The sequence below is a fragment of the Streptomyces lacrimifluminis genome, from assembly GCF_014646095.1.
GTDB lineage: Bacteria > Actinomycetota > Actinomycetes > Streptomycetales > Streptomycetaceae > Streptomyces > Streptomyces lacrimifluminis.
The window spans coordinates 73,196-130,048 of record NZ_BMMU01000019.1; the positions used below are offsets into that span (position 1 = coordinate 73,196).

Here is a 56,853-nt window from a genome sequence, read left to right on the forward strand (position 1 = left end):
GAGCGTACGGATCAGGAAGCTGGTGAAGAACGGCGCGATGACCAGGATCATGATCAGGTTGCGCCAGCGTCCCGCGCGGAACGCGATCAGATACGCGAGCGGATAGCCGAGGATCAGGCAGAGGATCGTGGCGGCGCCCGCGTACAGCACCGAGCGCAGGAACTGGGGCCAGTAGTCGGCCAGCGCGTCCCAGTAGGTCGCGAAGTGCCAGGTGACCTTGTAGCCCTCCTCCAGGGAGCCCGTCTGCACGGACGTGGAGGCCTGGTAGACCATCGGCAGCGCGAAGAACACGAACAGCCAGAGCAGGCCGGGCAGGAGCAGCCAGTACGGCGTCCAGCGGCCTCTTCTCCGCGGTGGCCTCTTCGCCGGTGCGGGCGCCAGAGGCGGCGCGTCGGGGGTCGCGGTGGCCATCAGACGGCCGCCTCTTCGTCGACCGTCCCGACGCCTGCCTCTATGTCCTGATCGGCGTCCAGGCCGAAGGTGTGGGCCGGGTTCCAGTGCAGGACGACCTCCGCACCCGGGGCCAGCCTGGCGTCGCGGTCGATGTTCTGGACGTACACCTCGAACTCGGGGCAGACGGGGCTGTCGATGACGTACTGCGTGGAGACGCCGATGAAACTGGTCGCGGCGATCTTCCCGGTGATCCGGTTGCGGCCGGCCGGGATGTCCCCGGCGTCGTCCGCGTGTGTGAGGGAGATCTTCTCGGGACGGACCCCGACCAGCACCTTGCCGCCGGTCCTGGTCGGCGCGGAACAGCGCGCCTCGGGGAGCAGCAGCTTGCCGCCGCCCGCCCTGAGGACGATCTCGTCGCCGCTCCTGGCGTCGACCTCGGCCTCGATCAGGTTGGAGGTGCCGAGGAAGTTCGCGACGAAGGTGGTGTGCGGGTTCTCGTAGAGGTCGGCGGGCGACCCGAGCTGCTCGACCCGGCCCGCGTTCATCACGGCGACGGTGTCGGCCATGGTCATGGCCTCCTCCTGGTCGTGCGTGACATGGACGAACGTGATGCCGACCTCGGTCTGGATGCGCTTCAGCTCCAGTTGCATCTGGCGGCGCAGCTTGAGGTCGAGGGCGCCGAGCGGCTCGTCGAGGAGCAGCACCCGGGGGGTGTTGATCAGCGCGCGGGCCACGGCGACACGCTGCTGCTGGCCGCCGGAGAGCTGGTGCGGCTTCTTGCGCGCCTGCTCACCGAGCTGTACGAGCTCCAGCATGTCCTCGACCTGCTTCTTCACCGACTTGATGCCACGCCGGCGCAGGCCGAAGGCGACGTTCTCGAAGATGTCGAGGTGCGGGAAGAGGGCGTACGACTGGAAGACCGTGTTCACCGGCCGCTTGTACGGCGGCAGGTTCGTGACCTCCTGGTCACCGAGGAAGACGGTCCCGGAGGACGGTTCCTCCAGGCCCGCGATCATCCGCAGGGTCGTGGTCTTCCCGCAGCCGGAGGCACCGAGCAGAGCGAAGAAGGAACCCTGCGGGACGGTGAGGTCGAGCGGGTGTACGGCGGTGAAGGAGCCGTAGGTCTTGCTGATCCCGGAGAGACGGACGTCGCCGCCGTGGTCTGTGCTGGTCATGGTGTGGTCCTTGGGGAGTCGGAGGGGTTTCGCACCGCTGGGGCAGGCGGGGCTACGCCCCCGTCAACTTCGCGAACTTCTCCTCGTACGCCGTCTCTTCCTTCTGGCTCAGCAACCGGAAGGCGTGGGACTTCGCGGCCATCGCCGCGTCGGGAATGATCAGCGGGTTGTCCGCCGCGGACTCGTCGATCTTCGCGAGGTAGGGCTTCACCCCGTCGACGGGACAGACGTAGTTGATGTAGGCGGCCAGTTCGGCGGCCGGGCCGGGCTCGTAGTAGTAGTCCATGAGCCGCTCGGCGTTCGTCTTGTGGCGCGCCCTGTTGGGGATCAGCATGTTGTCGCTGGACGTGATGTAGCCGCTGTCCGGGATGATGAAGTCGATGTCCGGGCTGTCCGCCTTGAGCTGGACCACGTCACCCGCCCAGGCGATACAGGCCGCGAAGTCGCCCGAGGTCAGGTCGGCCGTGTAGTCGTTGCCGGAGAAGCGGCGGATCTGGCCCTTGTCGACGGCCTTCTGGAGCCGGGCCACAGCCGCGTCGTAGTCGTCGTCGGTGAACTTCGCCGGGTCCTTGCCCATGTCGAGCAGGGTCATGCCGATGCTGTCGCGCATCTCGGAGAGGAACCCGACGCGCCCCTTCAGCTTGGGGTTGTCGAGCATGTCGGAGACCGACTTCACCTCGACACCGTCCAGCGCCTTCTTGTTGTAGGCGATGACGGTCGAGATGCCCTGCCAGGGGTAGGAGTAGGCGCGGCCCGGGTCCCAGTCGGGGCTGCGGAACTGCTGCGACAGGTTCGCGAACGCGTGCGGAAGGTTCGACGGGTCCAGTTTCTGGACCCAGCCGAGGCGGATCAGCCGGCCGGCCAGCCAGTCGGTGAGGACGATGATGTCCCGGCCGGTGTCCTGGCCCGCCGCGAGCTGCGGTTTGATCTTGCCGAAGAACTCGACGTTGTCGTTGATGTCCTCGGTGTACTTGACCTTGATGCCGGTCCGCTCGGTGAACGCGTCGAGCGTGGGATGGTGCTTCTCGCTCTCGTCGACGTCCATGTACTCGGTCCAGTTGGAGAAGCTGACGGTCTTCTCCTTGGCCGAGTGGTCGTCCGCGGAGACGCCTCCCGCGGTCTTGCCGGCCGCGGGGATGCCGCAGCCGGTCAGCGCACCGAGGCCACCGGCCACCAGGGCGCCGCCCGCGGAGGCGCGCAGCAGGGACCGGCGGGTCAGGGCGGCCCTGCCATTGCGGAAGCTGCGCCGCATGGCGGCCACCTGGGCCGGGGAGAGGCGGTCGGGCTCGTACTGCTCCATGCGCGTGATGCCCTTTCGGGAGGGTGATTCGGCCGCTGGTCGGTCGGCCTGTGTCCGGTCAGCGGTCCCCGAAGATCGTGCGGTGCCAGTCCTTGCGGGCAACCGCGGTGTTGTCGAACATGACGTGCTTGATCTGCGTGTACTCCTCGAACGAGTACGCGGACATGTCCTTGCCGAAGCCGGACGCCTTGTACCCGCCGTGGGGCATCTCGCTGATGATCGGAATGTGGTCGTTGACCCACACGCAGCCCGCCTTGATCTCGCGGGTGGCGCGGTTCGCCCGGTAGACGTCCCGGCTCCAGGCGGAGGCGGCGAGCCCGTAGGGCGTGTCGTTGGCGAGCCGGATGCCCTCTTCGTCGGTGTCGAAGGGCAGGACGACGAGCACCGGCCCGAAGATCTCGGACTGCACGATCTCGCTGTCCTGGGCGGCGTCGGCGACCAGGGTGGGCCGGTAGTAGGCACCGCTCTTCAGCTCCCCCTGGGGAGCCTCGCCGCCGGTCACCACGCGCGCGTGGGCACGCGCCCGCTCGACGAAACCGGCGACCCGGTCGCGCTGCGCGTGCGAGACGAGCGGCCCGAGATCGGTGCCCGGGGCGAACGGATCACCGAGCCGGACGGTGTCCATGAGGGCGGCCGTTCTCGCGACGAACTCCTCGTACAGCGGCCGTTGCACGTACGCGCGCGTGGCGGCCGTGCAGTCCTGCCCGGTGTTGATGAGGGCGCCCGCGACAGCGCCGTTGACGGCGGCGTCGAGATCGGCGTCGTCGAAGACGACGAAGGGTGCCTTGCCGCCCAGCTCCAGGTGGAGCCGCTTGACGGTGGCGGTGGCGACCTCGGCGACACGCTTGCCGACGGCGGTGGACCCGGTGAAGGACGTCATGGCGACATCGGGATGCCCGACGAGACGCTCACCGGCTTCCCTGCCGGTCCCGGTGACGATGTTGACGACGCCGTCCGGGATCCCGGCCGCGGTGGCCGCCTCGGCGAAGAGGAGGGAGGTCAGCGGGGTCAGCTCGGCGGGCTTGAGCACGATCGTGTTGCCGGCCGCGATCGCCGGGAGGATCTTCCAGGCGGCCATCTGGAGGGGGTAGTTCCAGGGCGCGATGGACCCGACGACGCCGATGGGTTCCCGGCGGACGTACGAGGTGTGGTCACCGGAGTACTCCCCGGCCGACTGCCCCTGCAGGTGCCGGGCGGCGCCGGCGAAGAACGCGGTGTTGTCGATGGTCCCCGGCACGTCGAACTCGCGGGTCAGCTTGAGCGGCTTGCCGCACTGGAGGGACTCGGCGCGCGCGAATTCCTCGGCGCGTTCGGCGAGGACGGCCGCGAAGCGGTGCAGTGCGTCGGAACGCTCGCCCGGGGTGGCCCCGGCCCAGCCCGGGAAGGCCGCGCGTGCGGCGGCGACGGCGGCGTCCACATCGGCGCGACCGGCCAGCTCGTACGTGTAGACCGCGTCGCCTGTGGCGGGGTCGACGACCGCGTGCGTACGGCCGGAGGTGCCGCGGGTCAGACGGCCGGCGATGTACTGCGCGCCGGCCGCGAGGCGCTCCTGCGCCGGGAAGCGATGGCCCGGACTGTGCATGTCGCTCTCCTCCGTCACCCTCCCCTTACTGCGGGGGTCAACGTAGCTCCAGGTCGATTTGAGTGCCGATCCTGACAGAGTAAGTGGACTGCAACAAGTGATTCCGTTGTTTCCTTTTGGTTACGCGACGGAATCTGTCGACCAGGTGTCCAGTCGGCCTGGAAATAGGAGGACGCGATGTCAGTGGCGGATGCCAGACTCGCGTGCATGGGGAAAATCGCTGCGAACACCGCCAACCCGGAGCAGTCGGGGCAGATCTGCTCACTGGAAACCCTGACCAGGGAAGTCCGTGCGGGGGCCCGGGTCAAGTACCTGCACTTCTGGGGGCACCGGTCCCGCCCGGACGGCCGTGTGGGGGCGAGCTGTCTCAGCCAGTGGTGGCCGTCCACGTTCTCGGTGGACGGGGTGGAGTACACGACGGCCGAGCACTGGATGATGGCCGCCAAGGCCCGCCTGTTCGAGGACGCGGAGGCGGAGCGGCAGGCGATCACAGCGCCGAACCCGGCCCTGGCGAAGAGGGCCGGCCGGCTCGTGCGCGGCTTCGACCAGGCCGTATGGGAGCGCGAGCGGTTCGGGATCGTGGTCGAGGGCAGCGTCCACAAGTTCACCGCGCACAGTGACCTGGGGGGATTTCTGCTGGGCACGGGCGAGCGGGTGCTGGTGGAGGCGAGCCCGGTGGACCGCGTGTGGGGCATCGGCCTGGCCGCGGACGACGAGGCGGCGATGGACCCCGAGCGGTGGCGGGGGCCGAACCTGCTGGGGTTCGCGCTGATGGCGGCGCGGGAGCGGTTGCGGGCGGGGTAGCGCTCCGCTGGCCGCGCGACCTGTCTGCCATGGGCCGCTGGGGGAGGCGGCAGCCGAAGGAGCCCGGGTCGCGCCCCCGCGGCAAAACCGCCGCCCGGGGCGGCACCACCACTCATGCCAGGTGCGCGTGGGCCAGGCACCCCGCCCAACGGGCGTTCCACACCTCGCGGGCCGAAAGAGCTGCGGAAGCCGAACGAACACCGGTCACACCCCCGCGACCGAACCGCCGACCAGGACCGACCCCGCCACCCACGCCAGGCGCGGATTTCGCACCCTCGTACGCCGGACTCCAGCGGCTCCCCGGGTTCGCCCGGACGCTGCTGGAGCGGTGGAGTCGGTCCGGATCTCCCGCGCAGGTCGAGGGGGACGGGCCGGGCGAGCGGCTCGACCGCGCCCTGCGTGCCGCCGCCGTGCGAGACCGTCTTCCGAGGCCCCCGGCGGTGCCCGCTCGACCCGCTCCCTAGACCTGCTGGGAGAGGAAGGTCGAGTAACTGCCGTCGAGGTCGTTCGCTGACCCCTCCTCGTCGAACACGATGACGACGACGCCGAGCACGATGGCGAGGATGATGCCGGCGACACCGCAGATGATCCCGGCCAGCGCCTGGCCCGCGTTGGTCGCCTGGCCCCGGCGGGCCCTGCCACGGGCGATCAGGCCGAACACCACGGCGAGGATGCCCAGGATGATCGCCAGCGGCCAGAGGCAGAAGAAGACGGCGGAGACGATGCCGACCACGAGCGAGGCCGTACCCAGGCCGTTCATCGGCTGGGGCGCCATGGGGGCCCAGCCGTAGCCGCCGTACATCGGGGGCGCGGGATGCGCGGGCCCGGAGACGGCGTATCCGGACTGCTGCGGGTAGCCGTAGTCCGGCTGTCCGAACGGAGCGGGCCGGTAGGCCGGGTAGCCGTACGGGGCCTGTCCGGGGCCGTCGGGTGCTATGGGCGGCGGGGGGACCGGTTCGCCGGGTGCGGCGGGCTGAGGGTAGGAGGCATAAGGCGTGGAGGGCGCGAAGGGGTTGTCCCGCGGGGTCCCGGCCGCGGGAGCCCCGGGTGCGGCGAAGGGATCGGCCCAGGGCCGGGAGTCCTCGGGTGCGGGCGGGCCGGTGCGGGCGTTCGGTGGGGTGTCGCCGCCGCTCCAGAACACGGTGCTGCCGGGGCCGTCAGGGGCGGAACCCGAGCGAGGGGTGTCCTCCACCGGCGGCGCCCAGGGATTGAACTCGGGCTCGGAACCGGTCGTGCCGGCGGCGGACCCGGTCGGCGGCTTGTCCAGCGGGACCCGCGCGGGCGTGCCGTTCGCGGGGCTGTCGCTGACGGTTTCGCCGGTCGCCGCGCCCTCGGAACTCGCCCCCTCCGCGGGAATGTTCTCCGGTGAGTGCGGCGGCTGCGCGGCGTCGGACATGCGTGGGGTCCCCTCGTTGGTGCGTTCCGTCATGCTACGGCCCGCGATCACCGGGCGACGGGACACATCCGGCCTCCCCGCCCCGCCCGCCCCTGCCACCCTGGCGCACCCCGTCCCACCCCGGGCCGGAATCCACAGGCGTCTCCCCGCGGGCCCGGCCTACGATGATCCCCGAGTCATCGATCAGCCGATCACCCGCGTCCCGCCGACCGCCGTACGGTCCGGGCGCCGTTCCCGGGGAGGAACCCTTGACCGACCACGACCAGCGTGCCGCAGCCGGCGTCCGTGACCCGCACGCCTTCATCGCCGGGCTGCCCAAGGCCGAACTGCACGTCCATCACGTCGGCTCCGCCTCTCCCCGGATCGTCTCGCAGCTGGCCGCCCGCCACCCCGACTCCCAGGTGCCCACCGATCCCGAGGCCCTGGCGGACTTCTTCACGTTCACGGACTTCGCCCACTTCATCAAGGTGTACCTGTCCGTCGTGGACCTCATCCGCACCCCCGAGGACGTGCGGCTGCTGACGTACGAGATCGCCCGGGACATGGCCCGGCAGCAGATCCGGTACGCCGAGCTGACCATCACCCCGTTCTCCTCCACCCGCCGCGGCATCGACGCGCGCGCCTTCATGGACGCGATCGAGGACGCCCGGAAGTCGGCCGAGGCCGAGTTCGGGACCGTACTGCGCTGGTGCTTCGACATCCCGGGCGAGGCCGGGCTCGAATCGGCCGAGGAGACGGTGCGGCTCGCCACCGACGACCGGCTGCGCCCGGAGGGGCTGGTCTCGTTCGGGCTCGGCGGGCCCGAGATCGGCGTACCCAGGCCGCAGTTCAAGCCGTACTTCGACCGGGCGATCGCCGCCGGACTGCGGTCGGTGCCGCACGCGGGCGAGACCACCGGCCCGGAGACCGTCTGGGACGCGCTGAACCACCTGCGCGCGGAACGCATCGGGCACGGTACGAGTTCCGCGCAGGACCCCGGACTGCTCGCCCATCTCGCCGAGCAGCGGATCGCCCTGGAGGTCTGCCCGACCTCCAACATCGCCACGCGCGCGGTCCGTACGCTCGACGAGCACCCCGTCAAGGAGTTCGTACGGGCCGGCGTCCTCGTCACGATCAACTCCGACGACCCGCCGATGTTCGGCACCGACCTCAACAGCGAGTACGCGGTCGCCGCCCGGCTGCTGGACCTCGACGAGTGGGGTCTCGCCGACCTCGCCAAGAACGCCGTCGAGGCCTCCTTCCTCGACCCGGCGGGCAAGGCCGCGCTGGCCGCCGAGATCGACACGTACACCTCGGGATGGCTCGCCCCCTGAGAAACATCACCGGCACCGTCCACGCACAATGGGCCCATGCAGAACGTGACCGCCGTGGCACATCGCGGCGACCCCTACCGCGTCCGTGAGAACACGACCGACTCGCTGCGTTCCGCGCTCGATCAGGGCGCGGACGCTGTCGAGATCGACGTACGGCTCACCCGGGACGGCGTGCCCGTGCTGCTGCACGACGCGACGCTGAAGCGGCTGTGGGAGCGGGACCGGCCGCTGGCCGTCCTGTCGGCGGCCGAGGTGCGCGGGCTGACGGAGGGCGGGGTGCCGACGCTCGCGGAGGCGCTGGCCGTGACCGAGGGCAGCCGGGTGATGATCGATCTGCCGGGGTCGCCCGATGTGCGGGCGGTACGGCGAGTGATGGACGTGGTGCGGGAGTGCGGGGCGCAGGACCGCGTGTACTACTGCGCGGACGCCCCGGCGATGCTCGCGGTGCGCGCGGCCGATCCGTCCGCCGAGATCGCCCTGACCTGGAAGACCCTCGCGCCGCCGCGCCCCGCCCTGCTCGCGGCCGTACGTCCGCGCTGGCTCAACTACCGCTTCGCCCTGGTCGACCGGAGACTCGCGGCACGGGTGCACCGCGGCGGTCACCTGCTGTCGGTGTGGACTCCCGACACCCGTCGTGCCATGCGGCGGCTGCTGGACGCCGGCGTCGACTCGATCACCACCAACCGGATCGACACGTTGTGCGCGCTGCGCAAGGGCTGAAGGGTTCCTGGCCAATCGAAGGCATCGAACACGGTGCCGGTGCCTACACGCGGGACTCCTGAGCCACGGTCGCCGGGCCGGCCGGGCTGTCCCGGGTGACGTACTGCGGGACGGGGGTGTCGTCCCTGCCGGTGTCGCGGACCAGGCCGTAGCGCGTGGCGCCCTCGGGGGGCCCGCTGGTCACATCGTCCTCGGCCTTGTCCCAGGTCGTCGGGAAGACGCTCAGGCCGTAGTCGGCGCCCCGTTCGTTCACGGTGAGCGTGACGCTGCCGTCGACGTAGAAGTACTCGTTCTGCCACATCTGCTGGGTGCCGGCCGGCGGGACGGCGTAGCCGGTGGTCGAGTTGCCCATGCCGGTGGCGGAACCGTCGGTGCCGCTGACCCGGTCGTCCATCCGGCGGCCACCGCCCGAGGCCACGTGGAAGAGCCTGCCCTTCAGGCCGGTCCAGGTCGGCATGACCAGACCTCCGGCCCGGTACTGCGGCGAGATCTGCCATCGGACGAGGACATAGCCCTGGCCGGTGAGGGTCACGCTGTCCCCACGGTGGTTCATGGTGGCGTGCGCGCCGCCGGTGCTGGTGATCCCGGCCCCGGGCCGGCGCGGGAGGGCGGCCGGCCGCGCGTTCGGGTCGGGTGCCGTGTCGACGGCGTCGACGACCGTCCCGTACAGGTCCGCCGTCGGCCGCGTCGCCGACGGGGAGGGCGAGGCCGGGAGTGAGGGTGAGGGGGAAAGGGAGGGAGAGGGAGAGGGAGAGGGGGATGCCGACGGGGACCGGGGCGGGGAGGCGGTCGGCGCCTGGGGCTGGGGGCGGGCCGTGGGGGCCGCGACGGCCGGCGGCGGGTCCTTGGCGGGGTACGTCATGACGTACGCGCCGCCCGCGACGATCGTCGCCCCGGCGCTCAGGGCGACGGCCGGCTTGGTCAGGGCGCCGAGCACCTTGCCCGACCAGCCGACGGAAGCGCCGGCGGTGGCGGCGACGGCCGTCTTGCCGCCGAAGGCCAGCGACACGGTGAAGCCGAGGGGCAGCGGGACGAGCGCGATGCCGACGAGGAGCCGTTCCGCCGGTACGACGACCGCCTCACCGGGGCTCGCGCAGTACGCGCACCCCCTGATGTGCCGGGCCAGCCGCTTGCGCCACACGGAGTCCGGGTCGCCGTCCCAGCGGGCGGTCAGTTCCCGCAGGTCGGGGCAGGCGCCGTCGAGCGCCCGGACGATTCCGCGCGAGGCCTCCAGACGCTCCTTCATCCGCTGGACGCGGACGGCGGCGTGCTGCCGGCTGATGCCGACGGCCGCCGCCAGCTCACGGCGGGTGACTTCGCCCGCGACCTCCAGCCACCACAGGGACAGCAGTTGCCGGTCCTCGTCGTCGAGCCAGCGCACCGCCTCCGCGACCTCGCGCCGCTGCCCCTCCAACTGGAGCCTCAGTACGGTGAGTTCGGCGAAGTCGGCCGCTCCGTCGGCGGTCTCGTCGCGCAGGGCGTCGGTCGTACGGCGGCGTGCGCGGTCCCGGATCTGCCGCATCGCGATCGCGACGAGCCACGACCGGAAGCTGTCCGGGTCGCGCAGCGAACCGAGGTTGTCGACGGCCCGGAGCATCGTCTCCTGAACGACGTCGTCCACATCCGCGTGACCGTTCAGGGCCCGGCCGACGATGTTGTAGACCAGCGGCAGCCAGCCCGCGACCAGCTCGTCCAGCGCCCGCCGGTCACCGGCCTGCGCCGCAGCGATGGTGGAACTCCACTGGCGCCCGTCCACAAAAGCCCTTTCTCGCACGTGTGTGCACCTTACGTCGCCCTGTGGCACACCAGTTCCCCTGCCAGGTCTCCCGAGGAGACGGACCGGGGGCGCCGCCGATAACAGTTTTTTCTCCCACCCGGGACGTCAGGACACGGGCCCTAGGTGCGATCCCCGACAAGATCCGGACGCGGTACGCCAATTGCCCTCACGCCGAGACCAGGGTCGGCGTCCTCCTCACCGAGGATCCGCGCCGCACCGTAAAGATCAAGGATGTGAGCATCGACACCAGCCACCCGCAGGAGCAGCCGATGCACATGCGCATGCGCAGTCCCGCCCGCGCCGCAGCCCTCGCGACCGTCCTCACGCTCGGCCTCGCCCTGCCGGCCGGCGCCCTTGCCGCCCCCGCGTCAGCCGCCTCCCTCTCCGTGTCCACCCCGGCGACCGCACGGGGCTCGGGCCCGGACGCCGAGGCGCTGCGTGCCGCACTCGCCGGGTTACCGGATGCGGACGCGACGGCGGCTCTCGTACGGGTCGGGGGCACCGGCGATGGCTGGCGCGGCAGTGCGGGGGTGCACGACCTGGCGAGCGGGCGGGCGGCGGAACCGGACGCGCGCTTCCGGGCCGGATCGACGACCAAGGCGGTCACGGCGGCGGTCGTGCTCCAGCTCGCGGCGGAGGGCGAGGTGGACCTCGGCCGGCCGGCCCGGCGCTATCTTCCGGACCTGGTCCCCCGCACGTACGAACACGTGACCGTGCGCCAACTCCTGAACCACACCAGCGGCATCCCGGCCGCCGACGGCACCGGTACGACCTTCGAGGAGTGGTACGCGCACCGCTTCGACCTCCACTCGCTCCGCGAGATGGTCGCCGACGCCACCGCCAGGAAGCCCGAGTTCGCGCCGGGCACCGAGCAGCACTATCTCAACATCAACTACACCGTGCTCGGGCTGCTGATCGAGCGGATCACCGGCCACTCGTACGAGCAGGAGACGGCCCGTCGCGTGTTCGCCCCGCTGGGCATGCGGAACACCTGCTTCCCCGGCACCGACCCGGACATCCGAGGGCCGCACAACCACGGCTACCAGGCCGTGGCCGGCGCGGACGGCACGACGGAGTACCGCGACGTCACGGTGTGGGGCACCACGGACAGCTGGGCGGCGGGCGCCATGATCTCCACGACGGCGGATCTGGAGCGGTTCCTGATCGCTCTGTTCCGCGGGCGGGTCGTGCCGCAGCCGCAGCTGACGGAGATGTTCACCCTCCCGGCCGGCGTGCCCGGTGCCACGATGAGCGCGGGTCTCCAGCGGTATGTCACCCCCGACGGCACGGAGTTGTGGCTGAAGTCGGGCGGCCGGTGGGGCTACAACTCGGTCATCGCCGCCACCCGCGACCTGTCCCGCACCCTCGTCTACAGCGTCAACTCGACCGACGCGAAGGGCCAGGGCATGAATCCCGTCGGTGCGCGCATCGCACAGGCGGCCTTCATACGATGACGTGGGCAGCGGCCGGAGGCGCCGCGATCAGCTGCTCCAACCGCTTGATGCGCTTCCGTACGACGTACAGCGGGATCACCCCGAACACCCCGAACGAGATGTCGATCACCGTCCACCAGAAGGGAATCCCCCGGGTCGGCCCGCAGATAAGAGCGAGCGGGATGATCCCGGCGCAGGCGATCATCCCGAACTCGACGACCCAGATGTTGCGTACGGGGTCGCGGTAGGGCCCGTAGAAGGCGACCGCGATGACGAGGTGGGCGAAGGCGAGCCAGTCCGTGCCGTAGAGGACGAACGGGTACCGCTCGTCGGTGGCGTCGAGCCCTTCGCGTACCCGCTCGATCCACGCCATCAGCCCCGGCAGGTGCTCGGCGACGGACAGGGTCCGCAACAGGCTCTCGGTCCAGCGCAGTTCGTGCACGAGGGGGAAGGCCGTGGCGCCACTGAGCACCAGACCCGCCAAGAAGAGGAACAGCCAGGCACGAATGCCCTTGAGCAGGGCGGCTCTGTCGCTCATGGAGGCAGCGTACGCCTCTGTTGAACACGTTCAAAAATGCTCACGCACGGGTTCGAGGCAACCGAACCGAGCCCGGCTCCGCGGGACCGGCCTCCGGTCGCCGGTTCAGGGACGACACCGAGGCGAAGCCGGGGCGGCGCTCCCCCACTCGTGCCCTGCGGCCGGCAGGGCGACGGCCGCTGTGCTCGGGCGACGGGCGACGGGCGGTTGGAGACGGCGCCGCCGCCTGCGGAGACGCTGAGGGTGCCAGGGTTGCAGGGTTGCAGGGCGCGCCGATGGCACGAGCCGCCACCATCAGCGGGCAGGCGACCTCGACGGACAGGAACCACAGCCCGTCGCGCCCGTTCCGGTGGCGGACGCAGGTCCGCAGGTTCGTCTCAGCGAACGTCGGGACATCGGGCATCCGTGCGGGTACGCCGGGAGGCCGGACGTCCGCCATGACAAAGGGCGTGAAACCCACCCAGGCGGCCCCCGCGTACGCGTCCACCACCAGGCCCTCGGGCAGCATCGCCTGCACCGTCCGTGGTGGAAAGGGCCAGTGCACGACCGTCTGCGTCAGCCACGCCGCCCGCAATGCGGGCACCCGTACCCGCTGCTCCGCTCCGTACGCCACCACGGGCGCCGAGTCCCCACCGGAGAGCGCGGAAACGCGCAGGGCACGGCCGCAAGGCGCTACCGGCCGTGCTCAGGCCCGCACATACGAAAACGTTCGTGACCGTAGCCCGGCGCGAGGATCAGGCGTCCAGAGCCTGCTCGACGGTGCTGTGGCAAGCGAGGACCGTGTCCAGTCCGACGAGGTGGAGGACTCGCATCACCGGTGCCTGGACCGCGGCGAGCCGCAGCCATCCCTGGGCGGCGTCGGCGCGCTCGTGCACCTGGAGAAAGACGTTGATGCCACTGGAGTCGAGGAACGTCACGCCACTGAGGTCCGCCACGATCCGATGGCTCCCCTCATGCTCGGCGGTGGCCGCGGGCAGCAGTGCCTGACTCAGAGCGTCCCTGACGTGGTGATCGATTTCGCCGTGCAGAGACACCAGGCGGATGCCCTTGGCGGTGGTGTGGGTGATGCGCAGCCGGCCTGACGGGCCCGTTACCTGGTTGTCGGTCACCGATTCCTCAGTTGTTGCGCTCAGGCTGCGCGGGGCAGCGTGTGTGAGGACGATTGTGCCGTACCGCCGGGCGGGAGGCGCCTGGCGGGTTGTGGCGTAGAACACCGCCCGTGATGTACGAGGTGTGGCGGGTACACGTACCCCTGGGGCCACGGGGAGCAGAAGGACGGTGCCGGTGGAGTCGCAACCCGACGACAGGGAGCGTATTGAGCCTGACGCATACGTGATCCAGGCCGGCTACGCCCTGGGCGGAGACGGCGGGTGCATCGCTCAGGCCCGCCACCACGCGGCCGACTTCCTCACCCGGGCCCGGGTCGAGAAGGGCTTGACCATCTCCTCGCGTGCCATGGACCTGACCCGGTTGGTGGTCAGTGAGCTGATCACCAACGCCCTGAAGTACGCGCCGGGTCCGATACTGATGGAGTTGCGCATCACCGACGCCATGGTGGAAGTCGTGATCTGGGACAGCGATCCCACCGTGCCGACGGCCAAAACCGCCGACCCCGGCCGGATCGGCCAGCACGGTCTGGAGATCGTCAAGGCGGTCGCCCATGACCTCGTCATCGAGCGGCAGTCGGTCGGCAAACAGATCACCGCCGGCATCGCCCTGACCGACACCGTCCGGTCGTGACGCCTCCGCGCGCGGTCCGTCGTCCTTGCCGGGACGACGCCCCGTTGCCCGCGCCGGTGTACGGAGGCTGGTGCCGCCGAGCCCGTCGATAGGCCTGAACCGCCCGCGGACGAGGGGGAACAAGGGAGAGGTCTGTGCAGGGCCAAGGGAACAGAACTGTGCGGCGGGACACCGGTGCGTGCCTGGGCACGTCTTCGCGGTCGGTCCGCGATGTCCCGTCGTATTTGATGAAATGAGGCGACGATCAGGGAACGGAAGAGGTTTCAGGTGAGTGCAGATCCGCCGGGCGAGGACCGGATGAGCGACCCTCGGCATGCTTCGGGCACCGAGGACCGCCCGCGGACGATGGGGCTGGCAGGGGCCTTGGCCGCGGCGGAGACCGCGCCGCCGGTGGAATCGCTCGACGTCGTCGCCCACATGCTCGGGCAGAGCCTCGGCGCGAGCAGGGTCACCTTCCTCATCACGGACTTCACCGGAACGTCAGTGGTGCGCCTCGGCGCCGCCGGGGACGTGAAGACCGACGAACCGGTCCGACGCATCAAACTGCCGGGCACCTTGTACGACGAGGTGATCCGGACCCAGCACCCGGCCACGGAGACCGTCCACGGAACCAGCACGGTCCGGGTCGTCGCTCCGGTCACCAACCGGGGGGACGCCATCGGTCTGCTGGAACTCTTCCTGCCCTCGGCGCCCGACGGGACGGCGATGCGGGAGATCGGCGACACCGCGCACGCGCTGGCGTACATCGTCATCGCGAACCGCTCGTACACCGACGTGTACCAGTGGGGGCGGCGCACCAGGCCGCTGAGCCTGGCCGCGGAGATCCAGCACCGGCTGCTTCCCTCGTCCCTCGCCTGCGAAGCCGCGCAGTTCACCGTCGCCGGAGCGCTGGAGCCGGCCGATCACGTGGGAGGCGACACCTTCGACTACACGATCGACCGCGACACCGTACAGCTGTCCGTCACCGACGCCATGGGCCACGACGTCGCCGCGTCACTGCTCGCCACCCTCGCCGTGGGAGCCCTGCGCGGGTCCAGACGAGCCGGCGCCGATCTGGCCGAACAGGCCCTTGGCGCGCACCGGACGATGCTTGAGCACGGTGGGCAGGGATATGTCACCGGCCAGCTTCTGCGCATCGACCTGCGCGACGGCGCCACCGAGTTCGTCAACGCGGGCCACCCCTGGCCGCTGCGCCTGCGCGGCGGGAAGGTGGAGCAGCTCAGCGTCGAGGTGGACATGCCGTTCGGCTTCCGCTTTCCGCACACCTACCGCGTCCAGCGGCTGGATCTGCGGGCCGGCGACCGGCTGTTCCTGCTCACCGACGGCATGCTCGAACACGGCGCCGCCGCCATGGACCTGGAAAACCTGATCGTGCGCACCGCCGACCTGCATCCGCGGGAGGCCGCCCGCACGGTGATCGCGAAGGTCGTCGCCGCCAACAACGGTCACCTCCGGGACGACGCCACCATCATGTGCCTGGACTGGCACGGCGTCAGGCACTCCCGGCGCAACGCCGACACCGGCGCGGATCTCGCCAGCGCCTCGCAGCCGGACCACTGGTCCGGGAATCACCGTGCCTGAGAGCGACAGCGGCGGGCAGTCCGCACCCGGCGAGCCCCGCACCCCACCCACCGCGCCCGACGCACACAGCGCGGACCGACGTTCGAGGGCCGCGAACACGCGTGACACCGGCATCCGTACGGCATGCCCGCCGCCCGTGCGACCGGGCAGTCGACACCGTGCGGAGCGGTGCTGGAGCGGTACGGCACCGGCACGACACGGGTCGGTGGTCGAGCCGGCCGAACCACCGCAGCCGTGCGGCCCCGGACAAAGAACTCCCGCCCGGGGCCGCGCGCGTGGCACCGCTGACCGTCAGCCGCCGAGCGACGTCATCACGTGCTTGATCCGCGTGTAGTCGTCGAACCCGTACCCCGAGAGGTCCTTGCCGTAGCCGGACTTCTTGAAGCCGCCGTGGGGCATCTCCGCGACCAGCGGGATGTGGGTGTTGATCCACACACAGCCGAAGTCCAGGACCTTCGACATCCGCATCGCGCGTGAGTGGTCCTTCGTCCACACGGACGACGCGAGGGCGTAGTCCACGCCGTTGGCCCACTCCACGGCCTGCGTCTCGTCCGAGAAGGACTGGACGGTGATGACCGGGCCGAAGACCTCGTTCTGGATGATCTCGTCGTCCTGCTTGAGGCCGGACACGACCGTCGCGGCGTAGAAGTAGCCCTTCTCGCCGACCCGGTGACCGCCCGCCTCCACCTTGGCGTGGGCGGGCAGCCGCTCGACGAAGCCGGAGACCTGCTTGAGCTGGTTCGGGTTGTTGAGCGGCCCGTACAGCACGTCCTCGTCGTCCGGCTGCCCGGTCTTCGTCTCGGCGGCGGCCTTGGCGAGCGCCGCGACGAACTCGTCGTGGATGGACTCCTGGACCAGGACGCGCGTGGCCGCCGTACAGTCCTGGCCCGCGTTGAAGAAGCCCGCGACCGAGATGTCCTCGACGGCCTTGGCGATGTCGGTGTCCTCGAAGACCACGACCGGCGCCTTGCCACCCAGCTCCAGGTGCACACGCTTCAGGTCCTTCGACGCCGACTCGGCGACCTGCATACCCGCGCGCACCGAACCGGTGATCGACGCCATCGCCGGGGTCGGGTGCTCGACCATCAGCCGGCCGGTGTCGCGGTCCCCGGTGATGACGTTGAAGACGCCCGTGGGCAGGATCGAACCGATGATCTCCGCCATGAGAACCGTGGACGCGGGCGTCGTGTCCGACGGCTTGAGCACCACGGTGTTGCCGGCCGCGATCGCCGGGGCGAACTTCCACACGGCCATCATCATCGGGTAGTTCCAGGGCGCGACCTGCGCGCAGACACCGACCGGCTCGCGCCGGACGATCGACGTCATCCCGTCCATGTACTCGCCGGCGCTGCGCCCCTCCAGCATCCGGGCCGCGCCCGCGAAGAAGCGGATCTGGTCCACCATCGGCGGGATCTCCTCGGACCGGGTGAGCCCGATCGGCTTGCCGGTGTTCTCCACCTCGGCCGCGATGAGCTCCTCGGCGCGCTCCTCGAACGCGTCCGCGATCTTCAGCAGGGCCTTCTGCCGCTCGGCCGGCGTCTGGTCGCGCCAGGCGGGGAACGCGGCGGCGGCAGCCGCCATGGCGGCGTCGACGTCCGGCTGCCCGGACAGCGGCGCGGTCGCGTACGCCTCGCCCGTCACGGGGTTGACCACCTCGGTGGTCCGCCCGTCGGCGGCGTCCCGGAACTCACCATCGATGTAGTTGCGCAGACGACGCAGCTCGGTGCTCACTGCCGGCCCTCCAGATTCGGATGTCGGTCGAGTCAGGTGTCGATCGACTCGGGTGTCCATTGACTGAGACACCCACCCTATTCCGCAGCCCGACGTTTTCAACACCCCCGATCCCCTTCAAGCTGCGAAATCCGCAAGACAAGCATCCATGAACAACGAATTTCATCGATCGAGCCTTGCGAAACCGTCGACTCCTCGTGCACAGTGAGCGCGTGGCCAGTCGAAGCGCAGAGCACAGGGACTCCCGCGAGTCCATGCCTCGCGAGCCCCGAGCCCGCGAGTCCAGGAACGGCACTCCCCAGCTGGACGCCGTCTCCCTCGCCATCATCGAACAGCTCCAGGAGGACGGCCGCAGACCGTACGCGGCGATCGGCAAGGCGGTGGGCCTCTCCGAGGCTGCCGTGCGCCAGCGCGTCCAGAAGCTGCTCGACCAGGGCGTGATGCAGATCGTCGCCGTCACGGACCCGCTCACCGTGGGTTTCCGCAGGCAGGCGATGGTCGGCGTCAACGTCGACGGCGACCTCGACCCCGTGGCCGACGCGCTGAGCGCCATGCCGGAGGTCGAGTACGTGGTGATGACCGCGGGCTCCTTCGACATCCTCGCCGAGATCGTCTGCGAGGACGACGACCACCTGCTGGACGTCATCAACAAACGCATACGGGCCCTGCCGGGCGTGCGCTCCACCGAAAGCTTCGTCTACCTCAAGCTCAAGAAGCAGACCTACATGTGGGGAACCCGATAACCGTGACGACCACCGACAGCCCCAGTTCCGGCTCCAGCCCCAAGGACCTCAGCCGTACCGCGTACGACCACCTGTGGATGCACTTCACCCGCATGTCCTCGTACGAGAACGCCCCCGTCCCGACGATCGTCCGGGGCGAGGGCACCCACATCTTCGACGACAAGGGCAAGCGCTACCTCGACGGTCTCGCGGGTCTGTTCGTGGTCCAGGCCGGCCACGGCCGCGTGGAGCTGGCCGAGGCGGCCTTCAAGCAGGCGCAGGAGCTGGCGTTCTTCCCGGTCTGGTCGTACGCCCATCCGAAGGCGGTGGAGCTGGCGGAACGTTTGGCCGACTACGCGCCGGGCGACCTCAACAAGGTCTTCTTCACCACCGGTGGCGGCGAGGCCGTCGAGACCGCCTGGAAGCTCGCCAAGCAGTACTTCAAGCTGGTCGGCAAGCCCACCAAGTACAAGGTCATCTCACGCGCGGTCGCCTACCACGGCACTCCGCAGGGCGCCCTGTCCATCACCGGTCTGCCGGCGCTGAAGGCCCCCTTCGAGCCGCTGGTCCCCGGCGCCCACAAGGTCCCGAACACCAACATCTACCGCGCCCCGATCCACGGCGACGACCCGGAGGCCTACGGCCGCTGGGCCGCCGACCAGATCGAGCAGGAGATCCTCTTCGAGGGCGCGGACACCGTCGCCGCCGTCTTCCTGGAGCCGGTCCAGAACGCGGGCGGCTGTTTCCCGCCCCCGCCGGGCTACTTCCAGCGGGTCCGCGAGATCTGCGACCGCCACGACGTCCTGCTCGTCTCGGACGAGGTCATCTGCGCCTTCGGCCGCCTCGGCACGATGTTCGCCTGCGACAAGTTCGACTACGTACCGGACATGATCACCTGCGCCAAGGGCATGACCTCGGGCTACTCCCCGATCGGCGCCTGCGTCATCTCGGACCGGCTGGCCGAGCCGTTCTACAAGGGCGACAACACCTTCCTGCACGGCTACACCTTCGGCGGCCACCCGGTGTCCGCGGCGGTCGGCCTGGCCAACCTCGACCTGTTCGAGCGCGAGGGCCTCAACCAGCATGTGCTGGACAACGAGGGGGCGTTCCGCTCGACGCTGGAGAAGCTGCACGACCTGCCGATCGTCGGTGACGTCCGTGGCAACGGCTTCTTCTACGGCATCGAGCTGGTCAAGGACAAGGCGACCAAGGAGTCCTTCGACGCGGAGGAGACGGAACGCATCCTCTACGGCTTCCTCTCCAAGGCCCTCTTCGAGAACGGCCTGTACTGCCGGGCCGACGACCGCGGCGACCCGGTCGTCCAGCTCGCCCCGCCGCTGATCTCGAACCAGGAGACGTTCGACGAGATCGAGCAGATCCTGCGCGCGACGCTGACGGAGGCGTGGACCAAGCTGTAGCGCTCCGCCGACGGCCCGGCGCGTCATCCGCGGGTCCGTCGTGGCTGGTCGCGCCCGCGCGGCGAAGCCGCATATCGACGCAGCCCCGCGCCCCTCTGGGGCGCGGCTCCACCTCCGCCTGTACGTCCCGGGTACACCCGTACGAGTGAGAACGGGTGTACCCGGGCCGTGTGCTGTCCGGCCTCGCGCCGCCGAATACCTAGCGTGCCTGTAACCGATCGGCCCTGCCTTCGTTCCCCCGCACGGGGGATTTCGCGGATTCCACCCGCGATCCGCACGGCATTTCTGATCTGAACCGAGGTGTACGCGATGGTGGCCCCGCCGGACAACGACGTGCTCTGGGCACGCGCCCTGCACTTCCAGCACAACGACGGCTCGCCCGCGCTGAGCGGCGTCTCGCTCGGTGTCCGGGAGGGCGAGATCCTCGCCGTCGGCGGCCCGCGCGGCAGCGGCAAGACGACCCTGCTGCGCTGCCTCTCCGGCCTGGTGCGACCGGCGCGGGGCGAGGTCTGGTTCAACAGCGTGCCCGTGCACACGATGGGCCCGCTCGCCCGTGAACGGCTGCGCCGCGACCGGTTCGGCTGGATCGACCCGGCCCCGGTCCTCGTACCGGAACTGAACGTCTGGGAGAACGCGGCCCTGCCCCTCATGCTGCGCGGCACCAGCCGTCGGCGCGCCAAGACGGCGGCCCTGGAGTGGCTGGAGCGTCTGGACATCGGTGAGCTGGCCCGCAAACGCCCGTACGAGCTGCGTCAGTCCGAACGCCAGCGCGTGTCGATCGCCCGGGCACTGGCCCCGGCCCCCACGGTCCTCTTCGCGGACGAACCGACGGCGCCCCTCTACCGGGCGGACCGGGCCCAGGTACTGCGGACGCTGACGACAGCGGCCCGCTCGCACGGCATCACCGTGGTCCTCGCGACGCACGACGCGGACACGGCGGCGCTGGCGGACCGCACGGTCTCGCTGCTCGACGGACGACGCGTGAACACCGTTCACCTGCCCCCGGTCGCCAAGAACGGCACGGAGACCGGCCCCGGGGCCGGTACCGACGCGGAAGGCCGGGCCGCGTGCTCGCTCTCCGTCTAGCCCGCGGCTCGCACCCGGGCGTCCAGCTCCGCCGGCTGCTGGTCGCGACGGCGTCGGCGGCCACGGGTTTCCTCCTGCTGGGCACCCTCGGCCACGCCCTCGCCCACCAGGACACCCCCGGCGGCTCGGCCCTGCGCCTGGCCTGGTGCGTGGCCCCACTGGCGGCCACGGTCCACTTCGCGGTGACGGTGGCCCGCACCGACCCCGGCACGAGACCGCGCCCCGGCCTGTCGGCGATCGGCCTGGGCCCGGCCCGCCTGATGGCCGTCTCGGCCACCACAACAGCTCTGTCCTGCACCCTGGGTTCGATGCTGGCCCTGCTGTTCTTCCTCCACCTGCGGGGCGACCTGACGGGCATGCCGTTCGACGGCGACGCGTCGGACTTCCTGGCCTCGGACCACCCCCTCCCCCTCCCTGCCGCCCTGACCCTGCTGACCCTGGTACCGGTGGCGGCGTCGGTCGCGGTCGCGCTGGTGCTGCGACCACGAGATGTCCGCCCCCGCCGAACCGCGGGCAGTCGTGCCGCTGGGGCGGCACCCGTCCCACAGGGGGACGGCACCCCGTCAGCGCCGGGCAGCGCGACCGACCCGTCGGCATCGACCCCGGGTGCCCCTGACGTCCCCGCTCAGGACCCCGACCCCGACCCCCACGCCCTCCCCACTCCTCACCCCACCCCCCGAGACCTCCCCTGGGGCATCGCCGTACTGGCGGCCGGCCTCGCCGTAGAGGCATACGCCGCCCGCGCCCCCCACACCCGCCTCGCCATGCCCGGCGGAGCCACCGACAGCCCCGCCGCCGTGCTCGTCGGCTGGACCCTCACCGCCGTGGGCCTCGCTCTGGCCGGCCCGGGCCTCGCCCACCTCTGCGGGCGTCTGCTCCAGGCCGTCCGCCCCGGCGCCCTGCGTCTCCTCGCCGGCCGCGTCCTCATGGAGGAGGCGACCCGCATCGGCCGCCCCCTGGGCGTCGTCTGCGCGGTGGCATCGGGGGCGTACGCCATGATCGTGCTGTACGACGACGCAGCCGACGACCCGTCCCTCGGCCCCCTCACCACCCTGGGTGCCCTGGTCGTGGCGGGCTGCGCGGTCGCCACGCTCCTCACGGCCGCCGCCGAGGCGCGGCGCGCCCGCGCCGACACCACCGCGGCCCTGGTCCGGCTCGGCGCACCGGCCACGACGCTGCGCACCGCCGCCGGCCTGCGCGCCGCGGCCCTCCTCGCCCTGTTCGCTCCGCTGACCTTCCTGATCGCGGAGTTGGCGGCGCTGCCACTGACCGCCTGAACCCCGAACAGAACCCGCGGGGAGACCCGTACGGAAACCCGTACGAAAAAATCCCGCAGCCACCGATGAGTTCCGCACGACCCCCGGGTCTACCCCACCGAACAGCACCACACCGACGGGAGAGACCCTCATGAGCGAGTACCAGCAGATGATCTTCGTGAACCTGGCCGTCAGCGATGTCGCCGCCTCGAAGAAGTTCTTCACCGAGCTCGGATACACGATCAACCCGCAGTTCACGACCGACGACTGCGCCTGTGTCGTGATCAGCGACACCATCGTCGCGATGCTGCTGAGCAAGCCGCGCTACTCCGACTTCACGAAGAAGGAGATCGCGGACTCGACGAGGACCAGCGAGGTCCTCATCTGTCTGAGCGCCGAGAGCCGCGCGAAGGTCGACGAACTGGTCGACGGAGCGATCGCGGCCGGCGGCACCGAGCCGCGCGAGGCGCAGGACTACGGCCAGATGTACGGACGCGCGTTCGACGACCTCGACGGCCACACCTGGGAGGTCATGTGGATGGACCCGGCGGCCGTCCAGAGCTAGGGCCTGCCCGTGCTTACATGGGCGGGTGCAGACGAGCCCCGCCCATGCGGCCCACCACGGCGACCGTGAGATCGAGACGCTCCAGGAGTTCGACGCGACCGTCTCGGCCCGTGGCACCCTCGCCGGATTCCGTGTCCAGGCCGTCGATCTGACGGACCGTACGAAGGAGTTGCTGACCAGCGACACCGCGGGCGCCGTCTTCCTCGGCTGCCCGATGCGTCCGGACGCGACGGCGAAGGTCCGCGCGGACGGCGCCCTGGTCTTCCCGCCCCTCCCGGACCTGCCCTTCGACCCCTACCGCGGCCATCTCTACTCACCGGACGAGTTGTTCGCCGGGCTCGACAAGGGCTACGAGCACACACCCGACGCCCTCGGGTACGCCTGGTTCCAGCGCACGAAGGCCGACGGCGACATCTTCGCCTCGATGCTGCGCTCCGTCCACGACGACGCCGTCTCCGACGCCCTCGACGAACTCCTGCGCGCGACACAGGTCGTGGGGGTGATGGGGGGTCACGCGATGGCACGCGGTACGCAGGCGTACGCCGGTGCCGCGCGCCTGGGGCGCGAGCTGACCCGCGCCGGGTTCACGGTGGCCACGGGCGGCGGCCCGGGCGCGATGGAGGCGGCGAACCTCGGCGCGTACGCGGCCCCCTTCGAGGACGCCATGCTCGACAAGGCGTGCGAACTCCTCGCCGGGGCACCCTCGTTCACGCCCTCGATCACCGACTGGGCGCGCGCCGCCTTCGAGGTCCGCGCGCGCTGGCCCGAGGGGGCGGGCTCGGTGGGCATCCCGACCTGGTTCTACGGGCACGAACCGCCGAACGCCTTCGCCTCGCACATCGCCAAGTACTTCGCCAACGCCACCCGCGAGGACGGGCTGCTGGCCCGATCGAACGCGGGGATCGTCTTCCTGCCGGGCGCCGCCGGGACCGTACAGGAGGTCTTCGACAACGCGACGCCGAACTACTACGAGTCGCGCGGCGAGCCGACGCCCATGGTCCTTGTGGACCGCGCCCACTGGACCGAGCGGCTTCCCGCCTGGCCGCTGCTCCAATCCCTGGCGCGGGGGCGGGCGATGGAGGACCGAATCGCCTTGGTGGACCGGATCGAGGACGCTCCGGAGGCTTTGAAACGCCTCGCCGGTTAACGGGTAGGCAAAACAAATGCCTGGAGCGTGCATACAGATTGACAGTTCTTACGCCGCGCTTATAGACCTGTGAGACTCCAGGGAGTGATGAGGTGATGAGGTCTCTTCACCCCCGCCACCCCCCTCAGTTGTGCATCCCGTGAAGGGCAACCGTGTCCATATCTCTCCGTACCGCCCGTTCTGTGCGCATTCTCGGTGTTGCCTCCGCCTCGGCCGCGCTCGCACTGGGCGTCGCGGGCAACGCGTTCGCCTGCAACATCAGTGAGTTCTCCGCCGTCGCCAAGTGCGACGGTGAAAAGGGTGTCATCAGCGTCACCGACAAGGACCCGTCGGGCACCCCCGCCACGGTCACCGTCTTCCTCGGCGACAAGCTCATCGGCACCCAGGACGTCGTGGGCAGCCGTGAGGGTGTCACCATCGACTTCTCGGAGGACTGGGCGCCGAACGCGACGTACCGCGTTCACGTCAAGGCCGGCAAGCAGGTCGACGAGGACATCAAGCCGGATCTGACCACCCCGGGCGAGGCCTGCACGACGGAGCCGACCCCGACCCCGACACCGACCCCGACCCCGTCGGCTTCGCAGCCGGAGGAGTCCGCCACCCCGACTCCGTCGGCCTCGGAGCCCGAGGAGTCCACCACCCCGACTCCGTCGGCCTCCGAGAGCACCCCGGGTGCCCCCGCGAACAGCGTTCCGACGCCCGCGGGCGGCAGCTCCAACCTCGCCGAGACCGGCGCCAGCTCGACCACCGGTGTGATCGCCGGTATCGCGGCTGCCCTGGTCGTCGTCGGCGGCGGCGCCGTCTTCTTCGGTCTGCGCCGTCGTGGGGCGTCCAGCAGCGACTGACGTTCCGCTCGCCGTATCCGCAGTACCCGGCTGTACGTGGTGGCCCGTCCCCGAATCGGTGAATTCCGGGGGCGGGCCACTCCGCTGTCTCCGGCTACCCGAAGGTGGCCCTCGCCAGCCAGAACTCCAGCAGCTCACGGTCCCCGAGGATCTCCAGCCGCGGGCTGTCCAGCGGCAGTCGGCGGTAGAAGGCGAGCATGACGTCGGTGAGGGGGCCGCGCAGGGCGACCGTCGCCTTCTCATGGCCGCGACGCCAGGACACGCCTTCCTCGGTGAGCTCGACGAGCCACTCGGCGTTCAACTCGGGGGCGGTGTCCGTGGCGTGGAGATGGATGCTGCGGCCCGGCCCGCGCAGTTCGTTCGCCGCCGCGTCGTCCGGGTCGGTCTGCGCGAACTCGACGATCTGCAGCCACTCGTCTATCGCGTCGGCGGCGATGTCCGGCGCGACCTCGTACGGCAGCCCGGCGGTGAGCGTCGCGTCCGCGCGGTGCACGGTGATCTCGTGGACCATCCGGCGCGCCCAGAATCCCGAGTCGTGGATGTCGGCCCACGACCACACCTTGGTGTCGGGCCCGGCCTCGCGCAGGGTGGTGACCAGCAGCTCACCGGTCTCGGCGAGCCAGGCGTCCAGCGCGGCCGGGTCTCCCGTCGGCTCCGGTCCATCACCCAGCGGTACTTGATCCTCCTCGACATCCGCCTCGGCCCGCGTGCGCACCAGCAGTTCAACCCAGCGCAGGGCGCCCCCGGTGTGCCGCACAAGGTGTTCCAGGGACCAGTCCGGGCAGGTCGGTACGGTCGCGGACAGATCGACGCCGGAGGTCACCAGTGCCCTCAGCTGCCCGACCTGGTGGGCGATTTCATCACAATAGCGGTCATGCGCGAGCGTCGTCATGCCCCGAACACTATGGGCGTCGCCTCACCCGAGCACCACAATTTCCGACGCGTCGAAGGCCACCCCGACCTCGTCCCCCGGCTCCGGCGCGTCGCGCAGCGCGCACGCGGCCTCCAGTCGCGGGGCGTCCTCGGGCTGGAGCTGTACGGCGACATGCGTACCCCGGAAGGTGCGCGCGGCCACGGTGCAGCGCAGGCCGTCGGCGGCGGGCACCAGACGCACACCGGCGGGGCGTACGAGCAGCGTGCGCTCCCCATGTCCGGTGCCCTCGGGGACCGGAACCTTGCCCCAGGAGGTGTCCGCGACCTGCCCGCTCACCGTCGCGCCGACGACGTTGTCGAAGCCGAGGAAGCGCGCCACGAACTCGTCGACGGGCCGCTGCCAGACGTCAAGTGGCGTACCGGACTGGGCGATGCGGCCGTCGCGCATCACGATCACCCGGTCGGCGAGGGCGAAGGCCTCGCCCTGGTCGTGGGTGACGGCGAGCACCGTGGTGCCCAACCTGCCGAAGAGTTCCCGGAGTTCGACGACGAGCCGCTCGCGCAGCGAGCGGTCCAGCTGGCCGAGCGGTTCGTCGAGCATCAGCAGCCGGGGGCGGGGCGCGAGGGCGCGGGCGAGGGCGACACGCTGCTGTTCCCCGCCGGAGAGCGCGGCGACAGCACGTCCGGCGGCGCCCGGCAGCCCGACCATGTCCAGCAACTCCCGTACACGCACGTCCTGTTGATCCCTGGGTACGTGGTGCATGCGCAGCCCGAAGGCGACGTTGCCGCCGACGTCCCGCTGTGGGAACAGCTGGTGGTCCTGGAACATCAGGCCCACCTCGCGCTTGTGCGCGGGCACCCCGGCGAGGTCCCGGCCGTCGAGCAACACCCGCCCCGCGTCGAGGGGCTGGAGTCCGGCGACCGCCCGCAGCAGCGTCGACTTTCCGCTGCCGCTGGGTCCGAGCACGCAGACGATCTCGTGCTCGGCGACATCGAGGCCGACGCCGTCGAGGACGGGCCGCGCTCCGAACCGTACGGTCGCTCCTTCGAGACTGAGCATGGTCAGAACTCCCCGGTCCGGTCGGTCCGCAACCGCTCCAGCACGAGCAGGGCCACCGCGCACACCACCATCAAGATCGTCGAAAGGGCCATCGCCTGGCCGTAGTTGAGATCGCCGGGGCGGCCCAGCAGCCGGGCCACGGCGACCGGCAGGGTCGGGTTGTCGGGCCGGGCGATGAACACGGTCGCCCCGAACTCGCCGAGCGACACGGCGAACGCGAACCCGGCCGCGACCAGCAACGCCCGCCGTACGATCGGCAGATCGACCTCGCGCCAGACCCGCCAGGGCGAGGCCCCGAGCACGGCCGCCGCCTCCCGCAACCGCGCGTCCACGGCCCGCAGCACCGGCAGCATGGTCCGCACGACGAACGGCACCCCGACCAGCGCCTGCGCGAGCGGTACGAGGATCCAGCTGCTCCGCAGATCCAGCGGCGGCTCGTCGAGCGCGATGAGGAACCCGAACCCCACGGTCACCGCCGACACCCCGAGCGGCAGCATCAGCAGCGCGTCGAACCCCCGCACGATCCGCCCGGCATCGCGCCGGGTGAGCGCCACGGCGGCCAGGGAGCCCACGACGACGGCGATGCCGGTGGCGGCGACGGCGTACTGGAGCGAGTTCCCGATGGCGGCGATCGGCGCGACCAGGAAGATGCCGGAGTCGTCGCGGGTGAGCGCCTTGTAGTAGCCGAGGCCGGCACCGCCGGGCGTGGCGAACGACCGCTGTACGAGCACGGCGAGCGGCAGCACCAGCAGCACGGCGATGCTCACCAGCACCCCGCCGAGCAGCGCCCACTGGCCCCGGCCGCGCGGCCGGCGTGCCGTTGTCTCCGGCGCCACGAGCCGCAGCGCGCTCTCCCGACGCCGTACCGTCCGGGCGTGCACGGCGAGGACCGCGCCCACCGCCACGAACTGGACGATGGTCAGCACGGCAGCCGTACCGAGGTCGAAGATCTCCGAGGTCTGCCGGTAGATCTCCACTTCGAGGGTGGCGAAGGTCGGTCCGCCGAGGATCTGCACCACTCCGAAGGAGGTGAAGGTGAAGAGGAAGACCATGAGCGCGGCGGCGGCGACGGCGGGCGCGAGGGCGGGCAGCGTGACCTGCCGCCAGGCCGCGAACCGCGAGGCGCCGAGCACCCGTGCGGCCTCCTCCTGCCGCGGGTCGAGCTGCGCCCAGAGCCCGCCGACCGTCCGTACGACGACGGCGTAGTTGAAGAAGACGTGCGCGAGCAGGATCGCCCACACGGTCGTGTCCAGCCGTACGCCCCACACCTCGTCGAGCAGCCCGCCGCGCCCGACCAGCGCCAGGAACGCCGTACCGACGACGACGGTCGGCAGCACGAACGGGACGGTCACCACGGCCCGCAGAATCTGCTTGCCCCTGAAATCGAAGCGCGCGAACACATACGCGCCGGGGAGCGCGACCAGTAGCGTGAGCGCGGTGGAGGCGAGCGCCTGCCAGGTGGTGAACCAGAGGACGTGCCGGATGCCGGAGTCCCCCAGCACGTCCCCCACCTGTCCCAGCCGCCAGACCCCGTCGACGTGCAGACCGCGCGCGACGATCGCGGCGACGGGATAGGCGAAGAAGAGCGCGAAGAAGACGACGGGCAGCGCGAGCAGGGCCCCGCGCAGGGCGGCACCCTTCCCACGAGCGGCCGCACGGGTCGTTCCTGCTGCTTCGACTACTTCAGTACGAGCGAGGTCCACGACTTGACCCACTGGTCACGGTGTTCGGCGATCTTCGCGGGGTCCATGGTCTCGGGGTCCTCGGCCTGCGGCCCGAACTCGGTGAACTCGGCGGGCACCTGGGCGCCCTCCCGCACGGGATACACGAACATGTTGAGCGGCATGTCCTCCTGGAAGGTCTTGCCGACGAGAAAGTCGAGCAGCGCCTTGCCGCCCTCGCTGTTCGCGGCGTTGTCGAGCAGCCCCGCGTACTCGATCTGCCGGAAGCAGGTGCCGGTCGCGACGCCGGTCGGAGCGGTGGCCGGCTTCGGGTCGGCGAAGATCACCTCGGCGGGCGGCGAGGAGGCGTACGAGACCACGAGCGGCCGGTCGGCCTTGGCCTTCTTGCCGCCGGCCGACCCGGAGAACTCCTCGTTGTACGCCTGCTCCCAGCCGTCGACGACCTTCACGCCGTTGGCCTTGAGCCTGGTCCAGTAGTCGGCCCAGCCGTCGTCGCCGTACTTGGCGGCGCTGCCGAGCAGAAACCCGAGTCCGGGCGAGGAGGTGGAGGCGTTCTCCGTGACGAGGAGATCCTTGTAGGCGGGCTTGATCAGATCGTCGAAGGACTCGGGCGGGGTCAGCCTGTGCTCGTTGAACCAGGCCTTGTCGTAGTTGACACAGATGTCGCCGGTGTCGATCGGCGTGACCCGGTGCCTGGCCTCGTCGGTGCGGTAGGCGGGCAGGATCGCGTCGGCGCCCTTCACCTCGTACGGCTGGAACAGCCCGTTGTCGAGCGCGCGGGAGAGCAGGGTGTTGTCGACGCCGAAGAAGACATCACCCTGCGGGTTGTCCTTGGTCAGGATCGCCTTGTTGACGGCCTGCCCGGCATCGCCGTCCTTGAGAACCCTGACGGTGTACCCGGACTGCTTCTCGAAGGCGGCGAGGACGCTCTTCGAGACGGCCCACGAGTCATGGCTGACGAGGGTGACGGTCTTGGAGCCGGCCGCCGAACCGCTGCCGCCGTCCTCGGACCCGCACGCGGACAGCGTGACGAGCCCGAGCCCGACGGCCAGGGCCGTGACCTGCTTGGTGATGCTCACCGGAATTTTCCTCCTGGGATGACCAGGAAGAGACGCGGCCCTGCCCGGGTCCCGTTGAAGGGGTTCCCGGGCAGGGCGCAACAGCAAGAGTGATGACCGAACTTCCTACCCAGAATGACCTGGGCGAGGTTCAGAGGGTCTGCGGCCCACCAATGTGATCTGGCTGCCGCACTCTCAGCGCTGTGGCGCTCCCCTGTCGGAATATGAAGATATGTAGGTACGACATAAGACTACCGCTCGGTGGCCGCCAGCTGTCCGCACGCCCCGTCGATCTCCTGCCCCCGGGTGTCCCGAACGGTGACGGGCACCCCGTGCGCGGCGACGGCCTCGACGAACGCCTTCTCGTCCTCGGGCCGCGACGCGGTCCACTTGGACCCCGGAGTCGGGTTCAGCGGGATCAGGTTGACATGCACAGGCTTGCCCCTGAGCAGCCGCCCGAGGCGGTCACCGCGCCAGGCCTGGTCGTTGATGTCCCGGATCAGCGCGTACTCGATGGACAGGCGGCGCCCCGACTTGGCCGCGTACTCCCACCCCGCGTCGAGGACCTCCCGGACCTTCCACCGCGTGTTGACGGGGACCAGGGTGTCGCGCAGCTCGTCGTCGGGCGCGTGCAGGGAGATGGCGAGGCGGCACTTGAAGCCCTCGTCGGAGAACCGGTTGATGGCCGGCACCAGTCCGACGGTCGACACGGTGATACCGCGCTGCGACAGCCCCATGCCGTCCGGCGCGGCGTCGGTCAGGGCACGGATGGCACCGACGACGCGCTTGTAGTTGGCGAGAGGCTCACCCATGCCCATGAAGACGATGTTGGAGAGCCGCGCAGGGCCACCGGGGATCTCCCCGTCCCGAAGCGCACGCATCCCGTCCACGATCTGGTGCACGATCTCGGCGGTGGACAGGTTCCGGTCCAGCCCGGCCTGCCCGGTCGCGCAGAACGGGCAGTTCATCCCGCACCCGGCCTGCGAACTGATGCACATGGTCACCCGCTCCGGGTACCGCATGAGCACCGACTCGACGAGCGTTCCGTCGACCATCCGCCACAGTGTCTTGCGGGTGGTGTCCTGGTCGGTCGACAGATGGCGGACGACCGTCATCAGCTCCGGAAGCAGCGCTTCCTGGAGCCTGCCGCGCGAGGCGGCCGGGATGTCCGTCCACTCGGCCGGGTCGTGCGCGAACCGCGCGAAGTAGTGCTGCGAGAGCTGCTTGGCACGAAACGGCTTCTCACCGATCGCGGCAACGGCTTCTTTACGCTCGGCAGGCGTGAGATCGGCAAGATGCCGCGGCGGCTTCTGGGCTCCGCGCGGGGCGACGAATGTGAGTTCTCCGGGCTTAGGCATGGCTGTACCAGTGTCGCAGACATCCGGACAACCCCCCGCCGCCCTGTGGACAACGCCAGGAGCAGGCAGAAAGTCCCAGCTCAGCGCGCTCTGTACGCACTCACGGAGCCGCCGCAGCCATCACCCCCCGCAGCTGCGTCACCTCCCGCTCCAGCTCGCGGTAGTGGTCGCTGACCTTGCGCCGGGCCGTCGGTGTGACGCGGCCCGCGTCCAGTTCGGTCAGCCGGTCGCCCAGGGCGGTGAGGTCCGTCTGCCAGCCGTGCCAGCCGTCGGCGCCCCGGGCGTCGGCCAGCTCGTCCCGGGCGGCACGCAGGGCCGCGTGAGCCCCCTCTCGCAGTGGGCCCAGGTCGGCGCGCAGCCGCTCGCTGCGCTCGCGGAGATAGGCGAGGGACTCGCCGTATCCGGCGAACGTCTCCCCCAGCTCGGTCATGGACCTGACCTGGTCCCCGAGCGCCTCCAACCAGGGCACGGCCACCTCGACACCGTGTTCGGCAGCCGCGACAGTCGCGGTACGCACCTCGTGGTAGTGCTGGGAGACGCCGTCCAGGTCGGCGAAGACACTCATCGCGCCGAGCGTCTGTTCGCGGATGGTGTCCGATGGGAGGCCGTCTCCCCGGTCGAGCAGCGCCTCGATGCGGGCCAGCTCGCCCCGTACCGCTCGTCGCAGCTCCAGCAGGGCCTGATGAGCCGAGTCCGCCGCCTCGACGGGACCGGCGACAGCTGCGAGTCCCTCGGCCTGCCGCTGGCGTCTGGTACGACTACGCCCCCACATGCACGCCACCCCTTCCGGACGGATCGACCGCACTGAAGTCGATCTTAGGTTCGAAAGGGGTGGTTTCAGGCTGCCGTACGTATTTCAAAGGAAACCCGGACCGTACTGGAACATTTCGACCGGCCTCAGCCCACGAAGGCGACGAACAGCAGCCACACCACAGGAGCCGTCGGCAGCAGCGAGTCCAGCCGGTCCATGATGCCCCCGTGACCCGGCAGCAGCGTGCCCATGTCCTTGATGCCCAGGTCCCGCTTGATCATGGACTCGCCGAGGTCACCGAGCGTGGCACTGACCGCGACCGCGAGGCCCAGCACCAGACCCTGCCACCAGGTGCCGTCGTCGATCGCGAACTCCATCAGCACCGCGCCGGCCACCATCGCGAACGCGACAGCGCCGAACAGGCCCTCGCGGGTCTTGCCGGGACTGATGCGCGGGGCGAGCTTGTGCTTGCCGAAGCGCCAGCCGATCGCGTACGCGCCGGTGTCGCTGACGACGGTCAGGAGCAGGAACGTCATGACGCGCTGCGCACCGTCGTCGGCGGTGAGCATCATCGCGACGAACGTCGCCAGGAACGGAACGTAGAAGGCCGCGAAGACGCCTGCCGTGACGTCCTTGAGGTATCCCTCCGGAGGTTCCGTCATACGCCAGACCAGGACCGCGAGCGCGGTGAGCGCCATCGCGACCCACGCGCCCTCGGGACCCCGGACGTATCCGGAGACGACCATCGCGGCCCCGCCGAGCGCGAGCGGCACCAGCGGCGCCCTGATGCCCTTGCGCTCCTGGAGCCGGGACGTCAGTTCCCACAGGCCGACCACGACGGCGACAGCTACCACGCCGACGAAGGCGGCCTTGACGACGAACAGCGACGCGATGATCACCGCGCCCAGCCCGACGCCGACCGCTATGGCCGCGCCGAGATCCCGGCCCGCAGTCTTCTTCCGCGGGACGGAGGCGGGCTGCTGGGCGTCGTCGGGCGTAGGCATGGGATCCGGCTTCTGCGGCACCGCCCCGTAAGGCTGCGCCCGCGGCATCTCGTCGCGGAACGAGGGGCCGCCCGGCCGAGCGGCCCCCCGGTCGTCATCCTGGTGTCCGCCATGTGCGGGTACGTCGGGCACGATGGGCATGGGGCGAGTCTGCTGCGCGTGGTGCGCATCGTACGCGGGACCCGCCGGGGCAGCCCCCTGGACAGGCCCTCCGTCGGACGGCCCCCAGTACCCGGCGTGGGGCGGCGCCCCCCAGGAAGAGTCGTTCATCAGACTTCGAGAAGCTCCGCTTCCTTGTGCTTGAGGAGCTCGTCCACCTGCGCGACGTACTTCGCGGTGGTGTCGTCGAGCTCCTTCTCCGCGCGACGGCCCTCGTCCTCGCCGACCTCGCCGTCCTTGACGAACTTGTCGATGGCGTCCTTGGCCTTGCGGCGGATGGCCCTGATCGAGATCTTGGAGTCCTCGGCCTTGGTCCGGGCCACCTTGATGTAGTCCTTGCGCCGCTCCTGGGTGAGCTCGGGGAACACCACGCGGATGATGTTTCCGTCGTTGCTCGGGTTGACCCCGAGGTCGGAGTCGCGGATCGCCTGCTCGATGTTGCGCAGTGCGCTCTTGTCGAACGGGGTCACCACGGCCATCCGCGGTTCGGGCACGGAGAACGAGGCCAGCTGGTTGATCGGCGTCAGTGCGCCGTAGTAGTCGGCCACGATCTTGTTGAACATCGCCGGGTGCGCACGGCCGGTGCGGATCGCGGCGAAGTCCTCCTTGGCGACAACGACGGCCTTCTCCATCTTCTCCTCGGCCTCGAGGAGGGTCTCTTCGATCACCACTTGCTCCTGCGTGTCTTGAGTAGGCCCGGCTGCTGTTCTCGGTCAGGGTCGGCGGCCGGCTGCGTCGCGTCTTCTTCCTGCACGGTTCCCGACCGGCAGGACATTGTCCATCCCCCGCTCAGGGTCCGTCCCCGGGCAGGGTTGATCCCCGGTCAGTCCCGGCTGCCCTGTTCCCCGACGAGTGTGCCGATCTTCTCACCCTTGACGGCCCGCGCGATATTGCCCTCGGTCAGAAGCTCGAAGACGAGGATCGGCAGCTTGTTGTCACGGCACAGCGTGATCGCCGTCATGTCGGCGACCTTGAGGTCCCGGGTGATGACCTCGCCGTAGCCGAGCGAGTCGAACTTGACGGCCTCGGGGTTGGCCTTCGGGTCGGAGTCGTAGACCCCGTCCACGCCGTTCTTGCCCATCAGCAGCGCCTCGGCGTCGATCTCCAGGGCGCGCTGTGCGGCGGTCGTGTCGGTGGAGAAGTACGGCATGCCCATACCGGCACCGAAGATGACCACACGGCCCTTCTCCAGGTGCCGTACGGCGCGCAGCGGGATGTACGGCTCGGCGACCTGGCCCATGGTGATGGCGGTCTGGACCCGGCTGTCGATGCCCTCCTTCTCCAGGAAGTCCTGGAGAGCCAGGCAGTTCATGACGGTGCCGAGCATGCCCATGTAGTCCGAGCGGGCCCGGTCCATGCCGCGCTGCTGCAGTTCCGCACCGCGAAAGAAGTTGCCGCCGCCGATGACGACGGCGATCTGGGAGCCGTCGCGCACGACGGCCGCGATCTCACGGGCAATCTTGTGCACCACGTCGGGGTCGACGCCCAGGCCCCCGCCACCGGAGAAGGCTTCTCCGGACAACTTCAGCATGAACCTGCCGCGTACTTTGCCGTCGTCGCTCTTCTGGGCCTTGGTGGTCATGGAGATCTCGCCTCTTCACGTGTCACACATACGAAGAAGGCCATTGCCGGTGGGGTGTCGATCGCATCCCATGCTCGGCAATGGCCTCCTCGTCAGATCTGCTGTCGTCCGCCACGCGCGCGTGCGTGACGGCGTACGCGCGCGACTGCGTCGACCCTATAGGTATCCCTACGGGGGCCGCGCGTCGATCGCGGTACGGACTCAGATGCCGACCTTGATGCGCGTGAAGCGCTTCAGGGTGACACCGGCCTCGTCCAGGACCTTCTGGACGGACTTCTTGTTGTCCAGCGCGTACGGCTGGCCGAGCAGCGTGGCGTCCTTGAAGAAGCCGTTGAGGCGACCCTCGACGATCTTCGGCAGGGCGGCCTCGGGCTTGCCCTCGGCGCGGGTGGTCTCCTCGGCGACGCGGCGCTCGGTCTCGACGACCTCGGCCGGCACGTCCTCCTTGGAGAGGTACTTCGGCGCGAAGGCGGCGATGTGCTGGGCGATGCCCTTGGCGACCTCGGCGTTGGGCTTGTCCAGCTCGACGAGGACACCGATCTGCGGGGGCAGGTCGGGCATCGTGCGGTGCATGTACGCCAGCACGAAACCGTCCGCGTACTGCGCGAAGCGGTCCAGGACGATCTTCTCGCCCAGGTTGGCGTTGGCCTCGTCGACGTACGCCTGAACCGTCTTGCCGGACTCGATCTCGGAGGCCAGCAGGGCCTCCAGGTCGGCCGGAGAGGTCTTGGCGACGTGCTCGGCGAGCGCGGTGGCGGCGGCCTGGAACTTCTCGCCCTTGGCGACGAAGTCCGTCTCGCACTTCAGCTCGACGAGGACACCGGAGGTGTTGTCGTCGGCGATGATCGAGACGACCGCGCCGTTCTCGGCGGAACGGCCCTCGCGCTTGGCGACGCCCTTCTGGCCCTTGATGCGCAGGGCCTCTACGGCCTTGTCGACATCGCCCTCGGCCTCGTCCAGCGCCTTCTTGCAGTCCATCATGCCGGCGCCGGTGAGCTCACGGAGCTTCTTGACGTCAGCGGCGGTGTAGTTCGCCATGATTCTCGGAGTCTCTCTCGAAGTCTGAAAGATCTGCGGATCGAACGGCGGGGGCCCCATGAAGGTGCCCCCGCCGTCGACAACCCGAAGGGGTGAGGGTGTCAGGCCTTCTCGGCGTCCGCGGCCGGAGCCTCGGCGACGGGAGCCTCGACGGGGGCCTCAGCGGCAACTTCGGCCTCGGCAGCGGCCTCGACGGGAGCCTCCTCGACCGGAGCCTCCTCGGCAGCGGCCTCGGCGGCGGGCGCCTCGGCGTCGTCGGCCTTCTTCTCGCCCTCGAGGAGGTCGCGCTCCCAGGCGGCGAGGGGCTCGGCGACAGCCTTCTCGCCCTTGTCACCGGTGTTGACGCCGGAACGGGAGATGAGGCCCTCGGCGACGGCGTCGGCGATCACACGGGTGAGCAGGGTGACGGAGCGGATCGCGTCGTCGTTGCCCGGGATCTTGTAGTCGACCTCGTCGGGGTCGCAGTTGGTGTCGAGGATGGCGACGACCGGAATGTTGAGCTTCCGGGCCTCACCGACCGCGATGTGCTCCTTCTTGGTGTCCACGATCCAGACGGCGCTGGGCACCTTGGACATCTCGCGGATACCACCGAGGGTCTTCTCCAGCTTGGCCTTCTCGCGCGAGAGCACGAGAAGCTCCTTCTTGGTGAGACCCGACGCGGCGACGTCCTCGAAGTCGATCTGCTCGAGCTCTTTGAGGCGCTGCAGACGCTTGTAGACGGTCGAGAAGTTGGTGAGCATGCCGCCCAGCCAGCGCTGGTTGACGTAGGGCATGCCGACGCGGGTCGCCTGCTCGGCGATCGCCTCCTGCGCCTGCTTCTTCGTGCCGACGAACATGACCGTGCCGCCGTGGGCGACGGTCTCCTTGACGAACTCGTAGGCGCGGTCGATGTACGACAGCGACTGGAGCAGGTCGATGATGTAGATGCCGTTGCGCTCCGTGAAGATGAAGCGCTTCATCTTCGGGTTCCAACGACGGGTCTGGTGACCGAAGTGGACGCCGCTTTCCAGCAGCTCCCGCATCGTGACGACGGCCATGGCCGTTCTCCTTGTGTTTCTCGGTTGTGCCGCGGGTACCGGACGGCACCCGCGCCTGACGCCCGAATACGCCTTGCCGCGAGGGACCGAGAGGCGTTGACACCGACCCTGTACGGGCCTGATGTCGGGGCGTGCGAAGTCGACCCGGTCAGCCGGATCGCCAAAGGAAGTGTACGGGACCCGCGAGGCCTCGGGTGACGCCGATATCCACAACCGGCCAGTACTCCACAGCCCCGCCCGAACCGTCCCGAATCACGCCAGGCTCGGTCCATGCGAGCGAAACAAGGAGCGTGTGCGGGCCTGAGCCTGCTACTGGCCCTGCCCCTGATGCTGACACTGACGGCGTCGTCGACGGCCCGGGGAGCCGGGGCACCCCCGCCGGCAGAGCCGTCGCCCGTCACGGACGGCCCTCCCACACCCACGATCGCCCGCACCTGGCCGGTCGGAACCCGCCCTCCGGTCCTGCGCACCTGGGAGCCGCCCCCGACTCCCTACGCCAGGGGCCACCGGGGCGCGGACCTGGCCGCGACGCCCGGTGCCCCGGTTCGGGCGGTCGCCGCGGGCCGGGTGCACTTCGCGGGCCGGGTGGCGGGCCGGGGAGTCGTCTCCGTGGAACTCTCGGGCACGGGCACCCCGCCCCTGCGCACGACCTACGAACCGGTGACGGCCGCGGTCGAGAAGGGCACGGAGGTGACGGCGGGCGAGGTGCTGGGCACGGTGGAGATCGGGTCCGGGCACTGCCCAACGACGTGCGTCCACTGGGGCCTGCTGCGAGGCGACACGTACCTGGACCCCCTGACGCTGCTGCCGCCCTGGCTACTGCACAGGGGCCCGTCCCGCCTCCTGCCGGTACTGGGCGTACCGCTGCCCACTTAGGGCCTGTCGTTTGGATCAGTCCGGAGTCGCGGGGTCTGGCACGCACTCCCCCAGAGGGGGGACCCCCGCCGCGTTGTCGTCGGTTGCCGACGCTCCGCGTCGCCGCCCTTCTCCGCCTTGCAGCTGCACGCACCGGACCCCGCTCGGGTCGGCCGACCTGCACCGCTTCTTGCAGCCGGCCTGATCCAAACGGCAGGCCCTGGCCGCAGCCGGCGTGCACCCCGTCCCGCCCGTTCCGCTTCTGCCCGGTCCGCCGGCACGCCTGCCGCCAGAGGCGGAGCCCGATTCAGCCCCGTACCCCCCGCAACGCCATCACCACAGCCGCGTCCGTGACCACCGCAGGATCCTCGGCAACCCCGAACTCGATCCGCCGCACCGCCGCATCGACAATCCCCTGCAACAGCATCGCGGCCATCCGAGGCTGCGCATGCCCGATGTCCCGCAGGGCCTCGACCACCATGGCGACGAGCCCTCCGTGGGCCGCGCGGATCTTCTCCCGGGCCCCCGCGTCCAGTTCGCTCGCCGAGATCGCCACCACGGCTCGATGCCGCCGATCACCCACGAGGGCGAGCTGCCGGCGCACATACGCCTCGACCTTGTCCTCGGGCGCCTCCGCCGCTGCCATCGCCGCCTCGACCTCGGCCGCCCAGAGCGGGAAGTCGACCTCGCACAGCTCCTCGACGACGGACGCCCGCGACCGGAAGTACTCGTAGACGGACGACCGCGCGAGCCCGGTCCGCTCGGCCAGGGCCGGGAACGTCAGCGCCTCCGTCCCGCCCTCGGACAACAGGGACCTCGCCGCGTCCAGCAGGGCGGCTCGCTGCATCGACCGGTGCTCGGCCACGGAGGCCGCTCGAATCCTTGGCACTCAACCACTGTACGGACGGACCGCCCCGGAGGGGAGAGACTCCGGTCAGCCGGGCCAACCGGGCCCCAGCCAGGTCAGGTCAGGTCAGGTCAGGTCAGGTCAGGTCAGGTCAGGTCAGCGACCGAAGCTCGCCAGTTTCGCGCGCAGTTGCAGGACCGACTTGGTGTGGATCTGGCTGACCCGGCTCTCGGTCACGCCCAGCACGTTGCCGATCTCCGCGAGGGTGAGCCCCTCGTAGTAGTAGAGCGTCACCACGGTCTTCTCCCGGTCGGGCAGCGTGTTGATCGCCCGCGCCAGGAACCGCCGCAGCTCGCGGCCCTCGGCCACCTCGACCGGGTTGTCGGCGGCGGTGTCCTCCAGCGTGTCCATGAGACTCAGCCGGTCCCCGCCCTCGCCCCCCGCGTGGAGCAGCTCCTCCAGGGCCACCACGTTCGCCAGCGACAACTGGCTGAACACCGCGTGGAGTTCGTCGACCGCGATACCCATCTCGGCCGCCACCTCGCCCTCCGTCGGCGTCCGCCGCAGCCGCGCCTCCAGCGTCGTGTAGGCCCGCTCCACGTTCCGCGCCTTCTGCCGCACCGACCGCGGAATCCAGTCCAGCGCCCGCAGTTCGTCGATCATCGCGCCCCGGATGCGAGTGATCGCGTACGTCTCGAACTTGATCTCGCGCTCGATGTCGAACTTCTCGATCGCGTCGATCAGTCCGAACACCCCGGAGGAGACGAAGTCCGCCTGCTCGACATTGGGCGGCAGCCCGACGCTCACCCGGCCGGCGACGTACTTCACGAGCGGCGAGTAGTGCAGGATCAGCTGCTCGCGCAGCCGCTCGTCACCCGTCGTCTTGTACGAACGCCACAGCTCGTCGAGCGTCGAGGGAGCGGGCGGACGCCCGTTACCGCCGTCGCGGGCTGCCGGTGGGGCCGCCGCCCGGTCGGACCCGGAGGTGTGCTGGGGCATACGTCGCCTTGTGCCGTTCTGCCGTGAACCGGTGGTGTCTGGAGGAGTGGCCGGGTGGGCCGTCGGTCTGTCGCGGTCTGATGTCGAATTACCCGTCTGGTCGAATTGCCTGTCCGACTGCCGGTCTGCGCCGGAATTCCACGTGAGCGTAGCGTGACTGGGGTGTCGCAGTGTGCGAGGTCGAGGGGGCAGGGTGTACGCAGATACGTTCCGCTTGACGCCCTCCAGGGTCATACCCTTCGCCCTGTGTGACCATCGGAGCGGACCAACTGCGGGAATTACCAAGGGCGTCGGGCATCCCCCGGACGGCCGAACACGCTCGGTCAGCACCGGTCCCGGCCGGACCGGACGGAGATCATCGCCTGGCGTGTCAACTTCCAGCCGTCGTCGTGTCGTTCGACGTAACCAAGTGATCGGAGCTCGTACAGTCTGGCGACCGCGTCGTCCCGCGTCGTCGACGCGCCCCGCGCGATGTCGGCCACCGTCGCCGTCCCGCGCGCGGGCAGCGCGGCCAGGACGGGCACCGCCGCCGGTTCCAGCAGGTCGCGCGGGAGCACCGGCCCGCGCCTGTCCGGCGCCAGTTCACCCATGTCCCCGACCAGCTCGGCGACTTCCGCGGCGTCGGTGACCAGCATCGCCTCGCCACGCAGGAGTTCGTGCACACCGGCGGAGAGCCCGCTGGTGGCGGGTCCCGGCACCCCCATCGTGAACCGCCCCAGCCGCTGCGCCGCCCGCGCCGTGACGAGCGAACCGCTTCGGTACGCGGCCTCGACGACCACGGTCCCCCTGGTGAGGGCCGCGATCACCCGGTTCCGCATCACGAACCGGCTCGGCGTCGGATGGTCACCGGGCGGCAACTCACCCACCACCAGACCCTGTTCGGCGATTCTGGTGATCAACTGGGTGTGTCCGCGCGGGTAGGGCCGGTCGACCCCGCAGGCGAGTACGGCGACGGTGGCCCCGCCCGCACCGAGGGCACCCCGGTGCGCGGCCCCGTCGACCCCGTACGCGCCACCCGACACCACCACCCATCCGCGCTCCGCGAGCCCGGCGGCGAGCGTGGCCGCCATGTGGGCGCCGTACTCGGTGCAGGCCCTGGCTCCCACCAGGGCGACGGACCGCAGGGCCCACATCCGCAGGCTGGGCCGCCCTCGCACCCACAGCCCCAGGGGCCGCGCGTCGCCGAGGTCGTCGAGCTGGCCCGGCCACTCCGGCCGGCCGGGCCACACGAACCGCACCCCCGCCGCCCGCGCGACGGCGAGATCCCGCTCGGGCTCGGCTTGTGCCGCCCGCGCGCACAGCCCCGCCCACCGGGTCCCGGTGACCCCGGTCAGCATGGGCCCGCCGTCCCGCAGCCGCCGTACCACCTCCACAGCCCCGCACTCCCGGACCCACCGCCCGGCGACCTCGTCCCCCGGCTCGACGACTCGGGTGAGGAAGACCCGGGCGAGTCCTTCCGCACCCGACCGGCCGGCCGGCTCACCACTCGCCGCGCCCCCGGTCTCACCCCCGGTCGCGTCCCCCGTCACGTCAGCGCCCCGATGGCCATCGGCACCCCTCGCGGCACCCCTGTACGCAGTTGGAGTGCCAGAGCGACGTCCGTCACGTCGGGCCGGTCGTGGCCGACGAGGTCCGCGACGGTCCAGGCGACCCGCAGGACGCGGTCGATCCCGCGCGCGGTGAGCACACCCCGTTCCAGATTCCGCTCGGCCTCCTCCATGGCACCGGGCACGGCTTGCCAGCGGCTGCGCAGCTCCCGTCCCGGCACCTCGCCGTTGGTCCGCCACGGGGTCCCCACGAGCCTCGCCGTCGCCCGCTCCCGGGCCGCGCGCACCCGCTCGGCGACCGTTGCCGTGGACTCGCCCCGGGCCCCGCGCTCGATGAGTTGCGAGCGCGTGACCCGGTCCACCTCGACCCGCAGGTCGACCCGGTCGAGCAGTGGCCCGGAGAGCCGGGCCTGATAACGCCGGATCACGGAGGGCGGGCACTCGCAGAGGGTGTCCCGCTGTGAGAATCGGCCGCACGGGCATGGGTTGGCCGCGAGGATCATCAGGAACCTGGCCGGGAACCGCACGACCCCCGCGCTGCGCGCGATCACCACATGCCCGGCCTCCAAGGGCTGGCGCAGGGCATCCAGAGCCTGACTCCCGAACTCCGGAGTCTCGTCCAGGAAGAGAATTCCGCGGTGAGCGAGCGAGACGGCTCCGGGCCGCGCCACGCCCTGTCCACCGCCGACGAGTGCCTGCATGGTGGCCGAGTGGTGCGGGGCGCAGTAGGGCGCCGTGTCGATCAGAGGCTTGCCCGGTGGCAGCAGGCCCGCGACCGAGTGCACGGCGGTGACCTCCAGCGACTCCTCCCGGGTGAGCCGGGGCAGGACGGCGGGCAGCCGCTCGGCCAGCATCGTCTTGCCGGCCCCGGGCGGGCCTTCCAGGAACACGTGGTGGCCACCGGCCGCGGCCACCTCCATCGCCGTGCGAGCCGAGTACTGGCCCACGACGTCGGCCAGGTCGTGACCGTTGTCGTACTGGGCGGCGCCCATGCTGTGCATACCCGTGGCCGCCCCGGTGCCCGGCATCCGCAGCCCCGCCATGAGCGGGTCCGGACGGCCGTGCTCGTCCGGCTCCTCCTCGGGGACGGGCTCGTCCGTGAGGACGGCGATCAGCTGCCGCAGACTGCGCACGCCGAGCACAGACACCCCGGGGACCAGCGCGGCCTCGGCGGCTGCGCACTCGGGCACGACCACCTGTTCGTATCCCGAGTCGGCCGCCGCCAGCACCGCCGGCAGGATGCCCCGGACCGGTCGCACCCGGCCGTCGAGGCCCAGTTCTCCGATCATCACGATGTCGGCGAGGACCCGGGGGTCGATCCGCTCGGCGGCCCCGAGCACGGCCGCCGCGACGGCGAGGTCGAACCCGCTGCCGCTCTTGGGCACGGACGCCGGGCTGAGCCCCACCGTGAGCTTCTTCTGCGGCCAGGCGGCTCCCGAGTTGACGACCGCGGCCCGGACCCGGTCCCGGCTCTCCGTCAGGCTCTTGTCGGGCAGTCCCACCAGCGTGAACGCGGCGACGCCGGGTTCGAGATCCGCCTGGACCTCGACGACCACGCCCTCCACACCCACCAGTGCCACCGAACACGTACGGGCGAATCCCATCACGCCACCCCCCGCGCGTGTTCCACCACGGGCGCGCCGCGCTCGGGCAGCAGAACACCGACCAGGTCGATGCGGACGCCGCCGGGTGGCGCTCCCCCGTGTTCCTGGACCCACCGCTCGGCAAGGCCCCGCAGCCGCTCCGCCTTGGCCGGCGTGACGGCCGCCATCGGGTGCTGGAAGGCCCCCGCCGGTCCGGCCGCCCGACGGGTCTTGACCTCGCAGACGACGAGCGCGTCGCCGTCCCGGGCCACGATGTCGATCTCGCCGGTCCGGCCGGCACGCCAGTTGCGGTCCAGGACGGTCATCCCGGCCTCGGTCAGTCTCCGCGCGGCCAGTTCCTCGCCGTACCTGCCCAGTGCTCCGCGTTGTGCGTTGTGTGTGTTCATGTCGGCACCACCTCCGGCGCCAACATTGCGGGCAGTTCAGCGAGCTATTGGATCTTGGTGGACAACCTCGGCATTGTGGATAACTCCGCCACCCTCACGAGTGACGGTCAGCCGCCCGGGAGCTCCAGATCGCTCTTGTTCAGCTCTTCGATGTTCACGTCCTTGAACGTGAGCACCCGCACCTGCTTCACGAACCGGGCCGGCCGGTACATGTCCCACACCCAGGCGTCCGCCATGGACACCTCGAAGAACACCTCACCCTGAACCGAGTGCACCTGCATCTCGTAGTCGTTCGTGAGGTAGAAGCGCCGCTCGGTCTCGATCACATATTTGAACAGACCGACGACATCGCGGTACTCCCGGTAGAGCTTCAGCTCCATCTCGGTCTCGTACTTCTCGAGGTCCTCGGCGCTCATGGCATGTTCCCCTTCAGCCGTGCGTCCCCCCATTGTGCGCCAGTACCACGAGCCCCTAGACGATTTCCGTGTCGAGGACCTCGGGCGTGGCCGGGGGACCTTCGTCGAGCACCTTGCGCAGGAGCCCGGCGAGTCTGGTCGGATACACCGTCTCATGTGCCCGGGTCAGTTCCTGGCACGTCCACCAGCGCGCTCCGGCGACACTGCGCCGTTCCAGCTCCGTGAGACCCGTGGCCCGGGTCTCCGTTTCGTCCGTACGGGCCAGGTAGTACCACTCGTCCTGGTCCCAGCGGCGCCCCGCGAAGGGGAACGAGCACCTGCGCCGCCACAGCACCGGACCGAGTTCGACCTCGGTGATGCCGGTCTCCTCCGCGAGTTCCCGCAGCGCGGCCTCCGCGCGCGTCTCGTCGCCCTCCAGGCCGCCGCCGGGGGTGAACCACCAGTCGTCGGCCGGATCGTCCGGCTCGTGCCCGTGGAGCAGCAGGATCCGGTCCCGCGGATCGAGGAGCACGACCCGGGACACCTTGCGCACACCGTCGGCGTACGGGCTGTCCGCGGCGCCCTCCGCCTCAGCGGGCACCGGCCGGCTCCGCCACCGCGGCACCACGCCGCTTCGCCGCCAGCTGGGCGATCGGCCCATAGGCACCGCCGCCCAGGATGAGCACCCCGCCCACCACGATCGCGGCGGTGAGCAGCCGCAGCGGACCCGGCGTGGACAGGGCCCCCAGGGACTCGAAGCCCGTGGGACGGGCCAGCATGCCGTTCATGGGCCACACCACGGCGTCGACGCGGGCGTCCACCGAGCTGCGCGACACCGTGCCGCTGAAGGCCTCCGTGAGGTGGGCCGTGGAGTCCAGGGAGCCGGTGCGTTCGTCGCCGAGCAGGAACAGGCGCCCCTCGGGGACCGTGATCGAGGGGATGCCGGTCAGCTCGGCGACCTGGCCCTCACGCAGGTAGGACTCCTTGATCTGCTTGCCGTTGACGACGAGCCTGCCGTCCGTGCAGCAGGAGACGGTGTCGCCGCCCACGGCCACGACCCGCTTGACCAGGGGCATGTTGCCCCAGCTCTCCTGCCGGAAGACCACGACGTCACCGCGCTCGACGTCACCGCCGTCGATCCGCTGGGCCAGCACCCGGTCGCCGCCCACGATGGTGGGCGACATGGAGTCCGTCGGCACGGTGTACGGCTGGTAGAGGATCGCACCCCAGACGAAGCCGCCGAGGAAGAGCACACAGCCGAGGGCCACGGCCAGTCCCGACAGCTTGCTGCCGAGCCGTCCGCGGCCCTCGTCCGTACGTGTTGTCGTGCTGCTCATCCCAGTGTTCCCCCAGCTCGGAGAAGCGATCCCCCGTGGCCCCCGCGCCACCTGGCCGGGGCCCCGGAAGATCGGCTGCCTGGGACGGCACCCTACCCGGCGGTACCCGACCCGGGAACACCGGAGTTTCCGACGGTAACGGGAGCAGTCGTACGACCGACCGCGCGGCGCCTGCGCCACAGGACCAGCGGGACGGCACCCACGAGGCCCAGCGCGCCCGGAGCGGCCGCGCTCAGGTTCTGGTCGAACGTGTCGGGAATCGGCAGCGTGTTCCAGCGCGTGGGCGGCCAGGCGACCACGATGGCGCGGCCGACGACGTTGTCCACGGGGACGAAGCCCTGGTTCTTGTCCTCCTGGTGGTACCGGGAGTCCAGCGAGTTCTGCCGGTGGTCACCCATGACCCAGATTTTGCCCGTGGGTACCGTCACCTTGAACTGGCCGCCCTCGTCGACGGTGCACGGGGTGTTCCCCGCGTACACGTACGGCTCGTCGAGCGCCTTGCCGTTGACCTTCAGCGGGCCGGTGCCCTTGCACTCGATGGTGTCGCCGCCGACGCCGACGACGCGCTTGATGAGGTCCTTCTCGTTGGCGGACGGCATCAGGCCGATCCAGCCGAGGACCCGCTGCGCGGGGTTCGGCTCGGCGATCGGCTCGTTGGCCAGCCAGTCGGCGGGGTCGTGGAAGACGACGACCTCACCCCGCTCGGGCTCGGAGCCGAACCACGGGGTCAGCTTGTCGACCAGGACCCGGTCGCCCTGCTCCAGCGTGTGCTGCATGGAGTCCGAGGGAATGGAGAACGCCTGGACCAGGAAGGTCTTGATCAGCAGCGCGAGCACCAGCGCGATACCGATGAGCAGCGGCAACTCCTTCCAGAAGGAGCGCTGCTTCCTGGGCTTGTGGCCGGACTCGCCGAGGTCCTGCTCCGCATCGTCCCCGGAGTTCCCGCTGCCCGTCCCGGAGGACCCTGAGCCACCCCCGGCGAGCCCTGGGGCCCCGGAGTCACTCTCGGCGGGGACGGCGTCCTCTGCGGCCGGTGGAACCGGTTCCGCGGGGCGCTGTTCCTCGGGACCGTCCTGTCCGGACCGTGCGCCGACCGCCAAATCCCCCACATCCACTCCTCACTCCGAACCACCGCCCGCGCCGGATGCGACGCAGGCCCACCACTCCCATAACGAGCGGGAGTTCCGCAGGGGTCGGGAGCGGGATCGATCCATACCGATCCGCGGAAGCCACCCTATGCGACGAGCCGAGGGCGGTGGCCGACGAACCCGGCACCGAGGAGAACGTGTCCGGCTCCTCCAGCTGGGTCCAGTGGCCGAACGGCCAGGCGATGACCATGGCCCGGCCCACGACGGAGCTCTCGGACACGGTGCCGCTGTACGCCTCGGTGCGGTGGTAGCGGGAGTCTGCGGAGTTGGCCCGGTGGTCGCCCATCACGAACAGGCGCCCCGCGGGAACCTTCACCTCGAAGGTGAACGACGACGGTTTGTTGCCGGGGTGGATGTAGGTGGTCTCGTCGAGCGGCATGCCGTTGACGGTCACGCGGCCCTGGGAGTCGCAGCACTTGACGGTGTCGCCGCCGACCGCGACGACCCGCTTGATGAGGTCCTTCTCGTTGTCCGAGGGCAGCAGGCCGATGAAGGTCAGCCCCTGTTTGACCTGCTTGACGACGATGGGGTCCTCGCCCTTCACGGTGGTCGGCTCGTCGTCGAGCCAGCCGCCGGGGTCCTTGAAGACGACGACATCACCGCGCTGGGGCTTGGAGCCGAACCAGGGGGTGAACTTGTCCACGAGGACACGGTCGCCGATCTGGATCGTGTTCTCCATGGAGCCCGACGGGATCACGAACGCCTGCACGAGGAAGGTCTTCAGGACCAGCGCGATGAGGACGGCGACGCCCACCAGGAGCGGTATCTCCTTGACCGCCGAGCGCCGTCTGCGCCGTTTGACCTTGCGCTGGAGCTTGCGCCGCTCGGCACGGCCAGGCCTGGCGGCGGCACCGGAGGCCCGGCGCGAGCCGGTGGGCAGCAGTTGGTCGGCGACGGTGCTGGGCACCCCACGCGGCTTGCCGCGGTTACCCATGGACACCGTCCGCGGCGGGCACACGCGCGTACACGCCAGGTCGGTCCAGATGGGTCCAGTGCTCGCTGGGCCAGCCGATCCAGTCGGCCCGGCCGATCACTCTGCCGACGGGGATCATGCCGCCGCCCGGCGACCCCAGGTGGTCCCGGGAGTCGCTGGAGTCGCTGCGGTGGTCCCCCAGGACGAAGAGTCCGCCCTCGGGCACCACGACGTCGAAGGACACCGCGGAAGGGCTGTCACCGGGGTAAAGGAACGTCGACTCGTCGACCGACCGGCCGTTCACCTCGATCCTCCCCTCCTTGTCGCAGCAGACCACGTGGTCTCTCCCCACACCCACAACGCGCTTGATGTAGTCGGCGTGCCCGAAGTAGCCGGTTCCGTCGAACACGACGACGTCACCGCGCTGCGGCTCGGCACCGAAACGGTACGCGACCTTATTTACGAGAACGCGGTCCCCGATCCTCAATCCGCGCTCCATCGAGCGGCTGGGAATTTCGAACGGCTGGATGACGAACCTGCTGAAGAGGAGCAGAAAGAGCAGGCAGACCAGCAGGGTCAGGGTGATCCGTCCGCCCGGGAGCCACTCGGCCGCCCGGGACACCAACGCGAAACGCGACCGGTCCTCCGGCCCCTCGGTGTCCGAGATCTTCTCGGATCGAGCAGGGCGGGAGGAGCGGTCGCGCTCCGTCGGCTGTGCTTCGGCGTCCATCGGGGCAGGATGTTATCCGGCCCCGATGTGAGCCCTCTTTACATCGGGCTCACCAAAAGCTCAGTTGTCGCGCTTCTCCTTGATCTTCGCGGCCTTGCCGCGCAGCTCACGGAGGTAGTACAGCTTGGCGCGACGCACGTCACCACGCGTGACCAGCTCGATCTTCTCGACGATCGGGGTGTGCACCGGGAAGGTGCGCTCGACGCCGACGGAGAACGAGACCTTGCGGACCGTGAAGGTCTCGCGGACGCCGGCGCCCTGGCGGCGGATGACCACGCCCTTGAACTGCTGCACACGGGAGCGGTTGCCCTCGATGACGCGGACGTGGACGTTGACGGTGTCACCCGGGCGGAAGGCCGGGATGTCACTGCGCAGCGACGCGGAGTCGACGGAGTCGAGCAGGTGAGACATTTCGTCTGCTTTCTTCGTTGATGCCACAGGTCATCAACGGGAGCTTGAATTCGGAAGGATGCTGTCCGTGCCGGGGCGGGCGTCGTGTCCCCCCGTGGCAGGGGCGCACGCCGGACGACGCACAACAGCGCCCTATTCTTCCACGGCCTCTGGCCTGCGCCAAAATCGGCCGTCGGCGGAAGGCCCCCACCCCATGATGGAGAGCGTCTCGCGGTCCTTCTTGTTGAAGGCCGCCGCGTCGGTCTGTTCGATCAGGTCGGGCCGGTTGGCCGCCGTACGACGCAGAGCCTCGTCCCGGCGCCAGCGCGCGATCTTTCCGTGATGACCGCTGAGCAGCACGTCCGGGATCCCCCGGCCGCGCCACTGGGGCGGCTTCGTGTAGACGGGCCCCTCCAGGAGGTTGGCCATGGCGCCCGGCGCGAAGGAGTCGTCCCGGTGCGACTCGGCGTTGCCGAGGACTCCGGGCAGCAGCCGTGCGACGGCCTCCGTGATCACCAGTACGGCCGCCTCGCCGCCGGCGAGCACGTAGTCGCCGATGGACACCTCGTACACGGGCATCCGGGTGGCGTACTCGTCGATGACACGCCGGTCGATGCCCTCGTAACGGGCCGGTGCGAAGACCAGCCACGGCCGCTGGGACAGTTCGACGGCGAGTTCCTGGGTGAAGGAGCGGCCACTGGGGGTGGGGACGACCAGCGCGGGTGTCCGGGAACCGGTCTCGTATCCGTCGGCCAGTACGTCGTCCAGCGCGTCGCCCCAGGGGTCGGTCTTCATGACCATTCCCGGGCCGCCGCCGTAGGGCGTGTCGTCGACCGTGTTGTGGCGGTCGTGCGTCCAGTCCCGAAGATGATGCACGTGGACATTCAGCTGTCCACGCGCGCGTGCCTTGCCGACGAGTGAGACGTTCAGGGGTTCGAGGTACTCGGGAAAGATCGTGACGACGTCGAGGCGCATTACGACTCGTCCCGCGAGGACGCACTGTGCCTATCAGCGCCTTCGTCGCGGGCGGCGTTGTCGTCGATCAGGCCCGGCGGCGGATCGATCACCGCCCGCTGCTCCTCCAGGTCGATCTCCACGACGATCTCCTGGACGAACGGCACGTACACCTCGCTGCCGTCGGGGCGCTCCACGACGAACAGGTCCTGGGAGGGCAGGTGCGAGATCTCGGTGATACGCCCGACCTCGGTGCCGTCGACCAGGACGACGTCCAGGTCCATCAGCTGGTGGTCGTAGTACTCGTCCTCGCCCTCGGGCATTTCCTCGGGGTCGACGTCGGCGATCAGCAGGATGTTGCGCAGGGCCTCGGCGCCGGTCCGGTCGCGTACGCCCTCGAAGCGCAGCAGGAGCCTGCCGCTGTGGACGCGGCCGGTCTCGATGGTCAGCGGGCCCGCCGTGGCCGGGTCGGTGGCCAGGACGGCACCGGGACCGAGCCTCAGTTCCGGCTCGTCGGTACGTACCTCGACGGTGACCTCGCCCTTGATGCCGTGGGCGCGGCCCACACGCGCGACTACGAGCTGCACTTTCTGGAATCTCCTGTCGTGTGCCTACGGCATTACTGCGTAGACGACTACGGGCCGGGGACGGCCCAAGTGGCCCTCCCCGGCCCGAGCCGGTGTTACGTGGTGATCAGCGAACCTGGTCCACGTCGACGAGGTCGACACGGACACCACGTCCGCCGATGGCACCCACGACGGTTCGCAGGGCACGCGCGGTGCGGCCGTTGCGGCCGATCACCTTACCGAGGTCGTCGGGGTGAACCCTGACCTCCAGAACGCGCCCGCGACGCAGGTCGCGCGAGGCGACCTGCACTTCGTCGGGGTTGTCGACAATGCCCTTCACGAGGTGCTCGAGAGCCTCCTCGAGCATGCTCAGGCCTCGGTCGACGCGGACTCGGCAGCAGCCTCGTCCTTCTTCTCAGCCTTCTTCTTCTGGGTGATGGCCTCACCCTTGCCCTCGTTGTCGCCGCCCAGGGCCTCGAACAACGGACGCGCGGGCTTCGGAGCGGCCACGAGCAGCGGAGCCGGGGCCGGCAGGCCCTTGAACTTCTGCCAGTCGCCGGTCAGCTTGAGGATGGCGAGAACCGGCTCGGTCGGCTGCGCGCCGACACCCAGCCAGTACTGCGCACGCTCGGTGTCGACCTCGATGCGCGAGGGGTTCTGCACCGGGTGGTACAGGCCGATCTCCTCGATGGCCCGACCATCACGGCGGGTACGGGAGTCGGCGACGACGATGCGGTAGTGAGGCGAACGGATCTTGCCCAGACGCTTCAGCTTGATCTTGACTGCCACGGGAGTGGGTTCTCCTGGATTTGACGTGGTTGGGCACGGCGAGATTGCCGCGTGGGGTTGCGGTACCCGAGTGCCCGATGGACGCGTCAGCCGGAGGCGAGAGGGTTCCTGTGCGGCTGTCGAGTACAGCTGGCCATTCTGCCACACCCTGCGGGCCGCGCCGAACGCGGGCCGCACTTGGTCAGGCCTGTATGGGCACCCGGCGCTCCGGGTGCCCATACAGACGACCGCCCGCGGGCTGTGCGCTCCCCCACGTGTTCATCCGGCACCCACGAGATGCCGGGCTCGATCACGCAGCGGGACCGAAGCCTCAGGCCGCGCCCGCGCCCACGATCTCGGGGATTCGGAACGGCTTGCCGCAGCCGCCGCACACGATCGGGGCCTGCGCCAGCACCGACGGGACGACGCGCACGTTGCGACCGCAGTCGCAGACGGCCTTCACACGCACCCCTCCCCCGGAGGAGCCGTGGCGGGCGGCCGGACCACGGAAGGTGCGGGTCGTGTCGGAGGTGGTGGCGACGGTGTGCGCCTTCAGGGCGCGCTGCAGCCGCTCCATGGTGGGGCGGTAGCGTCGTTTGGCCTCGGGGTTGAGCATGACCAGCGAGAAACCACTGCTGGGGTGCGGTTCCTCGGGGTGGTCCAGGCCCAACTCCTCGGCGATCGCGAGGAATCTGCGGTTGTGGTAGCGGCCGGCCCGGGAGGTGTCGCGGACTCCGCGGGCGGCGGCGATGCCATGGACTGCCTCATGAAGCAGTCGCTCGAAGGAGAGCGCGTGTCCACAGGCGGACGACGACTCTCCGATCAGGGACTCGGGCGCGGCAAGATCGGGCAGCTCGGGGTGGAACCGCTGAATGTCGGCCCACGCCTGCGCCAGTTCTGCGGCGAGTACAGGTGGTGTCTGTGTCGTGCTCACGTAATGACAACGAGCCTGAGTGCCGCTGTGTTCCGATTCCGGGCCATCCCAAATAATTTGCACGTACCCGTCAGTTGCCGCTGATGCGTCCTGACGAGGGCGGGTGCGCTGATCTGCGGAGAAGCCTCACAGCTCATACCAAGCCGGTGCGTAGCCCCACGTACGACCCGGCGCGTAGACGTTGTCCGCGCGCCGGGGCACCTGTGGTCGGCCGGTACGCAAGAGGCCTTTCGGCCGCTCTCGCTCCTGCCTCAGTAGGCGCGGGCCACGATGGCGACGTTACCGGGTGCGTCGTCGGCGTCGGGGACCGCCCCGTCCGCAGAGACCAGACACCGTACGGTCAGTGCGTGCTCACCGAGCCTGACCTCGCCCTTTTCGCCGAGCACCGCCCAGGGGATGCGCGCCCAGCCGCCGGCGGTCGCCGCCTCGACGGCCTCCTCGAACGTCGACACGTCCGAGGTGCGGGACTCCCGGCGTTCGCGCGACTGGGCAAGCAGCAACGCCTGGTCCTCTTCGAGGACAGCGGGCAGCAGTCGTACGAGAGCGTCGAGGGCGATCGGCTCCTTGCCGCCCGGGATGCGGCGGGCGAGCATCGCCGTGCCGTTCTCCAGGTCACGGGGGCCGACCTCGATGCGTACGGGTACGCCCTTGAGCTCCCAGTCGACGGCGCGGCGGCCGAAGGGCACGTCCGTGCGGTCGTCCACGTGCACGCGTACACCCGCCGCCCTCAGCCGGTCGCCGATCACGCGGACCTTGGCCAGAACCGCGTCGTCGCCCTTGATCGCGAGGACCACGGCCTGGATCGCGGCGAGGCGCGGCGGGACCCGCAGGCCGTTGTCGTCGCCGTGTGCCATCACCAGGGCGCCGAATGCGGGTCGTCGAGCCCCAGGACGTCTGCCAGACGAGTTCCTGCCTGCCTTCCTTCGACAGGTAGCGGGTGTTGAACGCCTTGGCGAAGTTCTGGCCGAGCTCATGGCTGGTGGCCATCTGGATGGCCTTGCCGTCGCCCATCATGCCTTCGAGCGTGAGGGTGTTGATCGCGCCCGCGAATCGCTCCTTGACCGTCTTGCGGCCGGGAACGGTGTCCATCGCCAGGACGTTCACCATGAAGTCCTCGTAGACGTCGCGGTGGATGTGCGCGGCGAAGTCGCGGGCGTCCTCGTAGGTGGCGTGCGCGGTGTGGCCCTCCTGCCACAGGAACTCCGTCGTGCGGAGGAAGATCCGGGGGCGCAGTTCCCAGCGCACCACGTTCGCCCACTGGTTGATCAGCAGGGGCAGGTCGCGGTAGCTCTGCACCCACTTCGAGAAGTAGTCGTTGATGACCATCTCGGAGGTGGGGCGGACCACCGCGGGCTCTTCGAGTTCCTTGCCGCCGCCGTGCGTGACCACGGCCAGCTCGGGCGCGAAGCCCTCGACGTGCTCGGCCTCCTTGGCGAAGTACGACTGCGGGATCAGCAGGGGGAAGTAGGCGTTCTGGGCGCCCGTCCCCTTGATCCGCGTGTCCATCTCGGCCTGCATCCGCTCCCACAGCCCGTACCCGTACGGCCGGATGACCATCGTGCCCCGCACCGGACCGTTGTCGGCCAACTCGGCCTTGCCGACCAGGTCCTGGTACCAGCGAGGGAAGTCAATTGCCTGCGGCGTGAGTACAGGTGCCTTTGCCATGGCGCGATGCTACGGGCCCACGTTGCCGGCATGTGAATTCTTTTCGTGAGCACAGCCAGCGCACAACCTCGGCCTCACAACCCCTGGACGGCGGCTCGGGTGCGGAGTTACCTGGCTTACGGGGGAAGTGTGCGAGCGCGCACTGCACGGGGGCCACCACATCGGAAACAAGGGCAACTCTCGGCGGATTGGGGCGCTTTCGATGACACCTACACTCGTGCGGCAGCACCTGCCTCACGCGGGTCCGGCGACCCGCGTGGACCTGTGCGCACGCGCGCGTGACTGGTCGGAGATCCAGGAGCGGATGTTCGTACCGCTCTACGAGTCCGTCTACGAGCGGCTGGAAGTGGGCACCTGCACCCGACTGCTCGGCCTCGGCTGCGGCTCGGGCCTGGCCCTGTTGATGGCTGCCTCAAGAGGCGCCGCCGTCACCGGTGTCGAGCCGTCGTCACCGCAGCGGCTGAGCCTCGCGCGGGAGCGGTTACTGCCCGAATCGGCGCTCACGCGCGCGCGTGCCGACGCCCGGCTCGTGCCGGGACTCCCCGAGGTGGGAACTCACGCGTACACGCTGGTGACCGCGTTCGAGCCGATCGGCTGTCGCGCGGGCGACTCCGAGGAACTCGGCGAGACGCTCGCGTCGGCGTTGCCGTCGGCCGGGCGGGGGTCTCCGGTGGTGCTGGTGGGCTGGGGTCCACCGGAGCGCTGCGCCACGTCGACGGTGCTGCGGGTCGGGGCCCGGCTCGCGGATCCGCTGCGCGTCACGGGCGGTTGGCGCCCCGCGCTCCGCGACGACCTGGAGAAGGTCGCCCAGCGGGCGGGCCTGCGCCCGGACGGCTCCGGGCGGGTGGCCTGCCCGTTCGGGTACGCGAACATGCGCAGCGCCGTACGGGGGCTGCTGTCGACGGGGTTGTTCGACGCGGCGATCGCGGCGGCGGGCCAGGAGCAGGTGGACAAGGAGCTGGCGGAGGCGCTGCATCCGTATCAGCGGCGGGACGGCACGATCTGGATGCCGAACGTCTTCCGGTACCTCATCGCCCGGACCGCGTGAGCCGACCCGTGACAGCCGGTGTGCCGACCGGCGCGTCCAGTTGACCGCACTGGTCGCGGAGCATGGCGCACGCCTCCTTCGGAGCGCTCGTCGACCGTGCGGCGCATCTCACCGTCGGCAGCACCCCGCGCGCGGGGACGCGCGGAACGCGGCAGGGCGCCCCACCGGAGAGGGGCGCCCTGAGCGACGTACGAACGGCTGGAATCAGCCGATCTGCTTCCGGCCGACCGACTTCTCAGCCCATGAACTTCTTGAACTCGTCCGGCAGCTCGAAGTCCTGGCCGCCCTGCTGGCCCGGCAGGCCGAACGCGCCGCCCGGAGCACCCTGGGCGCCGGCGGCCTTGCGGGCGGCGTCCTCCTGCTCCTGCTGCTTGCGCTTCATCGGGTTGCCGGAGCGCTGCTTGCCCTTGGCCTGTTTGGGCTGCTTCTTGGAGCGGCCGGGGCCGCCACCCATGCCCGGCATCCCGGGCATTCCCGGCATACCGCCACCCTGGGCCATGCGGGACATCATCTTGCGGGCCTCGAAGAACCGCTCGACCAGACCCTTGACCGCGCTGACCTCGACACCGGAGCCCTTGGCGATACGGGCGCGGCGCGAGCCGTTGATGATCGTGGGTTCCTGGCGCTCGGCCGGGGTCATCGACTTGATGATGGCCGCCGTGCGGTCCACATCGCGCTCGTCGAGGTTGTTGATCTGGTCCTTGATCTGACCCATGCCGGGCAGCATCCCGAGCAGCTTGCTGATGCTGCCCATCTTCCTGACCTGCTCCATCTGGGCCAGGAAGTCGTCCAGGGTGAAGTCCTGGCCCTTCTTGGACGCCAGCTTGGAAGCCATTGCCTCGGCTTCTTCCTGGCTGAACGTCTTCTCCGCCTGCTCGATCAGAGTGAGCAGGTCACCCATGTCGAGGATGCGGGAGGCCATCCGGTCAGGGTGGAACGCGTCGAAGTCGTCGAGCTTCTCGCCGTTCGACGCGAACATGATCGGCTTGCCGGTCACCGACGCGATGGAGAGCGCGGCACCACCACGGGCGTCGCCGTCGAGCTTCGACAGGACGACACCGTCGAAGCCGACGCCGTCCCGGAAGGCCTCGGCCGTGTTGACCGCGTCCTGGCCGATCATCGCGTCGACGACGAAGAGGATCTCGTCGGGCGAGACCGCGTCCCGGATGTCCGCGGCCTGCCGCATCAGCTCGGCGTCGATACCGAGGCGGCCTGCGGTGTCCACGATCACGATGTCGTGGACCTTGGTCTTCGCGAACTCCATGGAGTCCTTGGCGACCTTGACCGGGTCACCGACCCCGTTGCCCGGCTCGGGCGCGTAGACCGCGACCCCGGCGCGCTCGGCGACGACGCTGAGCTGGTTGACGGCGTTGGGGCGCTGGAGGTCGGCGGCGACGAGGAGGGGCGAGTGGCCCTGGTCCTTGAGCCACTTGCCCAGCTTGCCCGCGAGGGTGGTCTTACCGGCACCCTGGAGACCGGCCAGCATGATCACGGTCGGCGGCTGCTTGGCGAAGCGCAGCCGCCGGGTCTCGCCGCCCAGGATCGTGACGAGTTCGTCGTTGACGATCTTCAGGACCTGCTGGGCGGGGTTCAGCGCCTTGGAGACGTCCGACCCGAGGGCACGCTCCTTGACGTTCTTGATGAACGTCCGGACGACCGGCAGGGCCACGTCGGCTTCGAGGAGCGCGATGCGGATCTCGCGGGCCGTGGCGTCGATATCGGCTTCGGACAGCCGCCCCTTGCCGCGCAGGTTCTTGAAAGTCGCTGAGAGGCGATCGGAGAGAGTATCGAACACGGCGCTCGTCGGTCCTCAGGGGTCGGGGGCAGTGGGTTGCCCTCCAGGGTATCCGGCCTCGCAAGCAATTCGCCCCCGCCTGCGTATTCAGCAGGCGGGGACGGAAATCCCGGCACCGGCGGTCACCCCCGCAACATCTCCTCCAGCTTCCGCGCGACCGCGGACGCCTCGTCCCCCGGCAGCGGCGCGCCCTTGTGGTTGGTCACGTAGAACGCGTCCACCGCGTTGGAACCCAGCGTGCTGACGTGCATGCTCCGCACCCGCACCCCCGCGTCCTCCAGGGCCCGCCCGAGCCGGTGCAGCAGCCCCGGGGCGTCCTGCGCGCGCACCTCGATCACCGTGGCCAGCCGGGACGCGGCCGGATGTACGGTCACCCGGGCCGCCGGTGCCACGACGCCCCGGCGCCGCGGGTACGCCGCGTCGCGCTCGGCCAGGCGGCCCGCGATGTCCAGGGAGCCGTCGAGCGCCCGTACCAGGTCGGCTCGCAGGCGGGCCGCCTGCGGCAGGGAGCCGTACTCGGCGGCGACGCGCCAGTCGAGAAGCAGGACCGCGCCCTCGACGCCGTCGGGGAGGTCCAGTGAACGCAGTTCCGCCGTGCGCACGGTCAGGCGGTGCATGGCGAGGACGCCGGCCACCGCGGGCAGGACGCCGGGCTGGTCCGGTACGGCGATCAGGAGTTCCACGCCGAGGGGTTCGGGTTCGGCCGTCGGCGACGCCGGAGGCTCCTCGGTGGCCGCTTCCGCCGGGACCTCCGTCTGGGCGCGCAGCGACAGCACCGGGCCGCCCGTGCGGAACGCCTCGATCGCGAGCCGTTCCTGTTCGGCGGTGGGCGCCGCGGCCTCCGGCTCCCCGGGGGCGTCCCCGGAGAGCATGGCGGCGACCCGTTTCACCAGGTCGGCGACGAGGGAACCGCGCCAGGACGACCAGGCGGCCGGGCCCGTCGCCAGCGCGTCGGACTCGGTGAGCGCGTGGAGGAGTTCCAGCGTGCTCTGGGTGCCGACCGCGTCGGCGACCGAGCGCACGGTGGCCGGATCCTCCAGGTCACGCCGGGTGGCGGTGTCGACGAGCAGCAGATGGTGCCGTACGAGAGTGGCCAGGACCGCCACGTCCGCTCGGTCGAAGCCGATGCGGGCGGCCACGTCCTTGGCGATGATCTCGCCCGCGACGGAGTGGTCGCCCGGCCAGCCCTTGCCGATGTCGTGGAGCAGCGCGGAGACGAGGAGGAGGTCGGGGCGGCTGACCCGGCGGGTGAACTCGGAGGCCCGGACTGCCGTTTCGATCAAGTGGCGGTCGACCGTCCAGATGTGGACGGCGTTGCGCTGCGGGCGGCAGCGGACCCGCTCCCAGTCGGGGAGGAAGTGGGTGATCAGGCCCTCGGCCTCCAGCGCCTCCCAGACCTCGATGGTCGGACTGCCCGAGCCGAGGAGGGTCACCAGCTGTTCGCGGGCCTCCGCCGGCCACGGGGTCGGCAGCGGTCGTGCCGCCGCCGCCATGCGGCGGACCGCGTGCAGGGACAGCGGCAGGCCCGCCTGGGCGGCTGCCGCCGCGGCGCGCAGCGGGAGTACGGGATCGCGGTCGGGGCGCGCGGCGCGGGCGAGGACCACCTCGCCGTCCTGCTCCACGACGCCCTCCGCCAAGGGGGAACGTTCCGGCGCCGGTTTACCGCCGCCCAGCATGGCGCGCAGGCGCGGGCGTACCGCGCGCGACTTCAGCACGCGCCCCACCTCGCGCCAGGTCACGTCACTCGCGTACGAGACGACGCGTGCCGCCTCGTAGACCTGCCGCAGGAGGGTGTCGGCGTCGAGGAGTCCGAGTTCGGCGGCTACCTGGTCCTGTTCCTGGAGGGCG

The 56,853-nt window shown here is 70.3% G+C and carries 54 protein-coding genes and 2 pseudogenes (2 of these 56 only partly in view); 15 read left to right on the plus strand and 41 right to left on the minus strand.

Annotated features, from left to right (window positions below; genetic code table 11):
• The 4 genes in view from IEY89_RS25725 to IEY89_RS25740 are tightly spaced (at most 58 nt apart) and all read right to left on the minus strand, a layout consistent with a single transcriptional unit that may run on beyond the window.
• Positions 1-411 carry the 5' end (the start) of an ABC transporter permease gene (locus IEY89_RS25725; RefSeq protein ID WP_189149875.1) on the minus strand. 516 nt of this gene lie to the left of the window's left edge, so the window shows 411 of its 927 coding nt (coding positions 1-411); the start codon lies at positions 409-411; its stop codon lies beyond the left edge, outside the window.
• The gene (locus IEY89_RS25730) at positions 411-1,568 is read right to left on the minus strand and encodes an ABC transporter ATP-binding protein (RefSeq protein ID WP_189149876.1); all 1,158 of its coding nucleotides are present in this window, start codon (positions 1,566-1,568) and stop codon (positions 411-413) included. Before IEY89_RS25730 ends, IEY89_RS25725 begins: the two co-directional genes overlap by 1 nt.
• A 52-nt stretch (positions 1,569-1,620) precedes the next feature.
• Positions 1,621-2,868: a polyamine ABC transporter substrate-binding protein gene (locus tag IEY89_RS25735; RefSeq protein ID WP_189149877.1), complete on the minus strand. Its 1,248-nt coding sequence runs from the start codon at positions 2,866-2,868 to the stop codon at positions 1,621-1,623.
• Between the two features lie 58 nt (positions 2,869-2,926).
• The gene (locus IEY89_RS25740) at positions 2,927-4,450 is read right to left on the minus strand and encodes a gamma-aminobutyraldehyde dehydrogenase (RefSeq protein ID WP_189149878.1); all 1,524 of its coding nucleotides are present in this window, start codon (positions 4,448-4,450) and stop codon (positions 2,927-2,929) included.
• A gap of 207 nt (positions 4,451-4,657) precedes the next feature.
• Here IEY89_RS25740 and ybiA point away from each other — a divergent pair, with 207 nt between their 5' ends.
• Positions 4,658-5,254, plus strand: a complete 597-nt coding sequence (gene ybiA / locus IEY89_RS25745; protein ID WP_373287292.1) for a riboflavin biosynthesis intermediates N-glycosidase — start codon at positions 4,658-4,660, stop codon at positions 5,252-5,254.
• 460 nt (positions 5,255-5,714) lie between these two features.
• On the opposite strand, the gene IEY89_RS25750 is transcribed toward ybiA, so the two are convergent.
• A complete protein-coding gene (locus IEY89_RS25750) occupies positions 5,715-6,650 on the minus strand; it encodes a DUF4190 domain-containing protein (RefSeq protein ID WP_189149880.1) in 936 nt (311 codons plus the stop codon).
• Positions 6,651-6,780: 130 nt separating this feature from the next.
• Between IEY89_RS25750 and IEY89_RS25755 the strand changes: the two are divergent.
• Positions 6,781-7,963 (plus strand): annotated as a pseudogene (locus tag IEY89_RS25755) (adenosine deaminase).
• A 36-nt stretch (positions 7,964-7,999) separates the two neighbouring features.
• The gene (locus IEY89_RS25760; RefSeq protein ID WP_189149882.1) at positions 8,000-8,683 is read left to right on the plus strand and encodes a glycerophosphodiester phosphodiesterase; all 684 of its coding nucleotides are present in this window, start codon (positions 8,000-8,002) and stop codon (positions 8,681-8,683) included.
• A 43-nt stretch (positions 8,684-8,726) separates the two neighbouring features.
• Here IEY89_RS25760 and IEY89_RS25765 read toward each other — a convergent pair whose 3' ends face one another.
• Positions 8,727-10,457 (minus strand): RNA polymerase sigma factor, encoded by a 1,731-nt coding sequence (locus IEY89_RS25765; protein WP_373287293.1) that lies wholly within the window; start codon positions 10,455-10,457, stop codon positions 8,727-8,729.
• Between the two features lie 284 nt (positions 10,458-10,741).
• Between IEY89_RS25765 and IEY89_RS25770 the strand changes: the two genes are divergently transcribed.
• Positions 10,742-11,914: a serine hydrolase domain-containing protein gene (locus IEY89_RS25770; RefSeq protein ID WP_373287296.1), complete on the plus strand. Its 1,173-nt coding sequence runs from the start codon at positions 10,742-10,744 to the stop codon at positions 11,912-11,914.
• Here the strand turns inward: IEY89_RS25770 and IEY89_RS25775 are convergent.
• The 3 genes from IEY89_RS25775 to IEY89_RS25785 all read right to left on the minus strand — a co-directional run bounded on the left by IEY89_RS25775 (position 11,904) and on the right by IEY89_RS25785 (position 13,540).
• Positions 11,904-12,431, minus strand: coding sequence for a hypothetical protein (locus tag IEY89_RS25775; protein ID WP_189149883.1), 528 nt, complete (start codon positions 12,429-12,431; stop codon positions 11,904-11,906). The genes IEY89_RS25770 and IEY89_RS25775 overlap by 11 nt on opposite strands.
• Positions 12,432-12,471: 40 nt before the next feature.
• The gene (locus tag IEY89_RS41985; RefSeq protein WP_189149884.1) at positions 12,472-13,047 is read right to left on the minus strand and encodes a DUF2071 domain-containing protein; all 576 of its coding nucleotides are present in this window, start codon (positions 13,045-13,047) and stop codon (positions 12,472-12,474) included.
• A 118-nt stretch (positions 13,048-13,165) separates the two neighbouring features.
• Positions 13,166-13,540 carry an STAS domain-containing protein gene (locus IEY89_RS25785; RefSeq protein WP_229695424.1) on the minus strand — a complete coding sequence of 125 codons (375 nt, stop codon included), beginning with the start codon at positions 13,538-13,540 and terminating at the stop codon, positions 13,166-13,168.
• A gap of 175 nt (positions 13,541-13,715) precedes the next feature.
• On the opposite strand from IEY89_RS25785, the gene IEY89_RS25790 reads away from it, so the two are divergent.
• Both IEY89_RS25790 and IEY89_RS25795 read left to right on the plus strand, forming a co-directional pair.
• Positions 13,716-14,171 carry an ATP-binding protein gene (locus IEY89_RS25790; RefSeq protein ID WP_373287294.1) on the plus strand — a complete coding sequence of 152 codons (456 nt, stop codon included), beginning with the start codon at positions 13,716-13,718 and terminating at the stop codon, positions 14,169-14,171.
• Positions 14,172-14,516: 345 nt separating this feature from the next.
• Positions 14,517-15,752 (plus strand): PP2C family protein-serine/threonine phosphatase, encoded by a 1,236-nt coding sequence (locus IEY89_RS25795; RefSeq protein WP_189149963.1) that lies wholly within the window; start codon positions 14,517-14,519, stop codon positions 15,750-15,752.
• A gap of 291 nt (positions 15,753-16,043) precedes the next feature.
• Here IEY89_RS25795 and IEY89_RS25800 read toward each other — a convergent pair whose 3' ends face one another.
• Complete coding sequence (locus IEY89_RS25800) at positions 16,044-17,483, minus strand: gamma-aminobutyraldehyde dehydrogenase (RefSeq protein ID WP_189149886.1); 1,440 nt, start codon at positions 17,481-17,483, stop codon at positions 16,044-16,046.
• A gap of 197 nt (positions 17,484-17,680) precedes the next feature.
• On the opposite strand from IEY89_RS25800, the gene IEY89_RS25805 reads away from it, so the two are divergent.
• The 7 genes from IEY89_RS25805 to IEY89_RS25835 all read left to right on the plus strand — a co-directional run bounded on the left by IEY89_RS25805 (position 17,681) and on the right by IEY89_RS25835 (position 24,522).
• A complete protein-coding gene (locus IEY89_RS25805; RefSeq protein ID WP_189149887.1) occupies positions 17,681-18,226 on the plus strand; it encodes an Lrp/AsnC family transcriptional regulator in 546 nt (181 codons plus the stop codon).
• Entirely contained in the window at positions 18,211-19,623 is a 1,413-nt protein-coding gene (locus IEY89_RS25810) for an aspartate aminotransferase family protein (RefSeq protein ID WP_373287295.1), read from the plus strand. Before IEY89_RS25805 ends, IEY89_RS25810 begins: the two co-directional genes overlap by 16 nt.
• Before the next feature lie 309 nt (positions 19,624-19,932).
• Entirely contained in the window at positions 19,933-20,709 is a 777-nt protein-coding gene (locus tag IEY89_RS25815; protein WP_189149889.1) for an ABC transporter ATP-binding protein, read from the plus strand.
• Entirely contained in the window at positions 20,691-21,986 is a 1,296-nt protein-coding gene (locus IEY89_RS25820; protein WP_189149890.1) for a hypothetical protein, read from the plus strand. The genes IEY89_RS25815 and IEY89_RS25820 overlap by 19 nt, the downstream gene beginning before the upstream one ends.
• 130 nt (positions 21,987-22,116) lie before the next feature.
• On the plus strand, positions 22,117-22,530 hold the full coding sequence (locus IEY89_RS25825) for a VOC family protein (protein WP_189149891.1): 414 nt from the start codon (positions 22,117-22,119) through the stop codon (positions 22,528-22,530).
• Positions 22,531-22,555: 25 nt separating this feature from the next.
• Positions 22,556-23,677 carry an LOG family protein gene (locus IEY89_RS25830; protein WP_189149892.1) on the plus strand — a complete coding sequence of 374 codons (1,122 nt, stop codon included), beginning with the start codon at positions 22,556-22,558 and terminating at the stop codon, positions 23,675-23,677.
• Positions 23,678-23,829: 152 nt separating this feature from the next.
• Complete coding sequence (locus IEY89_RS25835; RefSeq protein ID WP_189149893.1) at positions 23,830-24,522, plus strand: LAETG motif-containing sortase-dependent surface protein; 693 nt, start codon at positions 23,830-23,832, stop codon at positions 24,520-24,522.
• A gap of 94 nt (positions 24,523-24,616) precedes the next feature.
• Here the strand turns inward: IEY89_RS25835 and IEY89_RS25840 are convergent, their stop codons facing one another.
• The 11 genes from IEY89_RS25840 to rpsB all read right to left on the minus strand — a co-directional run bounded on the left by IEY89_RS25840 (position 24,617) and on the right by rpsB (position 36,124).
• On the minus strand, positions 24,617-25,414 hold the full coding sequence (locus IEY89_RS25840) for a maleylpyruvate isomerase family mycothiol-dependent enzyme (RefSeq protein WP_189149894.1): 798 nt from the start codon (positions 25,412-25,414) through the stop codon (positions 24,617-24,619).
• Between the two features lie 24 nt (positions 25,415-25,438).
• Complete coding sequence (locus IEY89_RS25845) at positions 25,439-26,455, minus strand: ABC transporter ATP-binding protein (RefSeq protein WP_189149895.1); 1,017 nt, start codon at positions 26,453-26,455, stop codon at positions 25,439-25,441.
• 2 nt (positions 26,456-26,457) lie between these two features.
• Entirely contained in the window at positions 26,458-28,158 is a 1,701-nt protein-coding gene (locus IEY89_RS25850) for an ABC transporter permease (RefSeq protein WP_189149896.1), read from the minus strand.
• A complete protein-coding gene (locus tag IEY89_RS25855) occupies positions 28,134-29,216 on the minus strand; it encodes a thiamine ABC transporter substrate-binding protein (protein ID WP_189149897.1) in 1,083 nt (360 codons plus the stop codon). Before IEY89_RS25855 ends, IEY89_RS25850 begins: the two co-directional genes overlap by 25 nt.
• Before the next feature lie 230 nt (positions 29,217-29,446).
• A complete protein-coding gene (rlmN, locus tag IEY89_RS25860) occupies positions 29,447-30,553 on the minus strand; it encodes a dual-specificity RNA methyltransferase RlmN (protein ID WP_189149898.1) in 1,107 nt (368 codons plus the stop codon).
• A 100-nt stretch (positions 30,554-30,653) separates the two neighbouring features.
• Entirely contained in the window at positions 30,654-31,325 is a 672-nt protein-coding gene (locus IEY89_RS25865; RefSeq protein ID WP_189149899.1) for a hypothetical protein, read from the minus strand.
• Between the two features lie 125 nt (positions 31,326-31,450).
• Complete coding sequence (locus tag IEY89_RS25870) at positions 31,451-32,578, minus strand: phosphatidate cytidylyltransferase (RefSeq protein ID WP_189149900.1); 1,128 nt, start codon at positions 32,576-32,578, stop codon at positions 31,451-31,453.
• Entirely contained in the window at positions 32,578-33,135 is a 558-nt protein-coding gene (frr, locus tag IEY89_RS25875; protein WP_189149901.1) for a ribosome recycling factor, read from the minus strand. The genes IEY89_RS25870 and frr overlap by 1 nt, the downstream gene beginning before the upstream one ends.
• 155 nt (positions 33,136-33,290) lie before the next feature.
• The gene (gene pyrH / locus IEY89_RS25880; protein WP_006373557.1) at positions 33,291-34,049 is read right to left on the minus strand and encodes a UMP kinase; all 759 of its coding nucleotides are present in this window, start codon (positions 34,047-34,049) and stop codon (positions 33,291-33,293) included.
• Positions 34,050-34,250: 201 nt separating this feature from the next.
• A complete protein-coding gene (gene tsf / locus IEY89_RS25885; protein WP_189149902.1) occupies positions 34,251-35,087 on the minus strand; it encodes a translation elongation factor Ts in 837 nt (278 codons plus the stop codon).
• Positions 35,088-35,188: 101 nt separating this feature from the next.
• Positions 35,189-36,124, minus strand: coding sequence for a 30S ribosomal protein S2 (rpsB, locus tag IEY89_RS25890; protein WP_189149903.1), 936 nt, complete (start codon positions 36,122-36,124; stop codon positions 35,189-35,191).
• Between the two features lie 270 nt (positions 36,125-36,394).
• Between rpsB and IEY89_RS25895 the strand changes: the two genes are divergently transcribed.
• Complete coding sequence (locus IEY89_RS25895) at positions 36,395-37,000, plus strand: M23 family metallopeptidase (RefSeq protein ID WP_189149904.1); 606 nt, start codon at positions 36,395-36,397, stop codon at positions 36,998-37,000.
• Between the two features lie 286 nt (positions 37,001-37,286).
• On the opposite strand, the gene IEY89_RS25900 is transcribed toward IEY89_RS25895, so the two are convergent.
• The 18 genes and pseudogenes from IEY89_RS25900 to proS all read right to left on the minus strand — a co-directional run bounded on the left by IEY89_RS25900 (position 37,287) and on the right by proS (position 52,162).
• Complete coding sequence (locus IEY89_RS25900) at positions 37,287-37,844, minus strand: TetR/AcrR family transcriptional regulator (RefSeq protein ID WP_189149964.1); 558 nt, start codon at positions 37,842-37,844, stop codon at positions 37,287-37,289.
• A gap of 138 nt (positions 37,845-37,982) precedes the next feature.
• Complete coding sequence (gene whiG, locus IEY89_RS25905; RefSeq protein WP_189149905.1) at positions 37,983-38,825, minus strand: RNA polymerase sigma factor WhiG; 843 nt, start codon at positions 38,823-38,825, stop codon at positions 37,983-37,985.
• A 323-nt stretch (positions 38,826-39,148) separates the two neighbouring features.
• Positions 39,149-40,354, minus strand: coding sequence for a DNA-processing protein DprA (gene dprA / locus IEY89_RS25910; protein ID WP_189149906.1), 1,206 nt, complete (start codon positions 40,352-40,354; stop codon positions 39,149-39,151).
• Positions 40,351-41,976, minus strand: a complete 1,626-nt coding sequence (locus IEY89_RS25915) for a YifB family Mg chelatase-like AAA ATPase (RefSeq protein ID WP_189149907.1) — start codon at positions 41,974-41,976, stop codon at positions 40,351-40,353. The genes dprA and IEY89_RS25915 overlap by 4 nt, the downstream gene beginning before the upstream one ends.
• The gene (locus IEY89_RS25920) at positions 41,976-42,362 is read right to left on the minus strand and encodes a YraN family protein (protein ID WP_189149908.1); all 387 of its coding nucleotides are present in this window, start codon (positions 42,360-42,362) and stop codon (positions 41,976-41,978) included. Before IEY89_RS25920 ends, IEY89_RS25915 begins: the two co-directional genes overlap by 1 nt.
• A gap of 107 nt (positions 42,363-42,469) precedes the next feature.
• Positions 42,470-42,778: a DUF2469 domain-containing protein gene (locus IEY89_RS25925; protein ID WP_003965949.1), complete on the minus strand. Its 309-nt coding sequence runs from the start codon at positions 42,776-42,778 to the stop codon at positions 42,470-42,472.
• Positions 42,779-42,833: 55 nt separating this feature from the next.
• Positions 42,834-43,358: an NUDIX hydrolase gene (locus IEY89_RS25930; protein ID WP_229695425.1), complete on the minus strand. Its 525-nt coding sequence runs from the start codon at positions 43,356-43,358 to the stop codon at positions 42,834-42,836.
• Complete coding sequence (gene lepB, locus IEY89_RS25935; RefSeq protein ID WP_189149909.1) at positions 43,348-44,094, minus strand: signal peptidase I; 747 nt, start codon at positions 44,092-44,094, stop codon at positions 43,348-43,350. The genes IEY89_RS25930 and lepB (IEY89_RS25935) overlap by 11 nt, the downstream gene beginning before the upstream one ends.
• Positions 44,095-44,186: 92 nt before the next feature.
• Positions 44,187-45,203, minus strand: coding sequence for a signal peptidase I (gene lepB, locus IEY89_RS25940; protein ID WP_189149910.1), 1,017 nt, complete (start codon positions 45,201-45,203; stop codon positions 44,187-44,189).
• Entirely contained in the window at positions 45,094-46,176 is a 1,083-nt protein-coding gene (gene lepB, locus IEY89_RS25945) for a signal peptidase I (protein WP_189149911.1), read from the minus strand. Before lepB (IEY89_RS25945) ends, lepB (IEY89_RS25940) begins: the two co-directional genes overlap by 110 nt.
• Positions 46,169-46,885 carry a signal peptidase I gene (gene lepB / locus IEY89_RS25950; RefSeq protein WP_189149912.1) on the minus strand — a complete coding sequence of 239 codons (717 nt, stop codon included), beginning with the start codon at positions 46,883-46,885 and terminating at the stop codon, positions 46,169-46,171. Before lepB (IEY89_RS25950) ends, lepB (IEY89_RS25945) begins: the two co-directional genes overlap by 8 nt.
• A gap of 60 nt (positions 46,886-46,945) precedes the next feature.
• On the minus strand, positions 46,946-47,296 hold the full coding sequence (rplS, locus tag IEY89_RS25955) for a 50S ribosomal protein L19 (RefSeq protein WP_013000407.1): 351 nt from the start codon (positions 47,294-47,296) through the stop codon (positions 46,946-46,948).
• Positions 47,297-47,428: 132 nt separating this feature from the next.
• Positions 47,429-48,250: a tRNA (guanosine(37)-N1)-methyltransferase TrmD gene (gene trmD / locus IEY89_RS25960; protein ID WP_189149913.1), complete on the minus strand. Its 822-nt coding sequence runs from the start codon at positions 48,248-48,250 to the stop codon at positions 47,429-47,431.
• Positions 48,250-48,816, minus strand: a complete 567-nt coding sequence (gene rimM, locus IEY89_RS25965; RefSeq protein ID WP_189149914.1) for a ribosome maturation factor RimM — start codon at positions 48,814-48,816, stop codon at positions 48,250-48,252. The genes trmD and rimM overlap by 1 nt, the downstream gene beginning before the upstream one ends.
• Positions 48,817-48,922: 106 nt before the next feature.
• Positions 48,923-49,162, minus strand: a complete 240-nt coding sequence (locus tag IEY89_RS25970; RefSeq protein WP_006373563.1) for an RNA-binding protein — start codon at positions 49,160-49,162, stop codon at positions 48,923-48,925.
• Between the two features lie 2 nt (positions 49,163-49,164).
• A complete protein-coding gene (rpsP, locus tag IEY89_RS25975; protein ID WP_189149915.1) occupies positions 49,165-49,584 on the minus strand; it encodes a 30S ribosomal protein S16 in 420 nt (139 codons plus the stop codon).
• A 310-nt stretch (positions 49,585-49,894) separates the two neighbouring features.
• Complete coding sequence (locus IEY89_RS25980) at positions 49,895-50,497, minus strand: hypothetical protein (RefSeq protein ID WP_189149916.1); 603 nt, start codon at positions 50,495-50,497, stop codon at positions 49,895-49,897.
• A 251-nt stretch (positions 50,498-50,748) separates the two neighbouring features.
• A pseudogene (gene proS, locus IEY89_RS25985) lies at positions 50,749-52,162 on the minus strand (proline--tRNA ligase).
• 202 nt (positions 52,163-52,364) lie between these two features.
• Between proS and IEY89_RS25990 the strand changes: the two are divergent.
• Positions 52,365-53,210: an SAM-dependent methyltransferase gene (locus IEY89_RS25990; RefSeq protein ID WP_189149917.1), complete on the plus strand. Its 846-nt coding sequence runs from the start codon at positions 52,365-52,367 to the stop codon at positions 53,208-53,210.
• Positions 53,211-53,445: 235 nt separating this feature from the next.
• Here IEY89_RS25990 and ffh read toward each other — a convergent pair whose 3' ends face one another.
• Positions 53,446-55,005 carry a signal recognition particle protein gene (gene ffh, locus IEY89_RS25995; protein ID WP_189149918.1) on the minus strand — a complete coding sequence of 520 codons (1,560 nt, stop codon included), beginning with the start codon at positions 55,003-55,005 and terminating at the stop codon, positions 53,446-53,448.
• A 122-nt stretch (positions 55,006-55,127) separates the two neighbouring features.
• Positions 55,128-56,853: the 3' portion of a [protein-PII] uridylyltransferase gene (locus IEY89_RS26000; RefSeq protein ID WP_189149919.1), read on the minus strand. 752 nt of this gene lie beyond the right edge of the window; 1,726 of the gene's 2,478 nt are visible here — the last part of the coding sequence; its start codon lies off the right edge, out of view; it ends in the stop codon at positions 55,128-55,130.

Excerpts from the sequence above, each read along its gene's own strand:
- IEY89_RS25730 (WP_189149876.1), bottom strand. The coding sequence starts at position 1,568 with ATGACCAGCACAGACCACGGCGGCGACGTCCGTCTCTCCGGGATCAGC.
- IEY89_RS25735 (WP_189149877.1), bottom strand. The coding sequence starts at position 2,868 with ATGGAGCAGTACGAGCCCGACCGCCTCTCCCCGGCCCAGGTGGCCGCC.
- IEY89_RS25740 (WP_189149878.1), bottom strand. The coding sequence starts at position 4,450 with ATGCACAGTCCGGGCCATCGCTTCCCGGCGCAGGAGCGCCTCGCGGCC.
- ybiA (WP_373287292.1), top strand. The coding sequence starts at position 4,658 with ATGGGGAAAATCGCTGCGAACACCGCCAACCCGGAGCAGTCGGGGCAG.
- IEY89_RS25750 (WP_189149880.1), bottom strand. The coding sequence starts at position 6,650 with ATGTCCGACGCCGCGCAGCCGCCGCACTCACCGGAGAACATTCCCGCG.
- IEY89_RS25760 (WP_189149882.1), top strand. The coding sequence starts at position 8,000 with ATGCAGAACGTGACCGCCGTGGCACATCGCGGCGACCCCTACCGCGTC.
- IEY89_RS25770 (WP_373287296.1), top strand. The coding sequence starts at position 10,742 with ATGCGCAGTCCCGCCCGCGCCGCAGCCCTCGCGACCGTCCTCACGCTC.
- IEY89_RS25775 (WP_189149883.1), bottom strand. The coding sequence starts at position 12,431 with ATGAGCGACAGAGCCGCCCTGCTCAAGGGCATTCGTGCCTGGCTGTTC.
- IEY89_RS25795 (WP_189149963.1), top strand. The coding sequence starts at position 14,517 with ATGGGGCTGGCAGGGGCCTTGGCCGCGGCGGAGACCGCGCCGCCGGTG.
- IEY89_RS25815 (WP_189149889.1), top strand. The coding sequence starts at position 19,933 with ATGGTGGCCCCGCCGGACAACGACGTGCTCTGGGCACGCGCCCTGCAC.
- IEY89_RS25825 (WP_189149891.1), top strand. The coding sequence starts at position 22,117 with ATGAGCGAGTACCAGCAGATGATCTTCGTGAACCTGGCCGTCAGCGAT.
- IEY89_RS25840 (WP_189149894.1), bottom strand. The coding sequence starts at position 25,414 with ATGACGACGCTCGCGCATGACCGCTATTGTGATGAAATCGCCCACCAG.
- IEY89_RS25845 (WP_189149895.1), bottom strand. The coding sequence starts at position 26,455 with ATGCTCAGTCTCGAAGGAGCGACCGTACGGTTCGGAGCGCGGCCCGTC.
- rlmN (WP_189149898.1), bottom strand. The coding sequence starts at position 30,553 with ATGCCTAAGCCCGGAGAACTCACATTCGTCGCCCCGCGCGGAGCCCAG.
- IEY89_RS25865 (WP_189149899.1), bottom strand. The coding sequence starts at position 31,325 with ATGTGGGGGCGTAGTCGTACCAGACGCCAGCGGCAGGCCGAGGGACTC.
- IEY89_RS25870 (WP_189149900.1), bottom strand. The coding sequence starts at position 32,578 with ATGAACGACTCTTCCTGGGGGGCGCCGCCCCACGCCGGGTACTGGGGG.
- pyrH (WP_006373557.1), bottom strand. The coding sequence starts at position 34,049 with ATGACCACCAAGGCCCAGAAGAGCGACGACGGCAAAGTACGCGGCAGG.
- tsf (WP_189149902.1), bottom strand. The coding sequence starts at position 35,087 with ATGGCGAACTACACCGCCGCTGACGTCAAGAAGCTCCGTGAGCTCACC.
- rpsB (WP_189149903.1), bottom strand. The coding sequence starts at position 36,124 with ATGGCCGTCGTCACGATGCGGGAGCTGCTGGAAAGCGGCGTCCACTTC.
- IEY89_RS25895 (WP_189149904.1), top strand. The coding sequence starts at position 36,395 with ATGCGAGCGAAACAAGGAGCGTGTGCGGGCCTGAGCCTGCTACTGGCC.
- whiG (WP_189149905.1), bottom strand. The coding sequence starts at position 38,825 with ATGCCCCAGCACACCTCCGGGTCCGACCGGGCGGCGGCCCCACCGGCA.
- IEY89_RS25915 (WP_189149907.1), bottom strand. The coding sequence starts at position 41,976 with ATGGGATTCGCCCGTACGTGTTCGGTGGCACTGGTGGGTGTGGAGGGC.
- IEY89_RS25920 (WP_189149908.1), bottom strand. The coding sequence starts at position 42,362 with ATGAACACACACAACGCACAACGCGGAGCACTGGGCAGGTACGGCGAG.
- IEY89_RS25925 (WP_003965949.1), bottom strand. The coding sequence starts at position 42,778 with ATGAGCGCCGAGGACCTCGAGAAGTACGAGACCGAGATGGAGCTGAAG.
- lepB (WP_189149909.1), bottom strand. The coding sequence starts at position 44,094 with ATGAGCAGCACGACAACACGTACGGACGAGGGCCGCGGACGGCTCGGC.
- lepB (WP_189149911.1), bottom strand. The coding sequence starts at position 46,176 with ATGGGTAACCGCGGCAAGCCGCGTGGGGTGCCCAGCACCGTCGCCGAC.
- lepB (WP_189149912.1), bottom strand. The coding sequence starts at position 46,885 with ATGGACGCCGAAGCACAGCCGACGGAGCGCGACCGCTCCTCCCGCCCT.
- rplS (WP_013000407.1), bottom strand. The coding sequence starts at position 47,296 with ATGTCTCACCTGCTCGACTCCGTCGACTCCGCGTCGCTGCGCAGTGAC.
- trmD (WP_189149913.1), bottom strand. The coding sequence starts at position 48,250 with ATGCGCCTCGACGTCGTCACGATCTTTCCCGAGTACCTCGAACCCCTG.
- IEY89_RS25970 (WP_006373563.1), bottom strand. The coding sequence starts at position 49,162 with ATGCTCGAGGAGGCTCTCGAGCACCTCGTGAAGGGCATTGTCGACAAC.
- IEY89_RS25990 (WP_189149917.1), top strand. The coding sequence starts at position 52,365 with ATGACACCTACACTCGTGCGGCAGCACCTGCCTCACGCGGGTCCGGCG.